The 56,291-nt window shown below is 71.1% G+C and carries 55 protein-coding genes and 1 tRNA gene (2 of these 56 cut by a window edge); 36 read left to right on the top strand and 20 right to left on the bottom strand.

Annotated features, from left to right (window positions below):
• Positions 1-250, bottom strand: the 5' portion of a protein-coding gene (locus tag VIS07_15645) for a SurA N-terminal domain-containing protein (protein ID HEY8516942.1). Its footprint begins 1,676 nt before the window's first position; only the first 250 of its 1,926 coding nucleotides appear in the window; the start codon lies at positions 248-250; its stop codon lies off the left edge, out of view.
• A gap of 217 nt (positions 251-467) precedes the next feature.
• Between VIS07_15645 and VIS07_15640 the strand changes: the two genes are divergently transcribed.
• The 7 genes from VIS07_15640 (at position 468) to VIS07_15610 (ending at position 7,455) form a co-directional block, all read left to right on the top strand.
• Positions 468-1,502: a rod shape-determining protein gene (locus VIS07_15640; protein ID HEY8516941.1), complete on the top strand. Its 1,035-nt coding sequence runs from the start codon at positions 468-470 to the stop codon at positions 1,500-1,502.
• A 93-nt stretch (positions 1,503-1,595) separates the two neighbouring features.
• The gene (gene mreC, locus VIS07_15635; GenBank protein HEY8516940.1) at positions 1,596-2,474 is read left to right on the top strand and encodes a rod shape-determining protein MreC; all 879 of its coding nucleotides are present in this window, start codon (positions 1,596-1,598) and stop codon (positions 2,472-2,474) included.
• 9 nt (positions 2,475-2,483) lie between these two features.
• Positions 2,484-2,990, top strand: coding sequence for a rod shape-determining protein MreD (gene mreD, locus VIS07_15630; protein HEY8516939.1), 507 nt, complete (start codon positions 2,484-2,486; stop codon positions 2,988-2,990).
• Positions 2,977-4,842, top strand: coding sequence for a penicillin-binding protein 2 (gene mrdA, locus VIS07_15625; protein HEY8516938.1), 1,866 nt, complete (start codon positions 2,977-2,979; stop codon positions 4,840-4,842). Before mreD ends, mrdA begins: the two co-directional genes overlap by 14 nt.
• Positions 4,839-5,975: a rod shape-determining protein RodA gene (gene rodA / locus VIS07_15620; protein ID HEY8516937.1), complete on the top strand. Its 1,137-nt coding sequence runs from the start codon at positions 4,839-4,841 to the stop codon at positions 5,973-5,975. Before mrdA ends, rodA begins: the two co-directional genes overlap by 4 nt.
• 12 nt (positions 5,976-5,987) lie before the next feature.
• Positions 5,988-6,455 carry a DUF4956 domain-containing protein gene (locus VIS07_15615; GenBank protein ID HEY8516936.1) on the top strand — a complete coding sequence of 156 codons (468 nt, stop codon included), beginning with the start codon at positions 5,988-5,990 and terminating at the stop codon, positions 6,453-6,455.
• Between the two features lie 7 nt (positions 6,456-6,462).
• Positions 6,463-7,455, top strand: a complete 993-nt coding sequence (locus VIS07_15610) for a phospholipase D-like domain-containing protein (GenBank protein HEY8516935.1) — start codon at positions 6,463-6,465, stop codon at positions 7,453-7,455.
• A 139-nt stretch (positions 7,456-7,594) separates the two neighbouring features.
• On the opposite strand, the gene trxA is transcribed toward VIS07_15610, so the two are convergent.
• The 3 genes from trxA to VIS07_15595 form a co-directional block, all read right to left on the bottom strand.
• On the bottom strand, positions 7,595-7,921 hold the full coding sequence (gene trxA / locus VIS07_15605) for a thioredoxin (GenBank protein HEY8516934.1): 327 nt from the start codon (positions 7,919-7,921) through the stop codon (positions 7,595-7,597).
• A 125-nt stretch (positions 7,922-8,046) separates the two neighbouring features.
• Positions 8,047-8,454, bottom strand: a complete 408-nt coding sequence (locus tag VIS07_15600; protein HEY8516933.1) for a DUF6285 domain-containing protein — start codon at positions 8,452-8,454, stop codon at positions 8,047-8,049.
• Entirely contained in the window at positions 8,454-9,476 is a 1,023-nt protein-coding gene (locus VIS07_15595) for a phosphotransferase family protein (protein HEY8516932.1), read from the bottom strand. Before VIS07_15595 ends, VIS07_15600 begins: the two co-directional genes overlap by 1 nt.
• A gap of 101 nt (positions 9,477-9,577) precedes the next feature.
• Here VIS07_15595 and VIS07_15590 point away from each other — a divergent pair, with 101 nt between their 5' ends.
• Both VIS07_15590 and VIS07_15585 read left to right on the top strand, forming a co-directional pair.
• Positions 9,578-10,372, top strand: coding sequence for a thymidylate synthase (locus tag VIS07_15590; protein HEY8516931.1), 795 nt, complete (start codon positions 9,578-9,580; stop codon positions 10,370-10,372).
• On the top strand, positions 10,369-10,872 hold the full coding sequence (locus tag VIS07_15585; protein HEY8516930.1) for a dihydrofolate reductase: 504 nt from the start codon (positions 10,369-10,371) through the stop codon (positions 10,870-10,872). The genes VIS07_15590 and VIS07_15585 overlap by 4 nt, the downstream gene beginning before the upstream one ends.
• Here the strand turns inward: VIS07_15585 and VIS07_15580 are convergent.
• Entirely contained in the window at positions 10,838-13,168 is a 2,331-nt protein-coding gene (locus tag VIS07_15580) for an FUSC family protein (protein HEY8516929.1), read from the bottom strand. The two genes, VIS07_15585 and VIS07_15580, sit on opposite strands and share 35 nt — an antisense overlap.
• A gap of 97 nt (positions 13,169-13,265) precedes the next feature.
• Here VIS07_15580 and dacB point away from each other — a divergent pair, with 97 nt between their 5' ends.
• Genes dacB through VIS07_15560 form a run of 4 tightly spaced genes read left to right on the top strand, consistent with a single transcriptional unit; the run spans position 13,266 to position 18,571 of the window.
• On the top strand, positions 13,266-14,810 hold the full coding sequence (dacB, locus tag VIS07_15575; GenBank protein ID HEY8516928.1) for a D-alanyl-D-alanine carboxypeptidase/D-alanyl-D-alanine-endopeptidase: 1,545 nt from the start codon (positions 13,266-13,268) through the stop codon (positions 14,808-14,810).
• A 54-nt stretch (positions 14,811-14,864) separates the two neighbouring features.
• On the top strand, positions 14,865-15,491 hold the full coding sequence (locus VIS07_15570) for a DUF47 family protein (protein HEY8516927.1): 627 nt from the start codon (positions 14,865-14,867) through the stop codon (positions 15,489-15,491).
• 51 nt (positions 15,492-15,542) lie between these two features.
• The gene (locus VIS07_15565; GenBank protein HEY8516926.1) at positions 15,543-16,532 is read left to right on the top strand and encodes an inorganic phosphate transporter; all 990 of its coding nucleotides are present in this window, start codon (positions 15,543-15,545) and stop codon (positions 16,530-16,532) included.
• Positions 16,533-16,543: 11 nt separating this feature from the next.
• Positions 16,544-18,571, top strand: a complete 2,028-nt coding sequence (locus tag VIS07_15560) for a glycoside hydrolase family 3 C-terminal domain-containing protein (GenBank protein HEY8516925.1) — start codon at positions 16,544-16,546, stop codon at positions 18,569-18,571.
• 48 nt (positions 18,572-18,619) lie between these two features.
• On the opposite strand, the gene VIS07_15555 is transcribed toward VIS07_15560, so the two are convergent.
• On the bottom strand, positions 18,620-19,234 hold the full coding sequence (locus VIS07_15555) for a glutathione S-transferase family protein (protein ID HEY8516924.1): 615 nt from the start codon (positions 19,232-19,234) through the stop codon (positions 18,620-18,622).
• A 34-nt stretch (positions 19,235-19,268) separates the two neighbouring features.
• Positions 19,269-20,675 carry a PQQ-binding-like beta-propeller repeat protein gene (locus VIS07_15550; protein HEY8516923.1) on the bottom strand — a complete coding sequence of 469 codons (1,407 nt, stop codon included), beginning with the start codon at positions 20,673-20,675 and terminating at the stop codon, positions 19,269-19,271.
• A 201-nt stretch (positions 20,676-20,876) separates the two neighbouring features.
• Between VIS07_15550 and VIS07_15545 the strand changes: the two genes are divergently transcribed.
• On the top strand, positions 20,877-21,581 hold the full coding sequence (locus VIS07_15545; protein HEY8516922.1) for a DUF4410 domain-containing protein: 705 nt from the start codon (positions 20,877-20,879) through the stop codon (positions 21,579-21,581).
• Between the two features lie 36 nt (positions 21,582-21,617).
• Here VIS07_15545 and VIS07_15540 read toward each other — a convergent pair whose 3' ends face one another.
• Positions 21,618-21,959: a phage holin family protein gene (locus VIS07_15540; GenBank protein HEY8516921.1), complete on the bottom strand. Its 342-nt coding sequence runs from the start codon at positions 21,957-21,959 to the stop codon at positions 21,618-21,620.
• Between the two features lie 522 nt (positions 21,960-22,481).
• Here VIS07_15540 and VIS07_15535 point away from each other — a divergent pair.
• Positions 22,482-22,564 (top strand) — tRNA-Leu (locus VIS07_15535).
• 572 nt (positions 22,565-23,136) lie between these two features.
• Entirely contained in the window at positions 23,137-24,954 is a 1,818-nt protein-coding gene (locus VIS07_15530) for an amidohydrolase (protein ID HEY8516920.1), read from the top strand.
• A gap of 80 nt (positions 24,955-25,034) precedes the next feature.
• On the opposite strand, the gene VIS07_15525 is transcribed toward VIS07_15530, so the two are convergent.
• A complete protein-coding gene (locus tag VIS07_15525; protein HEY8516919.1) occupies positions 25,035-26,789 on the bottom strand; it encodes a hypothetical protein in 1,755 nt (584 codons plus the stop codon).
• On the opposite strand from VIS07_15525, the gene VIS07_15520 reads away from it, so the two are divergent.
• The 4 genes from VIS07_15520 to VIS07_15505 are packed head-to-tail and all read left to right on the top strand — an operon-like array spanning position 26,773 to position 32,158.
• Complete coding sequence (locus VIS07_15520) at positions 26,773-27,774, top strand: hypothetical protein (GenBank protein HEY8516918.1); 1,002 nt, start codon at positions 26,773-26,775, stop codon at positions 27,772-27,774. The two genes, VIS07_15525 and VIS07_15520, sit on opposite strands and share 17 nt — an antisense overlap.
• A 3-nt stretch (positions 27,775-27,777) precedes the next feature.
• Positions 27,778-28,452 (top strand): hypothetical protein, encoded by a 675-nt coding sequence (locus VIS07_15515; GenBank protein HEY8516917.1) that lies wholly within the window; start codon positions 27,778-27,780, stop codon positions 28,450-28,452.
• A gap of 27 nt (positions 28,453-28,479) precedes the next feature.
• Positions 28,480-30,870, top strand: a complete 2,391-nt coding sequence (locus VIS07_15510) for a penicillin acylase family protein (protein ID HEY8516916.1) — start codon at positions 28,480-28,482, stop codon at positions 30,868-30,870.
• Between the two features lie 58 nt (positions 30,871-30,928).
• On the top strand, positions 30,929-32,158 hold the full coding sequence (locus VIS07_15505; protein ID HEY8516915.1) for a pectin acetylesterase-family hydrolase: 1,230 nt from the start codon (positions 30,929-30,931) through the stop codon (positions 32,156-32,158).
• A gap of 114 nt (positions 32,159-32,272) precedes the next feature.
• Here the strand turns inward: VIS07_15505 and VIS07_15500 are convergent, their stop codons facing one another.
• The gene (locus VIS07_15500) at positions 32,273-32,830 is read right to left on the bottom strand and encodes a hypothetical protein (protein ID HEY8516914.1); all 558 of its coding nucleotides are present in this window, start codon (positions 32,828-32,830) and stop codon (positions 32,273-32,275) included.
• Positions 32,827-33,486 (bottom strand): recombination-associated protein RdgC, encoded by a 660-nt coding sequence (gene rdgC, locus VIS07_15495; protein ID HEY8516913.1) that lies wholly within the window; start codon positions 33,484-33,486, stop codon positions 32,827-32,829. Before rdgC ends, VIS07_15500 begins: the two co-directional genes overlap by 4 nt.
• A gap of 199 nt (positions 33,487-33,685) precedes the next feature.
• On the opposite strand from rdgC, the gene VIS07_15490 reads away from it, so the two are divergent.
• Complete coding sequence (locus tag VIS07_15490; protein ID HEY8516912.1) at positions 33,686-34,480, top strand: DNA-3-methyladenine glycosylase 2 family protein; 795 nt, start codon at positions 33,686-33,688, stop codon at positions 34,478-34,480.
• Here VIS07_15490 and VIS07_15485 read toward each other — a convergent pair.
• The 3 genes from VIS07_15485 to VIS07_15475 form a co-directional block, all read right to left on the bottom strand.
• Entirely contained in the window at positions 34,460-35,920 is a 1,461-nt protein-coding gene (locus tag VIS07_15485; protein HEY8516911.1) for a hypothetical protein, read from the bottom strand. The two genes, VIS07_15490 and VIS07_15485, sit on opposite strands and share 21 nt — an antisense overlap.
• 126 nt (positions 35,921-36,046) lie before the next feature.
• Positions 36,047-36,400 carry a response regulator gene (locus tag VIS07_15480; GenBank protein ID HEY8516910.1) on the bottom strand — a complete coding sequence of 118 codons (354 nt, stop codon included), beginning with the start codon at positions 36,398-36,400 and terminating at the stop codon, positions 36,047-36,049.
• A 127-nt stretch (positions 36,401-36,527) separates the two neighbouring features.
• A complete protein-coding gene (locus VIS07_15475) occupies positions 36,528-37,586 on the bottom strand; it encodes an ROK family protein (protein HEY8516909.1) in 1,059 nt (352 codons plus the stop codon).
• A gap of 431 nt (positions 37,587-38,017) precedes the next feature.
• Between VIS07_15475 and VIS07_15470 the strand changes: the two genes are divergently transcribed.
• The 4 genes from VIS07_15470 to VIS07_15455 all read left to right on the top strand — a co-directional run bounded on the left by VIS07_15470 (position 38,018) and on the right by VIS07_15455 (position 41,651).
• Positions 38,018-38,224 carry an AbrB/MazE/SpoVT family DNA-binding domain-containing protein gene (locus VIS07_15470; protein ID HEY8516908.1) on the top strand — a complete coding sequence of 69 codons (207 nt, stop codon included), beginning with the start codon at positions 38,018-38,020 and terminating at the stop codon, positions 38,222-38,224.
• A gap of 76 nt (positions 38,225-38,300) precedes the next feature.
• Positions 38,301-39,572 carry an aromatic ring-hydroxylating dioxygenase subunit alpha gene (locus VIS07_15465; GenBank protein HEY8516907.1) on the top strand — a complete coding sequence of 424 codons (1,272 nt, stop codon included), beginning with the start codon at positions 38,301-38,303 and terminating at the stop codon, positions 39,570-39,572.
• Positions 39,569-39,937, top strand: coding sequence for a Rieske 2Fe-2S domain-containing protein (locus VIS07_15460; GenBank protein HEY8516906.1), 369 nt, complete (start codon positions 39,569-39,571; stop codon positions 39,935-39,937). The genes VIS07_15465 and VIS07_15460 overlap by 4 nt, the downstream gene beginning before the upstream one ends.
• Positions 39,938-40,022: 85 nt before the next feature.
• Positions 40,023-41,651 carry a PAS domain-containing protein gene (locus VIS07_15455; protein HEY8516905.1) on the top strand — a complete coding sequence of 543 codons (1,629 nt, stop codon included), beginning with the start codon at positions 40,023-40,025 and terminating at the stop codon, positions 41,649-41,651.
• A 64-nt stretch (positions 41,652-41,715) separates the two neighbouring features.
• Here VIS07_15455 and VIS07_15450 read toward each other — a convergent pair whose 3' ends face one another.
• The 3 genes from VIS07_15450 to VIS07_15440 all read right to left on the bottom strand — a co-directional run bounded on the left by VIS07_15450 (position 41,716) and on the right by VIS07_15440 (position 44,321).
• Positions 41,716-42,279, bottom strand: coding sequence for a DUF6789 family protein (locus VIS07_15450; protein HEY8516904.1), 564 nt, complete (start codon positions 42,277-42,279; stop codon positions 41,716-41,718).
• The gene (locus VIS07_15445; protein HEY8516903.1) at positions 42,279-43,862 is read right to left on the bottom strand and encodes an ATP-binding protein; all 1,584 of its coding nucleotides are present in this window, start codon (positions 43,860-43,862) and stop codon (positions 42,279-42,281) included. The genes VIS07_15450 and VIS07_15445 overlap by 1 nt, the downstream gene beginning before the upstream one ends.
• A 201-nt stretch (positions 43,863-44,063) precedes the next feature.
• A complete protein-coding gene (locus VIS07_15440; GenBank protein HEY8516902.1) occupies positions 44,064-44,321 on the bottom strand; it encodes a hypothetical protein in 258 nt (85 codons plus the stop codon).
• A gap of 233 nt (positions 44,322-44,554) precedes the next feature.
• Here VIS07_15440 and VIS07_15435 point away from each other — a divergent pair, with 233 nt between their 5' ends.
• From VIS07_15435 to VIS07_15425, 3 genes are all read left to right on the top strand, one after another.
• Positions 44,555-45,313: a class I SAM-dependent methyltransferase gene (locus VIS07_15435; protein ID HEY8516901.1), complete on the top strand. Its 759-nt coding sequence runs from the start codon at positions 44,555-44,557 to the stop codon at positions 45,311-45,313.
• A gap of 105 nt (positions 45,314-45,418) precedes the next feature.
• The gene (locus VIS07_15430; protein HEY8516900.1) at positions 45,419-46,273 is read left to right on the top strand and encodes a helix-turn-helix transcriptional regulator; all 855 of its coding nucleotides are present in this window, start codon (positions 45,419-45,421) and stop codon (positions 46,271-46,273) included.
• A gap of 91 nt (positions 46,274-46,364) precedes the next feature.
• Positions 46,365-46,805 (top strand): VOC family protein, encoded by a 441-nt coding sequence (locus tag VIS07_15425; GenBank protein ID HEY8516899.1) that lies wholly within the window; start codon positions 46,365-46,367, stop codon positions 46,803-46,805.
• Between the two features lie 49 nt (positions 46,806-46,854).
• Here the strand turns inward: VIS07_15425 and VIS07_15420 are convergent, their stop codons facing one another.
• The 3 genes from VIS07_15420 to VIS07_15410 are packed head-to-tail and all read right to left on the bottom strand — an operon-like array spanning position 46,855 to position 48,199.
• On the bottom strand, positions 46,855-47,148 hold the full coding sequence (locus VIS07_15420) for a hypothetical protein (GenBank protein ID HEY8516898.1): 294 nt from the start codon (positions 47,146-47,148) through the stop codon (positions 46,855-46,857).
• Between the two features lie 6 nt (positions 47,149-47,154).
• The gene (gene lpxA, locus VIS07_15415) at positions 47,155-48,000 is read right to left on the bottom strand and encodes an acyl-ACP--UDP-N-acetylglucosamine O-acyltransferase (GenBank protein ID HEY8516897.1); all 846 of its coding nucleotides are present in this window, start codon (positions 47,998-48,000) and stop codon (positions 47,155-47,157) included.
• Positions 47,984-48,199 (bottom strand): DNA gyrase inhibitor YacG, encoded by a 216-nt coding sequence (locus VIS07_15410; GenBank protein ID HEY8516896.1) that lies wholly within the window; start codon positions 48,197-48,199, stop codon positions 47,984-47,986. The genes lpxA and VIS07_15410 overlap by 17 nt, the downstream gene beginning before the upstream one ends.
• A gap of 134 nt (positions 48,200-48,333) precedes the next feature.
• Between VIS07_15410 and VIS07_15405 the strand changes: the two genes are divergently transcribed.
• The 8 genes from VIS07_15405 to metG all read left to right on the top strand — a co-directional run.
• Complete coding sequence (locus tag VIS07_15405) at positions 48,334-49,233, top strand: uroporphyrinogen-III synthase (GenBank protein ID HEY8516895.1); 900 nt, start codon at positions 48,334-48,336, stop codon at positions 49,231-49,233.
• A gap of 10 nt (positions 49,234-49,243) precedes the next feature.
• Positions 49,244-50,287, top strand: a complete 1,044-nt coding sequence (hemE, locus tag VIS07_15400) for a uroporphyrinogen decarboxylase (GenBank protein ID HEY8516894.1) — start codon at positions 49,244-49,246, stop codon at positions 50,285-50,287.
• A gap of 91 nt (positions 50,288-50,378) precedes the next feature.
• Complete coding sequence (gene hemH / locus VIS07_15395; protein ID HEY8516893.1) at positions 50,379-51,314, top strand: ferrochelatase; 936 nt, start codon at positions 50,379-50,381, stop codon at positions 51,312-51,314.
• Entirely contained in the window at positions 51,311-52,810 is a 1,500-nt protein-coding gene (gene hemG / locus VIS07_15390) for a protoporphyrinogen oxidase (GenBank protein HEY8516892.1), read from the top strand. The genes hemH and hemG overlap by 4 nt, the downstream gene beginning before the upstream one ends.
• Positions 52,811-52,826: 16 nt before the next feature.
• A complete protein-coding gene (gene tmk, locus VIS07_15385) occupies positions 52,827-53,453 on the top strand; it encodes a dTMP kinase (GenBank protein ID HEY8516891.1) in 627 nt (208 codons plus the stop codon).
• Positions 53,450-54,448 (top strand): DNA polymerase III subunit delta', encoded by a 999-nt coding sequence (holB, locus tag VIS07_15380; GenBank protein ID HEY8516890.1) that lies wholly within the window; start codon positions 53,450-53,452, stop codon positions 54,446-54,448. The genes tmk and holB overlap by 4 nt, the downstream gene beginning before the upstream one ends.
• 22 nt (positions 54,449-54,470) lie before the next feature.
• The gene (ricT, locus tag VIS07_15375; protein HEY8516889.1) at positions 54,471-55,340 is read left to right on the top strand and encodes a regulatory iron-sulfur-containing complex subunit RicT; all 870 of its coding nucleotides are present in this window, start codon (positions 54,471-54,473) and stop codon (positions 55,338-55,340) included.
• Positions 55,341-55,360: 20 nt separating this feature from the next.
• Positions 55,361-56,291 carry the 5' portion of a methionine--tRNA ligase gene (gene metG, locus VIS07_15370; GenBank protein HEY8516888.1) on the top strand. Its footprint extends 662 nt past the window's final position, so only the first 931 of its 1,593 coding nucleotides appear in the window; its start codon is at positions 55,361-55,363; its stop codon lies beyond the right edge, outside the window.

Raw genomic sequence — 56,291 nt, 5'->3', positions numbered from 1 at the left:
TGAGCGCCTTGCGGACCTCCGGGGTGAAGTTGCCCTTGTAAGCCTCGCGGTAGGCCTCGGCCATGCTGCGCTCGGCGCGCGCGATCTCGATCTGCGAGATCGGCTTGCCGTCGACGATCGCGACCGTCGTCAGCGGGTTGCCGCCGCTCACCACCGCCTCGACACCCCACAGCACGAACACCAGGATGATGATGCCGAGGACGACCTTGACGAACTTCGACTGCGCGTGGCGCCGGACGAAATGCAGCATCCCGCGACGATAGCGGTGGCGCCCGCCGGAAGGCAACGCGGGAACGGATGTCGCGCGCCGTTCGCGAGGCGGCGACGGCGACAAGCAAACGTCAAATTGGGCGCGAAACCGCGCCCGGACCGTTGCCGCCCGATAGGGCATCTGGTACTGACGGGTCGCTTTGCTGATGCTCCGCGAGAGGGGCGGTCATCAGAAGCGGGGGGGTGTCGGCAACACCATGATTTTCGATTCGCTGCTGGGGTGGTTCTCGAACGATCTTGCGATTGACCTCGGCACCGCCAACACCCTCATCTACCTGAAGGGCGAAGGGATCGTCTGCAACGAGCCCTCGGTCGTGGCGATGCAGAAGGAGAGTCGCAACGGCCGCCGGGTGCTCGCCGTCGGCGCCGAGGCGAAGCGCATGCTGGGGCGCACGCCCGGCAACATCATCGCCATCCGGCCTCTGAAGGACGGCGTCATCGCCGACTTCGAGATCACCGAGGCGATGCTTCGCTACTTCATCCAGAAGATCCACGGCCGGAAGTCGCTGTTCCGCCCGCGCATCATCATCTGCGTGCCGTTCGGCTGCACCGAGGTGGAGAAGCGGGCGGTGCGCGAGTCGGCCGAGTCGGCGGGTGCGCGCGAGGTCTACCTGGTCGAGGAGCCGATGGCGGCCGCGATCGGCGCCGGTCTGCCGATCACCGAGCCGACCGGCAACATGATCGTCGACATCGGCGGCGGCACCACCGAGGTCGCCGTGATCTCGCTCTCGGGCGTCGTCTTCTCGAAGTCGGTCCGCGTCGGCGGCGACAAGATGGACGAGGCGATCATCCAGTACATCAAGCGGAAGTACAATCTGCTGGTGGGTGAGCGCACCGCGGAGCTGATCAAGATCACGATCGGCTCGGCGTACCCGTCGAGCGAGATCCAGACCATGGAGATCAAGGGCCGCGACCTGGTCGCCGGCGTGCCGAAGACGGTCGAGATCTCCGACGAGGAGATCCGCGACTCCCTGCTCGAGCCGATCAACCAGATCGTCGAGGCGGTGCGCATCGGCCTCGAGCGCTGCCCGCCCGAGCTCGCCTCGGACATCGTCGACAAGGGGATCGTGCTGGCAGGCGGCGGCGCGCTGCTGCGCAACCTCGACGTCCTGCTGCGCGAGGAGACCGGGCTGCCGATCATGCTCGCCGACGATCCGCTCACCGCGGTGGTGATGGGCGCGGGCAAGGTCCTCGACGAGCTGAGCCTGCTCAAGGATGTCACCATCCAGTAGGCACGCGGCCGAACTCACCGGCGAAACCGCCCACACGGACGAGAGCGCAGGTCTCCGGAGCACGACGCGCGTGACGAGCGACGGCGACGCGGCATGCTGACGCTGCTGCGCCGCTACTCCGTCCTGTTCAGCACCGGCACCCTGCTCGCCCTCTCGCTCGCCCTGCTGGTGACCAACACCCGGGGGAAGCGCCGCATCGACCCGCTCGGCGTCGTCTTCCTCGAGGTGATCACGCCGATCAGCACGCTGATGAGCACGGTGTCGAGCACCATGGGGCGGACCTGGCGCGCGTACGTCGACCTGGTCGGGGTGCGCCAGGAGCGCGACTGGCTGCGGCAGCGGGTGCGCGAGCTCGAGGCGCAGGCGCAGCGCGTGACCGCGATCGAGAGCCAGAACGCGCGCCTGCAGGCGCTGCTCGATCTGCGCGAGGGGCTGCCCGGACAGTCGGTCGCGGCGCGCCTCACCGGCGTCGACGCGAGCGGGCTCTTCCGCACGGCGACCATCAACAAGGGCGAGAACGACGGCGTCACGAAGGGGATGGCGGTGATCGCGCCGATGGGCGTGGTCGGGCGCGTGGTGTCGACCAGCCCGAACGCCGCCCGCGTGCTGCTGCTCGAGGATCCATCGAGCGGTGTCGATGCTCTCGTGCAGAGGAGCCGCGCGCGCGGCATCGTCGAGGGCAGCCTGAACGGCGGATGTCAGCTCAAGTACGTGAAGCACCGCGAGGACGTGCGGGTCGGCGACCTGGTCACGACCTCGGGGCTCGACGGCATCTTCCCCAAGGGGATCCCGGTGGGGACGATCGTGCGCCTCGCGCGCGAGGAAGGGGGGTTGTTCCAGACCGCGGAGATCGCGCCGGCGGTGGACTTCAACAAGCTCGAGGAGGTGCTGGTGGTGGAGGCGCCGGAGAACGAGGTGCCACCCGAAGCCTCGCGAGCGGACTCGTCGGGCAACGGACGACACGGCGGTTGACGCTGCGCGATGCGGCCGCTGTTGATCTTCGCCGTGGCCGGCGTGCTGGCCGTGGTGGTGCAGACCACCCTCGTGCAGCGCCTCGGCTTTCTCCCGGCGGCGCCGGACCTGATCGTGGTCCTCGTCGTCTACCTCGGGCTGCACTACCACTCGCCGGGCGGCGCGGTCGGCGCGTTCCTGCTGGGCTACCTGCTCGACACCTTCTCCGGCGCGGTGCCCGGACTCTACTGCCTCACCATGACCCTCGTATTCGGGGTGGTATACCTCGTCTCGAAGCGGCTATGGATGGAGAACCCCATGTCGAACATCGCCGCCGTGGCGCTCGGCTCGGCGGTGAAGATCGTCACGGTGGTGCTCTACTTCGCCGTCGCGTCGGCGCGGACGGTGAGCTGGGGGGTTGTGCTGCGGACGCTCGGCATCGAGGCGTTGCTCGCGCTGGTCTTCGCACCGGCGGTGTTTTCTGCGCTCGACAGCTACGTGCCACGTCCCGTGAGGTCGTCGCATGCCGCTGAATAGCCGCGAAGCGCCGAACGAGATGCGCCGCCGCCTGCTCTTCTCGGGGCTGGGCGTGGTCGGTCTGTTCAGCGCGCTCGGGCTGCGGCTCTACAAGCTGCAGATCGGCGAGGGCGAGATGTGGCGCTCGCTCTCCGAAAACAACCGCATCCGCCTGCAGCGCATCGCGGCGACGCGCGGTCTGATCTACGACCGCAACGGCGAGCCGCTGGTCGACAACCGGCCGTCGTTCGACGTCGTCGTCGTCCCCGAGGACACGCCGAACCTCGCCGAGACCATCCAGCGCGTCGCCGAGTTCCTGAAGGCCGACGGCATCAACGTCAAGGCGCTGATCCAGGCGGCGCGCGCGCGTCCGCCCTACGAGGGTCTGATCATCAAGCGCGACGTCGACTGGGAGCACGTCGTCATGCTCGAGACGCACCAGCTCGAGCTCCCCGGCGTGAGCCTCGACGTCGGCCCGCTGCGCACCTACCCGTACGGCTCCGTCGCCTCGCACCTGCTCGGCTACGTCGGCGAGGTCTCGGCGGACGAGCTCGGCAAGTACCCGGGCTACCGGATGGGCGACCTGATCGGGAAGTTCGGCGCCGAGAAGTCCTGGGAGAGCCGGCTGCGCGGCATCCCGGGCGGCCAGCAGATCGAGGTCGACGCGCTCGGACGCAAGCTGCGTGTGCTGTCCCGCGTCCCGCAGACGCAGGGCAACAACATGATCTTGACGATCGACCGCCGGCTTCAGGCGTTCACCGAGCAGCTGATGGAGCCGCACGACGGCGCGGTGGTCGTGCTGCGTCCCGACAGCGGCGAGATCCTGGCGCTGGTGAGCAAGCCGTCGTTCGACCCGAACGTGTTCGCGCGCGGCATCAAGCGCGAGGAGTGGCGCGAGCTGTCGAACAACAAGACGCGTCCGCTCAACAACCGCGCGATCCAGGGCCAGTACCCGCCGGGTTCGACGTTCAAGATCGTCACCGCCGCGGCGGCGCTCGAGGAAGGCGCGGTGACGCCGTTCACGCGCATCTTCTGCGGCGGCGGCTACCACTTCGCGAACCGCACGTACCGCTGCTGGAAGAAGGGCGGGCACGGCTCGGTCGACCTGCACCGCGCGCTCGTCGAGTCCTGCGACGTCTACTTCTACCAGGTCGGGCAGCGGCTCGGCGTCGACACCATCGCCGAGTACGCGCACCGCTTCGGCCTCGGCATGACGACCGGCATCACGCTCGACCACGAGAAGCCTGGCCTGATCCCGACCTCCGAGTGGAAGAAGGCGCGCTTCGGCGAGCCCTGGTTCGCGGGCGAGACGCTGTCGGTCGCGATCGGCCAGGGCTACGTGCTCGCGACGCCGCTGCAGATGGCGAACGTGATCGCGACCGTCGCGAACGGCGGCACGCGCTACAAGCCGCACTTCGTCAAGCGCATCGAGAGCCCCGCGGGCGAGGTCGTCGAGACCATCGAGCCGGAGGTGCTCGGCACGACGAACCTGCGCAAGTCGACGCTGCTGCAGATCCGCGAGGCGCTGCGCGACGTGGTGAACGCGCGCAACGGCACCGGCAAGAAGGCGAAGCTCGACACCATCCAGGTCGGCGGCAAGACCGGCACCTCGCAGGTCTTCAAGATGGGCAAGCAGACCAAGACGCACCATCTCGCGAAGCACCTGCGCGACCACGCGTGGTTCGTCGCCTTCGCGCCGGTCGACGCGCCCGAGATCGCGATGGCCGTGCTGATCGAGCACGCGGGCGGCGGCGGCGGCGCGATGGCGGCGCCGATCGCGCACGACGTCGCGGACTTCTACTTCGCGCTCACCCGCGGTCGCTCCTACCAGCTCGCGAGCGCGACCGCGGACTCCGACGGAGGGCACGCATGAGGCTGATGGTCGATCGTCGGCTCATCTACCACTTCGACGTGGTGACGATGCTGCTGATGCTGACGATCATCGCCATCGGCACCGCGTCCGTGTACAGCGCGAGCTGGGATCCGCATTCCGCGCGCGCCAGCACCTTCGCCTGGCGTCAAGCAATGTGGGCGACGATCGGCACCTGCGCGACGATCGCGATGGTATGCTTCGACTACCGGAAGCTCGAGCGCTGGGCGTACGTCGCCTACGCCGGCGGGCTCGCGCTGCTGCTCGCCGTGCCGCTGTTCGGCACGGTGACCAACGGCTCGCGGCGCTGGATCGACCTCGGCGCGTTCTCGGTGCAGCCGTCGGAGATGATGAAGCTCGCGCTGATCATCGTCCTGGCGCGCTACTTCCACCGCAAGATGCGCCCCGAAGGTCTGCGTTTGCGCGACCTCGTCGTCCCGGTGCTGCTGTCGCTGCCGCCGGTGCTGCTGATCCTCGCGCAGCCCGACCTCGGGACGGCCGGCGTGTTCTGCTTCGTCATCGCGAGCATGGTCGTGCTCGCCGGTCCGAGCCCGCGCACCTGGGCGATCATCGGCGGGGCGGCGCTCGCCCTCGTTCCGGCGCTGCCCTACCTGATGTCGCATCTGAAGCCGTACCAGCTGAAGCGCATCCAGACGTTCCTCAACCCCGAGCTCGACCCGCTCGGCGCGGGCTACCACGTGATCCAGTCGAAGATCGCGATCGGCTCGGGCGGCTTCTCCGGCAAGGGCTTCCTGCACGGCACGCAGAACCAGCTCAAGTTCCTCCCCGAGCAGCACACGGACTTCATCTTCTCGGTGTTCTCCGAGGAGTGGGGCTTCGTCGGCGCGATCGGGCTGATCGCGCTCTACACGGCGCTCATGCTGCGCGGGCTCGTGGTGGTGAACCGCGCGAAGGAGCGCTTCGGCGCGCTGCTCGCCTTCGGCGTGCTGGCGAACATCTTCTGGCAGGCGGTGATCAACCTCGGCATGACCACCGGGCTGCTGCCCGTGGTCGGCATCACCCTGCCCTTCTTCAGCTACGGCGGCTCGTCGCTGATGACCTTGATGGCCGGCGTCGGGCTCGTGATCAACGTGAACATGCGCCGGTTCTCACCCGAGCGCATTCCCAACTTCTGATCCGGAGCGGACATGGAGAACCTTCTCGAGAGCCTCGCCCACGACGTTCACGTTGACCCCGAGAAGGTTCTGATCTCGATCGGCTTCGCCGCGCTCTGTGCCTACATCCTGGCGCTGCTCTACCGGATCACCTACCGCGGCAAGAAGCCGTACTCGCGGAACTTCGCGCTGTCGCTGGTCTTCATGGGCGTGCTGGTCGCGCTGGTGATCGCGCTGATCGGCGGCAGCATCGCGCGTGCGCTCGGCGTGTGGGGCGCGTTCTCGGTGATCCGCTACCGCCTGCGCGTCAACGACGCGGTCGATCTGTCGTACGTGCTGGCGGCGGTCGTGGTCGGGCTCGCGTGCGGTGTCGGCGAGGTCGTCGAGGCCGCGCTCGCGACGCTGTTCCTCATGGTGCTGATCCTGCTGTTCCACTTCTCGTCGATGGGTCTCGCGCGCGGCGGCGCCAAGGACGACGCCGCGGCGGCGGACGCCGACTGACGCACGCATGCGGCCCGCTGGCGACCTCGAGCTGATCGTCCAGCCGGACGACAGGGTCGAGCGCGTGCTCGAGCTCCTGCACGGCGTCCAGGACTCGCTCGAGATGAAGCAGTTCACGCTGCACGAGCACTCGGTGATCGACGCGATCATCCGCGCGCACCAGCGCGGCGTGCAGGTGCGCGTCATGCTGAACCCGCACCGCACGGGCGGCAGCCGGGTGAACGACGAGACCTACGAGAAGCTGCGCGAGCACGGCGTGCCGGTCGAGTGGACGAACCCGCAGTTCGTCATCACGCACGAGAAGTCGATGGTGCTCGACGGCCGCCGCGCGCTGATCGCGACCTTCAACCTGTCGAAGAAGTACTTCGGCCAGACGCGCGACTACGGCGTGCTGACCTCGAACCCCGTGCAGGTCGAGGAGATCCGCCGCTGCTTCGAGGCCGACTGGAAGCGCGCGCCGTTCCGTCCCGCGCCGAAGACGAACCTCGCCTGGAGCGCCGACAACTCACGCACGATGATGGCGGAGCTGATCGACTCCGCGCGCCACCGCCTCGACGTGCAGCATCCGAAGTTCGTCGACGCGACCATCCTCGACCGCGTCGCCGCCGCGCAGGACCGCGGCGTGCACGTGCGACTGCTCTCGGGCGGCAAGCACGGCATCAGCATGGCGGACGCGCCCGACACCTTCAGCGCGCTGCGCATCCTGCGCCGCGCCGGCGTCAAGGTGCACCGGCAGAAGCACCTCAAGCTGCACGCCAAGATCATCATCGCCGACGAGCGACGCGCGCTCGTCGGCTCGATGAACATCGACCGGCGCTCGTTCGATCAGCGCCGCGAGCTCGGCATCGTGCTCGAGGACCAGCGCCTCGTCGAGCGTCTGTCGCGCATCTTCGAGCACGACTGGCACAAGGCCGAGCCGTACTCGCCGCCGGATCCGCTCGATCTCGCGAGCCACGACCACGGCGAGCTGCCGGACGATCCCGACTTCGTGCACGAGTAGAGGTCGCGGCGCGCGCTGCTCGGGTAGAGCGCAGCGCGGCGCTGTGTGCGCGCCCTGCGGAAAGCACGCACGCCCGACGACCAGGAGCCGTCGGGCGTGCGAGAAGGCTCGATGCCGAGTTCCGGACCGAGCCGGGCGCTCAGGCGACGACGCTCTGCACCGCCTGCGCGAGCCGGCTCTTCGGCACCGCGCCAACGATCTGCTCGTGCACCTGCCCGCCCTTGAAGACGATCAGGTTGGGGATGCCGCGCACGCCGTAGCGGCTCGGCGTCGCCTGGTTGTCGTCGACGTTGATCTTCACGACCTTGAGCTTGCCGGCGTACTCGTTGGCCAGCTCCTCGACCACCGGCGCGATGGCGCGGCAGGGTCCGCACCACGGAGCCCAGAAGTCGACGAGCACCGGTGTGTCGGACTGCAACACCTCGGCTTCGAAGGTCGCGTCGCTGACTTCTCGTACGTTCGACATTTGGCGTTGCTCCTTGTCTCGAAACGGATGGGGAGGCTAGCAGGCAGCAAGGCCCATTCCAATTCGGCCCTCCCATTGTGACCCGAACCTGGCCCGGCGCGAAGCGCGCCCGTCTCTGCCGCAGCTCACCCGCGCCTCGCGTCGGCCTCGAGGTAGGCGCGGTTGGTGACCTCGAGCTTGTCGTGCACGACGGTGCGCAGGTGCGCGAGCAGAGCCGTGCGCTCGGGGCCGTCGGCGTCGTACGCCCCGGCGCGGATCTTCTCGCAGAGCGCCTCGTTGCGACGCCGCACGGCGGCGGCGAGCTCGTCGCGCCCGCGCGGCATGGGCTCCGCGCCGAGGAGACCGTCGAGCCCGCGCCACTCGCGCTCGGCGTGCGCCGTCTCGCTCGCGAGCTCGCGCCGCACGAGATCGACGGCGTTGGCCGCGACGCGCGCGAGGAACTGCAGCCGGCCCTCGGTCGCCGGAACGACCTCGTCGGCGAGGAAGCGTCGCACCGCGGAGAGCAGCTCGTCGATCGTCGGCCGGTCCTGCATCAGAAGGCCCTCCCCTCGATCAGGTTGAGGAGCTCCCACTCGGTCTCGGCGGTGCGCCGTCCGATGCTCGCGAGCTCGACGCTCGGCACGATGCCGTCGAGAAAGCCGCGCGCCTGGACCAGCGTGAAGACGCCCCAGCGCAGGTTGCCGTAGATCTCCCAGAAGCGCACCGCCTGCGGATCGACCGCGCGCCCGCTCGCCTTCGCGTACGCCTCGAAGAGCTGCTCGCGCGTGCCGATGCCGCCGAGCGGCAGGTGGTCGGCGCCGAAGCGCCACGAGCGCACGCACAGCCAGCCGAGGTCCTCGAGCGGGTCGCCGACGTGCGCGAGCTCCCAGTCGAGCACCGCGCGCAGCCCGTCCTCGCCGACCATCACGTTGCCGATGCGGAAGTCGCCGTGCACGAGGGTCACGTCGCCCGGCGGCGGCTGGTGCGTGCGCAGCCAGCGCAGCGCGATCTCGAACGCCGGGTGCGGCTCGACGGTGATCTGCCGGTAGAGCTGCTCGAGACGGTCGAGCTCGCTCGTCGCGACGGGCACGCCGGGCGCGGGACGGGGCAGGAACTCGAGCTGCCCCTCGCCGACCGGCACGCGGTGGATCGCGGCGAGCGCGCGCGCGAGCTGCTCCGGCAGCACCGCGCGCGCCCGAGCCCAGCGCTCGTCGCGCACCAGACGCCGGCCGATGGTCTCGCCCTGCAGACGCTCCATCACGTAGAACGAGCGTCCGCCGGCCTCGCCCGAAACGAGCGCGCGCGGCACCGGCGCGCCGGCCGCGTGCGTCGCCTGCAGCAAGCGCAGCTCGTCGTGCGCCGAGAAGGCGCGAAACCCGCTGCCCGGCCGGAACACGAGCACGACCAGCGGCAGGTGCTCGTCGGGCTGGCCCGCGCGCGAGAGCGTCGCGTCGACCGCCCAGGCCTCGCGTGCGGCACCACCTGTCATCGAGCGCATGCCGCTCAGCGAAACCTGCGCGCCCGTCTCGCGCTCGAGCAGCGGTGCCACCGCGGCGGTGATGTCGGCGGGATTCATCGGCGTTGCTCTACCGTCATCGCGCCGTCGCGTGCAAAGCCGCGACGCGTCCGAGGGGCGCCTATCGCGCCGCGCGTCTTTCTGGCGTAAAGCAGGCGCCGATGCGGCAGTACCTCGACTTGCTGAAGCGGATCCTCGAGAAGGGCGTCCCCAAGAGCGACCGGACGGGAACCGGCACGCTGAGCCTGTTCGGCGAGCAGCTCCGCTTCGAGCTCACCGACGGCTTCCCATGCTTGACGACCAAGCGTCTGCACTGGCCGTCGATCGTGCACGAGCTGCTGTGGTTCCTGCGCGGCGACACCAACATCGCCTACCTGCACGAGAACGGCGTCACGATCTGGGACGAGTGGGCCGACGCCGACGGCGAGCTCGGACCGATCTACGGCTACCAGTGGCGCAAGTGGCCGGCGCCCGACGGCCGCACGATCGACCAGATCGCGCAGCTCGTCGACGAGATCCGCCGCAACCCGGACTCGCGCCGGCTCGTGGTCAGCGCCTGGAACGTCGCCGACATCGAGCGCATGGCGCTGCCGCCGTGCCACTGCCTGTTCCAGTTCTACGTCGCGCGCGGGCGCCTCTCCTGCCACCTCTACCAGCGCAGCGCCGACGTCTTCCTCGGCGTGCCGTTCAACATCGCGTCCTACGCGCTGCTGACGCACATGCTCGCCACGCAGACCGGCCTCGACGTCGGCGAGCTCGTGATCAGCTTCGGCGACGTGCACCTGTACGTGAACCACCTGCCGCAGGCGCGTCTGCAGCTCGAGCGCACGCCGCGCTCGCTGCCGCGGCTGCGCATCGCGCCGCGCGCGACCTCGATCTTCGACTACCGCTACGAGGACTTCGCGCTCGAAGGCTACGATCCCCATCCCGGGATCAAGGCTCCGGTCGCGGTGTGATCGTCTCGCTCGTCGTCGCGGTCGCGGAGAACGGCGTGATCGGGCGCGACGGCGCCCTGCCCTGGCGGCTGCCGGCCGACCTGCGCCGCTTCCGCGAGCTCACGCTCGGCCACCACGTGATCATGGGGCGCAAGACGTACGAGTCGATCGGACGCGCGCTCGACGGACGCGTGAACGTCGTGCTGACGCGACAGACGGAGCTCGACGCGCCCGGCTGCCGCGTCGCGCGTGACCTCGACGAGGCGCTCGAGATCGCGCACGCGGCCGGCGAGAGCGAAGCCTTCGTCATCGGCGGCGCCGCGGTGTACGAAGCGGCGCTGCCGCGGGCGGCGCGCATCTACTTGACGCGGGTCGCAGCAAGGGTCGAGGGCGACACGTACTTCCCCGAGCTCGATCCCGGCGAGTGGCGCGAGACCGCGCGCGAGGAGCGCCCCGCCGACGAGCGCAATCCCTACGCGATGGCGTTCACGCGGCTCGAGCGGCGCGCGCCCGCCTCCTGACCTCCTCGATCCGCGGCGCGAGCTCGCGGTAGAGCTCGAGCTGGCTCGCGAGCACGGCGAGCGCGGCGCGACGATCGGCGTCGTCGCCGATCCGCTCCTCGTCCGCGGCAATCGCCTCCTCCGCCGCGCGCACCAGCTCCGCCATCGCGGGCGCAGGGCGCGGCGGACGTCCGCTCAGCTCGTCGGCCGCGGCCTCGAGGTTCGGCGCCACGGCGACCGCGAGCGCGTGGCTGCGGTCGCGCGACGGCAGGTCGACGCGCGACGGCACGGTGTTCAGCCGGTTGCGCACCAGCGCGAGGAGCACGAGAAACGCGCCCTGCACCGCCTGCAGCAGCGCGAGCAGGCGACGCTGCTCGTCGCGGTGCTCGGGCGTCGATGCCCCGGGCTCGAACTGCGCCTCGCCGTGCATGCGCAGCGTCGCGGCGAGGTCCTGCGAGATCTGCAAGCGAAAGCCGCGCGCGGGACGCACGACCCGCTCGCCGACGCCGCCCGACACGCCGACCTGCGAGAGCAGCGCCATGTGCCGCAGCGCCGACTCGAGGCTGTTCACCATGTCGCGCCCGGCGAGCACGGGCCAGAGCCAGTACGTCACGCCGGCCGTGACGAGGTTGCCGATCAGGATGCCGAGCACGCGGTCGCGCGGCCGCGTGAGGTCGACGCTCGGTCCCCAGGTGTCGAAGGTGCAGAGCGCGAACGCGAACGCGATCTGGATGCCGACGTACGAGATGCGCGCGCTCCCGGTCGCGACGTACGCCGCGATGCCGGTGCCGAGCGCGACCGCGATCAGGAACGGCGGCAGCGAGTCGAAGTTCGGCACCACGATCAGCAGCGTCGCGATGCCGAGCACGCCGCCGAGCAGCGCGCCGGAGAGCCGCAGGATCGCCTTCTGCACGGTCGCGCCGAAGCTCGACTGGGCGACGAACAGGCAGGTGACGATCGCCGTGAAGATGCCCGGCCACTGCAGCCCGACGACCAGCAGGTAGCAGATCATCGCCGCGATCGTGGCCTGGGCGGCAAAGCGCACGTCGCGCACGTTGGAGAACGTGCACGTGGGTCCGAAGAAGCGCGGCGGGCCGGCGTCGAGGACCGAGCCGAGCGCCTCGGGCGAGGCGGCGCCGTGCGGCGCGAGGAACGCCGTCGCCGGCCGCACGTGCTCGAGCGCGTCCTCGAGGTCGACGATCGGCGGCAGGAGCCAGGCGTCGCGCGGGTCCGCGCCGGCGAGCTTGCCCGCGGCGGGCGCGGCGACGTCTCTCGCAGCGGCGTCGATCTCCGCAGCGTCGTCCTTCGCAGCTCCGTCCGCGGCCGAGCCGTCGGGCGCGGCGAGCGAGCGGCGCTCGACCAGCGCGTCGCGCAGCTCGGCGACGCCGGCGCGCACGCGCTCGAGACGAGCTGCGAGCGCGTCGCCGATCGGGACGCCGCGACCCGTCGGGTCGCGCTGCTGCAGCAGCGTCTCGAGCGCGAGCGACGCCACCGCGATGCGATTCACCGTCTCGATCAGCACGAGCTGCTCCGTGTGACGGCGGCGCAGCGCGCGGTAGCGGCTCTCGGCGTTCGACAGCAGGTCGAGCTGACGCGCGAGGCCGTTGAACGCGCCGTCGCGCAGACGCTGCACGTCGTCGCCCGCAGACTCGAGCCGCTCGCCGGCGACGGTCCGTGCGAGCCGCGCCTCGACGGCGCCGAGGATGCCGGCGAGGTCCTCGAGCAGGAGGTCCTCCGGATCGTCCGGCCAGACCAGGAGCTGCGCCGCCGTCGCCACCACGACGGCGAACGAGACCGCACCGACGCGCCAGAGCCCGCTCGTCACCGACAGCGCCGGCTCGGCCGCATCGCTGGCGAGGAACATCACGACGGTGATCGCGCCGAGCTGCGCGACGTAGGGGTACGCGCTCGTCCGCGACAGGAACATCCCCGCGAAGATCCACGCCGCGATCAGCGGCACGAGGACCCACGGCTGCTGCGGAAAGGCGGCAAAGGTCGCGATGACGCCCGCCGCGCCGAGCACCGTCCCGAGGATGCGCAGGATCGCCTTGTCGATCGACGCGCCGACGTTCGGCTGGCTCACGACGAAGATCGAGATCACGAACCAGTGGCCGTAGGGGATGCGGAACGTCATCACGAGCAGCGCGGAGACGACGCAGGCGACGGTGATGCGGGCCGTCGCGCGCCAGCGCGCCGGCGACGGCGCAAGCTCGGTGCGCAGCAGCTCGGCGAGGCGGGTGAGCAGCGGCGGCCGCCGTTCGTCCGGCGAAGCGTCGCGGGTAGCGGCGCGCAGCGCGCCGGTCGTCGGAGCCGTCACGGAACCACCGTCCGGGAGGAAATCCCTTCGCGCGAGCGCGCCGTCAAGGGAGCGGCGCCCTCGTCGATGCACGCCACGCTTGGTAGAACCGGGCGCCGTGCGGGCCGCGCTGGGGATGGGGCTGCTCGCCGCGCTGCTCGTGGTCGGTGCGGCGAGGGTCGCGGCCGAGGTCGACGCCGATCGGCTCGCCGCGCGCTACGGCTTCGCGCCGCACCACCTCGGCTACGTGCTCTTCGACCCGACCGACGGTCGCGTGCTCGACGAGCACAACGCGGACGAGCCCTTCATCCCGGCGTCGACCACCAAGGTCGCGACCGCGCTCGCCGCGCTCGAGGTGCTCGGCGCGGACTTCCGATTCTCGACCACGCTGCTCGCGACCGGCTCCATCGAGGACGGCGTCCTCGAGGGCGATCTGTGGCTGCGCGGCGGCGGCGATCCGACGCTGACCAGCGACGACCTGCGCGATCTCGTCGGCGATCTGCGCGCGGCGGGCGTGCGGCGCGTCGCGGGATCGTTCTTCTACGACGAGTCGCTCTTCCCGCGCACCAACGAGATCGACGTGCTGCAGCCGGAGGCGTCGACCTACAACCCGGCCGTCGAAGCGCTGCCCGTCAATTACAATCGCTTGGTGCTGCGCTGGCGGCGCGATCCGCGCACGGGGCGGCTCGACGCGACCTTCCTCTCGCCGGCGGACGGCGGCGCGGTGCCGGTGCACGGCCTCTCGGCGGGGCTGCTCTCGGCCGACGTCGACCCGCGCATCGAGCTCGCGTTCGCGCCCGGCCCGAAGCCGCGCTGGCTGCTCTCGCCGCGGCTGCCGGCGAAGGGCTCGGTCGAGGTGCCGGTGAAGGCCGAGCCGGGCGGGCTCGCGGCGGAGATCTTCGCGACCCTCGCCAGGCGCGCCGGCGTCGAGCTGCCGCCACCGCAGCGTGGCACGGTGCCGTCGGGGGCGCGCGAGATCGCGCGCGTCGAGAGCGCGCCGCTCACGAGGGTGGTCGAGGGTCTGCTGCGCTTCAGCAACAACCTCACGGCGGAGCTCACCGGGCTCGCCACCTCGCGCCGCCTCACGGGCGAAGGTCTCTCGCTGCGCGCCTCGGCGGAGCGCGTCGCGCGCTGGTGGCAGGACCGCCTGCCGCAGACCTCGTTCGCCGGCTTCGTCGCGGCGAACCACTCCGGCCTGAGCTCGGTGACGCGCCACACGCCGCGCCAGCTCGCCGCGATCCTGCGCCACGGCTACACCAGGCACGCCGCGGCGCCGCGGCTGCCCGAGCTGCTCAAGGAGTACTCGCCGGGCGAGCTCGCCGCGGGCGGCAACGGCACGGCGCGGGTCGCGGAGCAAGCAGCCGTCACGCCGCGCGTGCGCGCCAAGACGGGGACGCTGCTCTACGCCGACGGCCTGGTCGGCTACCTCACCGACGCCCGTGGCCGCGAGCTCGGCTTCGTCATCCTGCTCACCGACGCCGCGGCGCGGGCGCGGCTCGACGCCGAGCGTGACGTCCGCGTGCGCACGTCGCCGCCCGAAGCGACGGACTGGACGTCGCGGGCGAAGGCGCTCGAGCGCGAGCTCGTCACCCGCTGGAGCTCCGGCGACCACCGGGGATCGCGCGGCCCCCACAACAAAAGCGACGGCTCGAGTCCACCTTGACCCTCGGGGCCTGAGCCACTAGTTCGCCGAGGGCCCGATCGAGAGGGGGAGTCCGTGTTCGAAAGACTGATGCCGAAGGAGATCGCCTTCTTCGACTACTTCGAGAAGATGGCGGCGAAGATCCTGGAAGGCTGCACGGCCCTCGTCGATCTCCTCGAGGACTGCACCAACGTCCCGGAGAAGGCCCGCCGCATCAAGGTGATCGAGCACGAGGCCGACCTGATCACCCACCAGTGCATCGAGAAGCTCCACACCACCTTCATCACCCCGTTCGACCGTGACTCGATCCACCGGCTGATCACCAAGATGGACGACATCCTCGACCTCGCCGAAGCGGTCTCCGACCGGCTCACCGTCTACGAGATGACCTCGCCGACCGAGGAGGCGAAGCAGCTCGCCCGCGTGCTCGTGTTCAGCGTCGAGGAGGTCGCCAAGGCGGTGACCGGGCTCAGCAACATGAAGAACGCGCAGGAGATCCTCGCCCGCTGCGTCGAGGTGAACCGGCTCGAGAACGAGGCCGACACGCTGCTGGGCGTCGCGGTCGGCAAGCTGTTCAAGACCGAGCGGGATCCGCTTCAGGTCATGAAGTGGAAGGAGCTCTACGAGGGCCTCGAGGAGGCGACGGACCGCTGCGAGGACGTCGCAAACCTGGTGGAAGGCATCGTGCTCGAGCACGCCTGACCGGAGGAGCTCCCCATCGATACCGCGCTGCTCGTCGCGGTCGCGATCATCGTGGTCGCGCTCGTCTTCGACTTCATCAATGGCTTCCACGACGCCGCGAACTCGATCGCGACCGTCGTGTCGACGCAGGTGCTCACCCCGCGCGTCGCCGTGCTGTGGGCGGCGTTCTTCAACTTCATCGCCGCGTTCGGCTTCGAGACGCACGTCGCGAAGACGATCGGCAAGGACGTGATCGACATCGCCGCGCTGTCGACAACCGCAGCGCTGAGCATCGTCACCGCGGGCCTGATCGGCGCGATCGTGTGGAACCTGATCACCTGGTACTTCGGCCTGCCGAGCTCGTCGTCGCACGCGCTGGTCGGCGGGCTGGTCGGCGCGGCGGTCGCCGAGGCGTCGAGCTTCGAGCTCGTGCACTGGCACGGCATCGAGGTGATCGCGATCTTCATCGTCGTCGCGCCGACGATGGGGCTGCTGCTCGGCGCGTCGCTGATGGTCGCGATCGCCTGGGTCTTCCGCCGTCAGCCGCCGCTGCGCATCGACCGCTGGTTCCGCATCGGACAGCTCTTCTCGGCGGGCTTCTACAGCCTCGGCCACGGGCTCAACGACGCGCAGAAGACGATGGGCGTCATCTTCATGGTGCTCGCCGCGACCAACTATCTCGACGCCGAGGCGGTGCGCGTCGGCCACGTGCCGTTCTGGGTGGTGCTGATCTGCCACGCCGCGATGGGTCTCGGCACCGCGATGGGCGGCTGGCGCATCGTCAAGACCATGGGCATGCGCATCACCAAGCTGAAGCCGGTCGGCGGCTTCGCCGCCGAGACCGCCGGCGGCCTCACGCTCGCGCTGAACTCCTGGATGGGCATCCCGGTGTCGACGACGCACGTCATCACCGGCGCGATCGCGGGCGTCGGCTTCACCCGCGGCACGCGCGCCGTCCGCTGGGGCATCGCCGGGACCATCGTGTGGGCCTGGGTGCTGACCATCCCGATGTCGGCTCTGGTCGCGGCGATCACGTGGTACGTGATCGGCATCTTCCTGTAGGGTCCAGCGCCATGAGCGATCGCCCCCAGGTGGAGAGCGGACCGTTCCGCGACCCCGCGCGCCCGGTCGAGGAGCGCGTCGAGGATCTGCTGCGCCGCATGACGCTCGAGGAGAAGATCGAGCAGATGAGCGGCCTGCAGATGGAGGCAATCGACGGCCTCTACCACACGCCGGCGAACGAGCGGCTCGGCATCCCGGGCTTCCGCATGGTCGACGGGCCGCGCGGCGTGCGCGCGGGCGAGACGACGGCGTTCCCCGTCGGCATGGCGCGCGGCGCGACCTTCGATCCGGACCTCGAGCGGCGCGTCGGCGAGGCGATCGGCGTCGAGACGCTGGCGCGCGGCGGCAACGTCATCCTGGCGCCGGTGGTCAACCTGCTGCGCCACCCGCGCTGGGGCCGCGCGCAGGAGACCTACGGCGAGGACACGCACCACGTCGGCGTCATGGGTGCCGCGTTCGTCGAGGGCGCGCAGCGCCACGTCGTCGCCAGCGTCAAGCACTACGCGGTCAACAGCATCGAGAACAACCGCTTCACGGTGAGCGCGAACCTCTCCGAGCGCACGCTGCGCGAGGTCTACCTGCCGCACTTCCACCGCGTCGTGCGCGCGGGCGTCGGCTCGATGATGGCCGCGTACAACCGCGTGAACGGCGTCTGGTGCGCCGAGCACGAGCTGCTGCTGCGCCGCATCCTGAAAGAGGAGTGGGGCTACGACGGCTTCGTCGAATCCGACTGGATCTTCGGCATGCACGACACCGTGGGGTCGGTGCGCGCCGGGCTCGACATCGAGATGCCGTGCGCCAAGGTGTACGGCGAGCGCCTGCGTCAGGCGGTCGAGTCGGGCGCGGTGAGCGAGGCGCTCATCGACGACGCCGTCCGCCGCATCCTGCGGATCATGTTCCGCTTCGACATCTACGACGGCCCGCTGCCGCTCGACCCGACGATCGTCGCCTGCGCCGAGCACACCGCGCTCGCGCGAGAGGTCGCGCGCAAGTCGATCGTGCTGCTGAAGAACGACGGCGCCCTGCTGCCGATCGACCGCACGCAGACGCGGCGCATCGCGCTCGTCGGTGCGCTCGCCGACGAGAAGAACCTCGGCGATCGCGGCAGCAGCTACGTCTCGCCGCCGTACGCCGTCACGCCGCGCGCGGCCTTCGAGGAGCGCGCGCACGGCTTCACGCTCGACGTCGTCGCGACCGACACGCCAACCGCAGAGGACCTCGCGCGCATCGCGCAGGCCGACGTCGCGATCGTCGTCGCGGGCCTGACCTACGAGGACGAGGGCGAGGGCCAGGTGGCGGCGGGCGACCGCACGCGGCTCGAGCTGTCGGACGAGCACGAGCGGCTGATCCTCGACGTCGCGCGCGCGAACCCGCGCACGGTCGTCGTGCTCGAGGGCGGCAGCGCGATCGTCGTCGAGCGCTGGATCGATCAGGTGCCGGCCGTGCTCATGGCCTGGTATCCCGGCATGGAGGGCGGGCACGCGATCGCCGAGGTCCTGCTCGGCGAGGTCGCGCCGTCGGGCCGTCTGCCGATCACCTTCCCGCGCTCGGAAGACCAGCTCCCGCCCTGGGCGAACGACCGCGACGAGGTCGAGTACGGCTTCCTGCACGGCTACCGGCTGCTCGACGCCGCGGGCGAGGAGCCGCGCTTCCCGTTCGGCTTCGGGCTCTCGTACACGACGTTCGCGTACCGCAGCTTGACGCTCGAGTCCGACGCGATTGCACCCGACGGCGTGCTGCGCGCGCACGTCGAGGTCGCGAACACGGGAGCGGTCGCGGCCGACGAGGTCGTGCAGCTCTACGTCGGCGCGCAGGGCTCGCGCGTCGAGCGCGCGCCGCGCGACCTGCGCGCGTTCGAGCGTGTGCACGTCGCGCCGGGCGAGACGGCGACGGTCGTGCTCGAGGTTCCCGCCGCGGAGCTCGCCTACTGGGACGAGGGCGCGGGCGCGTGGCGGATCGAGGACGTCGAGTACGTCGCGTGGGTCGGCGGGTCGTCACGCGACCTGCCGCTGCGGGCGAGCTTCCGGGTCAAGCACTGAACCGCGCGCGCGGGCGGCGCGAGCGCGCCGCCGCTTACGCGCGCGACGTCAGCCGGCCTGCGCGCTCGGCCGCGCCGCGACGCGCTCGAACCAGGCCTTCAGATTCACCAGCGACTCGTCGAACGGTTGCTTGACGGTGCGGCCGAAGTCGAGCGCGGAGAACAGGATGATGTCCGCGAGCGTGAAGCGCTCGCCGGCGAGCCAGCTCTTGCCGGCCAGCAGGCCGTCGAGCCAGGCGAGCCGCTGGCGGACGAGCGCCTTCAAGCCGTCTGCGGCCTCGGGCAGCACCGGCATGCGCGGCCGGAAGAGCTCGATGCCCTCCGACCAGCGGAACGCGTTGTAGAGGTGCTCGGTGATCAGCAGCTCGACGCGGCGCTGCCACATGCGGGTCTCGGCGCGCTCCTCGGGTGTCGTGCCGATGAGCGCCGGCAGGGGATGCAGCTCCTCGAGGTACTCGCAGATCGCGACCGTCTCGCCGATCACGCGGCCGTCGTCGAGCTCGAGCGCCGGGCTCTGCCCGGCGGGGTTCTTGTCGGTGTACGGCGGACGGCGGTTCTCGCCGCCCAGCAGGTCGAGCTCGACCTTCGGCAGCTCGATGCCCTTCTCGATCATGAACATCCGCACAGTGCGCGGATTGGGTCCGATCGAGGTGTAGAGCTTCATCGCACGTCCCTTCGGCAGTCGCCGAATCGCTCCGTCAGCAGTCGCCGAGCGCGTAGATCGTGCCGTCGACCTGACCGACGTACAAGCGCCCGGGCGCGAGGATCGGCGCGGTCTCGAACTTCTTCTTCGTCTGCTTGGTGAACAGCAGGTTGCCGTTCTTGTCGAACGCGTGCAGCGCCTTCTTCATCACCACGTAGACGTTGCCGTTCGCGTCGATCACCGGGGGCGTGTTGCGGGCGCGCCCGCGACCGAGCTGGGTGTAGTCCTTCTTCCACTTGAGCAGGCCGTTGAAGCCGATCGCGTAGAGCGACGTCTTCTGACCGCGCGACGCGAGGAAGAAGATCGTGCCGTTGGTCGTGTCGATCGCGGGCGGCGACTCGATGCGCTCCTTGAAGAGCGCGGCCGTGGGGAACAGCAGCTGCGTCGTCGGCGTACCCGGCAGCGACGGCGGCGGCGTCACGACGAAGAGTCCCTCGTCGAAGCCGATGTAGATCTTGCCCGTGGTCGGATGGACGACCGGGGTGTAGTTCGCGCCGCGTACGCCGTTGCGCTTGGCCTCGAGCTGCACCTCCCAGTTCTTCACGCCGGTCGCGGTCGAGAGGGACGCGACGAACGCGCCGCCGTGCGTGATGTAGACCTGCGAGCCGTCGGGGCTGAGCGCCGGCGACACGTTCTTGATGCCGCCGCCGAGCGGGTTGATGCACCACTTGATGCGCCGCTCGGTGCCCGGGCACATCGCCATGATGGTGCCGCCGCCGAGCGAGTCGGAGCCCATGTAGACGACGCCGTCGGGGCCGATCGACGGCGAGGTCGTGATGTCGCCGTCGGTGCAGACCTTCTGGCGCCACGCGACCGGCGCGATGCTGGCGTTGGTCGGCGGGATGTCGATCGCCCAGAGGTCGTTGTCGCGCGTGCCGACGTAGAGCATGCCGTCGTTGCCGACCGCCGGCGACGAGTAGTCGGGCAGCTTCCCTTGGTTGTCGGTCTGGCACCAGTAGACGTCGCCGTTCGCCGGGTTGAGGGCGCAGATCGGGTACTTCGCCGACGCGAAGAACAGCGTCCCGTCCTCGCCGATCGCCGGCGTGCTCAGGATCTTGCCCTTGATCTTGGTCGTCCAGATCTCGTTGCCGCAGGTCGGGCCGGCGAACGGGGCGTGTCCGGTGTGCTGCGGGTTCTGCTGGAAGAGCGGCCACGGGCTGTTCGCGGGGCCGGGATCGGCGAAGGGCAGACAGCTCCCGGTCGCCTCGAGGCAGACGTTTTTCTGCAGCGCGCTGCCGCAGCGGGTGTCGGCGTGCGCGTCCTGGGCGACGAGCGCCAGCGCGCTGACGAGCCCGAGCGCCAGCGCGAGACGCCGGCGCGGGGTGCCTTGCGGGCGACAGGAACGAACGAGCAACAGCAGCCGCGAGCCGGCCGCAGCCGGCAGGTACGCGTGATTGGGCATGATCGCGTGTCTCCGGTGAAGCGGGATGGAGGTCCGCTCGGAAGCCCACATGATGGCCGAGTGCTCGGCCGCGGGCAATGCGGAATTTCGCGGCGCCTGCGCCCCCCGATGCGCGCGAGCAGCGCATGCGCCTCGCCCGAGCGCCTGCGCGGTCGGCGTTCGTTTTCGGTCACGGCGGCGATCCGCTATGCCTGCCTACGAATGAAGAACGCGACCTTTTTTTGTCTTCTCGCCGCTGCCCTCGCCGGCTGCGCCGCGACCCGCGTCAGCAACCTCAGCGAAGCGCCGCCGCCGGCTTCGGGCGCGCGCCCGGTCGCGATCTACGTGTCGAGCTTCGAGGTCGACCCGAGCGCCATCAAGCAGAGCTCGGGCGTGCTCGGCGACCTGCAGCAGGAAGCCAACCAGCGTCCGCGGCCGCTCGCGAGCCTGCTCGGCCGCAGGCCGGTGCTCGGCGGCCCGCCGACCGAGGACGAGGCGATCGGCCTGCTCGCGCAGAGCATCACCGACGCCCTCAACGCGAAGCAGCTCGGCGTCCCCGCGATCCGTGTCCAGCCCGATCAGCCGACGCCGAGCAACGGCTGGATCGTCGGCGGGCGCATCGTCAACGTCGACCCGGGCAACGCCGCGCGCAGCGCGACGGTCGGCTTCGGGACCGGCGAGTCGCAGGTCGAGGTGCAGGTCGACGTCGTCGCGATGCGCGACGGCGCGCGCACGCAGCTCCTGAGCTTCTCCGACTCGGCGCAGAGCCGGAAGACGCCGGGCGGTCTGGTGATGATGAACCCCTACGCGATGGCGGCGAAGTTCGTCGTCTCGCGCAACGCGACCGAGCGCGAGATCCAGCAGCTCGGCGGCCAGATCGCGGACGAGATTGCCGCGTATCTGAACGGCGGCGCGTCGGCGTCGTAGGCCGTCGCGCGCGCGTCGGCAGAGCGGCGTCGGCCGTCAGTCGCCGAGCACGAGCGAGCGCCAGATCGCGTTCAGCACCGAGAGCACGATCGCGCCGAAGAACGCGGGCCAGAATCCCGTGACGTGAAAGCCGTCCAGCATCGCCGAGGCGAGCTGGATCATGAGCCCGTTGATCACCAGCAGGAACAACCCGAAGGTGAGGATCGTCAGCGGGAAGGTCAGGATCTTCAGCACCAGCCCGACGGTCGCGTTGACCAGACCGATCACCAGCGACGCGAGCAGCGCCGAGCCGAAGCTCCGCACGCTGAAGCCCGGCACGATGTGCGCGACGATCATCAGGCTGAGCGCGCTCAAGAACCACTGCAGGATCAGGTACATCGCCTCCCTCCCTCGTCGGACCGCCACCGCCTGGCGCGTCGGCGCGGTCACCATCGCCGCATCGGGGAGGTAGTTCAACTGCAGGCGCCGGTGGGTGATCGTCCGGCGTCCGGGCGTCGCTGGCGCGCGGCGCGCCGCTTCCGTCGCGTGCACGGGCCAGCGGGCGGAAAGCGGACGGCTTCGTGCGCGTGGCCTCGCGGCGTTGCCGGAGAGCGAGGCTTCGTCGGCTTGCAATCCGGTCACCCGTTGGCGCACAAGGTGGCGGAATCAGGCGCTCTTCGACGCGCGCACGCGGTCGCACCTCCGCCGCATGCCGGCCCGAGGATCGCCTCGTGTCGTGCATGGACGCACGAGCCGCCCGCTTCGCGGCCACCCCCGGGAGCGCGGCGGTCCCCCCGACGCGGCCGCGCCACGGAAGGCGCGGCCGCGCGAGCCTTCGGCGGCCGGTCGACGCAGCGCACGTCGTCCGCCGTGCAAGGCGAGCGGCCGTGCGGTAATCCCCGAGGGCTCGCTTCCTCCCGTGCCGGAGTGGCGGAATGGCAGACGCGCCGGACTCAAAATCCGGTTCGGGCAACCGAGTGCGGGTTCAAGTCCCGCCTCCGGCACCTCGACACTTTCCCGAGCGCGAAGCACGCCGCCGAGCGGCGTAGCCGCACGCGGCGAGCGTCGCGGGACGGCGAGCGCTCGACCCGAAAGAGCGTCGCGGACGAGCAGTCGATCGCAGAAGCGGAGCACCATCTCGCGATCGTCAAGCAATGATGCCGGACGCGAATGCCTCCATCGGCGCGACGCTCACGCGGTTGCTGCCGCGCACGCCTGACTCGCCGCGTCTCTAAAGCCCGCTCCGCCCACCGTCGAAACCCAGCACAGAGCACCGCGTTCACGCAGCGCGTTGCGTCCGTCGGCGCTCCCAGGTCGGCGACGCCGCGCGCGTCGCGCCCGCGGAGAACGCACGGGGCGCGCGCTCGTGCGCGCGAGCGGCGCGTCGAGATCGACGCGCCCGCAGTCTCGACAGGCTCTCGTCATGAACAAAGTTACTGCTCCGCTCGTCGTCGCCGCCGCGATCGGCGGTCTGCTCAGCCTCGGCTCGGCGCACGCCCGCGCCGACCGACCAACGCTCGACATCATCGACAGCAACGCGCGCACGACCTCCGCGCGCGCCAGCGAGAGCAACGCGATGTGCCTCACCTGCGACCTCGTCCACGCCCTCTCGACGTCCGCGAAAGCCCTGCTCGGCCCACGCGCCGCGTCCGCGGCGGACGCGCCTCCGACGCAGACGCCGGCAAGCACGCCGGCGCAAGCACAGCCGACCGCCAGCGGCGCAACCGCGAAGAGCGACGACACCTCTCCGGCTTCGGTCGTCTTCCGCGGCGGACGCGTCTACACCGTCGACCCGAAACGCCCGTGGGCCGAGGCGGTCGCCGTGCGCGACGGCGCAATCGTCGCCGTCGGCTCGAACGACGAGGTCGCAGAGCGGATCGGCCCCGACACCAAGGTCGTCGAGCTCGCGGGACGCATGCTGCTGCCGGGCTTCGTCGAGGGGCACATGCACCCGCTCGTGGGCGCGTTCTTCGCGGCCGGCGTCGACCTGCAGCTCGAGAACAAGGAGCAGGCGCTCGAGGCCGTCGCGCGCTACGCGCGCGAGAACCCCGACGGTCCGGTGCGCGGCTTCGGCTGGCGCGTCGACATGTTCCCGTCCGAAGGGCCGAACCGCGCCGACCTCGACCGCATCGTCCCCGACCGCCCGGTGCTACTTTTTTCGATCGACGCGCACAGCCTGTGGGTGAACAGCAAGGCGCTCGAGATGGCGGGCATCGATCGCAACACGCCCGATCCGGTGCCGGGCTTCAGCTACTACGTGCGCGACGAAGAGGGCGCGCTCGCGGGCTACGTGCTCGAGCTGCCGGCGCTGCTGCCGATCGTCAACGCGATCGTGCCGCTGACGCGCGAGACCGTCGACCCGCTGTTCGCCGCCTGGGCGGCGCGCGCCGCCGCGGCCGGGATCACCACGGTGTTCGACGCCGGCGCACCACCGCTCGGCGACGACCCCGAGGGGATGCTGCAGGTCTACACGGACTTCGCGCGCGAAGGACGCCTGCCGTTCCGCGTCGTCGCGAGCCATGCGCTGAAGGAGGCACCGGTGGACCACGCGGTGGCGCGCGTGAAAGAGCTCGACCGACGCTTCTCACACGGCGTCGTGCAGGCGCGCGTGCTCAAGATCATCGGCGACGGCACCGCCGAGGGCTACACCGCCTGGCTCATCGAGCCCTACGCCGACAAGCCCGACGACGTCGGCAAGTCGCCGTTCTCGGTCGAGGAGTGGAAGAAGGTCGTGCGCGAGGCGGACGCGGCCGGCATCGACCTGCACATCCACGCGATCGGCGAGCGCACGACGCGCGTCGCGCTCGACGCGATCGAGGAAGCGGTCCGCGTCAACCCACCGCGCGACCGTCGTCACACGCTGGCACACCTGGTGTACGTCGAGGACGAGGACATCCCGCGCTTCGGCAAGCTCGGCGTGATCGCGCAGTTCTCCGGCAACTGGTTCTCCGCCGACCCGGCGACGGTCGAGATCGCGCTCGAGCGCTACGGTCCCGAGCGCCAGAAGAAGACGTTCCGCGCCCGCTCGATCCTCGACACGGGCGGCGAGATCTCGTTCGGCACCGACTGGCCCGCGGCGGGCTACTTCTCGACCTTCAAGCCGCTCGACTCGCTGCAGGTCGCGGTGACGCGTCAGCTCGTCGGCAAGCCCGACGCGCCGGTGCTGCCGCCGCTCGACCAGAAGCTCGACCTCGCGCAAGCGATCCGCGCCAACACCCTGGGCGCGGCGCGCCAGCTACGCCTCGATCACCAGATCGGCTCGATCGAGGTCGGCAAGCGCGCCGACCTCGTCGTGCTCGAGCGCAACCTCTTCGAGCTCGACCCGCACGACCTCGCGAAGACGCGCGTCGACATGACGATGGTGGACGGACGCTTCACGCACGGCGCGCCGTAGCGTGCCACGCGGGGAGAAGCCCAGCCGCACGCTCGTCCACGGCGCGCCCGAAGTCGGCGACGCAACGCCGGAGCGCTCGCTCACGGCACGCCGCGACACAGCAGCACTCTCCCGCCGTTGCGCAGCACGCAGCCGTCGCGCGCCGGGGCGGGCGGGCTCGCGTCGAGCTGCAGCGCCTGGCACTCGTCCGGCTGCGGGTAGAGGTCGCGCTCGGGATCGCGCCCGACCGGCGTGACGCTCAGCGGCAGGCCCGTCGGCAGCGCGAGGTGCGCGCGACGCCCGCGCACCACGACGCGCGCGAGGTCGTTGCCGAGTGGCTTGACGTCGACCGTGAACGCGTCCTCGCGTGGATTCGGCGGTGAGCGAAAGCGCCACGACGCGCCGGGGCCGCTGCCACGCCGCCAGCCGCTACGCGTCGAGGGATCGTACGCGCCGGGCGCCGCGTCGACGTCGAGCACGACGTCGCCGCTCGCGTCGCGCACCACCAGGCGGAATCCATCGCGCTCCGGGTCGAGGAACGGCACGTAGTACGGGAAGCGTCCCGCGGCCGTGAACCGCCCGCCGCGCGTGCCGTTCGACGTCAAGCGCAGGGTCACGTCATTCAAGAACGGCCGGTCGAGCGGGCAGACGTCACAGGCGTCGCCGCGACGGTCGCGGTCGGTGTTGGTCTGCGCGGAATCCGGGGCGAACGGGCAGCCGTCGCAGGCGTCGCCGACGCCATCACCGTCGCTGTCGCGCTGTGCGACGTCGGGCGTCGCCGCGCAGACGTCGATCGAATCGCAGACGCCGTCGCCGTCCGCATCGGTCGCGTCGCCCGTGCACGTCGACGGCGCGCCGCGGCACAGGAAGCACGGCTCGATCGCGCACGCGGAATCGCAGCCGTCGCCCGCGACCACGTTGCCGTCGTCGCAGTCCTCGGTCGGCTCGACGACGCCGTTGCCGCAGGTGGCCGGCGCGTCGCCGAGCAGGCGCACGACGGCGGCTCGACGCCGCAGACCGTCGAACACCGAGCCCGCGACGAGGATCCCGCCGGCACGATCGAGCGCGAGCGCGGCGACGCGGGGGCGAAGCGGCGAGGCGCGGAATTCCCGGTCCGGGTACACCGGATCGGAGAGCGGCAACGCCGCGACGCCGCCGTCGCCGAAGCTCGCATCGAGCGTCCCACCCGCGGTGAAGCGCAGCACGCGCACGTCGCGCTGCGCGGCAGAGAGCGGTGCGACGTCCGCCAGGACGAGCAGCTTGCCGTCGGCCTGCAGGACTGCGTCGACGGGAATCGCGGCCTGTCGCACGACCCCTGCGTCGCCGTAGCTCGCGTCAAGCACACCGTTCGCGTCGCAGCGCGCGATCAGCAGCTCGCCGTCGTACTCGCCGACGGCGAGGAACGAATCGTCGCTCAGGACGAAGAGCTTCCGCCACACGCGCTCCGCGGCGGGTACTCCCGGCACCGCCTGCGCGACGCCGCTCACGCCGAACGACCAGTCGCGCGAGCCGTCGTCTTCGAGCCGCACCACGCCGACGCCGCCCGCGAGGATCCGACCGTCGCTCTGCAGCGCGACGGCGCGCAGCGCCTCGTTGCGGCGAAGCGAGCCCGTGCCGGCGAAGCTCGCATCGGGCGCGAGCGCGCCGTCGAGGCGTGCGATCCACTCCTCTGGGAGCGACGCCGAGCCGCCGGCCATCAGCAGCCGGCCGAGCGGGTCGGCGATCGCGGACGCGACGAAGGCATCGTGGCCGTAGTGACGCGTCACCCGGCCGCCGTACGCGACGCCGCCGTCGAGCGATCCGTCGGCGCGGTAGCGCGCCAGCACCAGACGGTTGTCGGTGCGCTCGCCGATCACGACGAACCGGCCGTCGGCAAGGCGGACCAGCGTCCGCGATGTCGGTCGTGTAGTAGCCCTCGATCAGGTCGTCGTGGGTCACGGTCGCGTCGACGAGCGGCGCCACACCGTTCTCGCCGAAGTCGGGATCCGGTGCGCCCGTCGCGGTGAACGCGACCGCACCCACGTCGCCGGTGCGCCGACCGTTGTACGCCTGCACCGCGAGCACGATGCGACCGTCGGGTCCGACGCTCACGGCGCGGGCGTCGTCGTGCGTCACGCCGACGGGGACGCGCACGATCCCGGACGCACCGAAGGACGGCAGCAGCGCGCCCGAGGCGTCGCGGGCGCCGATCGTGATCGTGCGCGCGTACGGATCGCTCGGCGCGACTTCCGGCAACGCGACCAAGAAGCCGTCGTCCGCCCCCGCGACGGCCGCCCACGCCGGCGTGAAGGGGCTCGGAGAGATCTCCACGCTCCCACCCTCGCCGAAGCTCGTCACACGCACGCCGCTCGGCTCGAAGAGCGTGGCCCGGTGTCCTCCGACGACCAGCAGACGCCCGTCCGTGCGCGCCCACGCACCGATCCCTGCGGCCTCGTCGACGAGCAGCGTGCCGCCGCTACCGAACGTCGCATCCGCCGCGCCCGTCGCGTCGAAGCGTCGCAAGGCGTTCGGCAGCCAGGAGGAGACGAGGCTCGCGCCCGCGGCCGACACCGAGAGCGTGCGCCCCTCGACCTCGAGCCAGCGCAGACCCGCGCTCGCGAAGCTCGGGTCGAGATCGCCGCTCGGGTCGAGACGAAGGAGCACGCTCTCGAAGCCGCCGTGGGTCGTGCGCGCGAGCAGCACCAGGCGATCGTCGCCGTCCGACGCGAGCCCGCGCAGCTCGAAGCCGCTCGGCAGATGCGTCCGGACGTCGACGTAGCCGTCGTCGCCGAAGCTCGGGTCGGGCGCGCCGGTTGGATCGAGCCGCAGCAGGAGCGTCCGCGGCCGGGGGTCGAAGCGTAGATCGTGCTCGACCACGGCGACCACGGCGCGTCCCCCGCTCTGCGCTGCGACGCCGATCGCGGACGCGAACTCCGCGAGGACGACCTCGCCATCGTCCCCGTAGCCCGCGTCACGAGTACCGTCGGGCAGCAGCCGGACGACCACCGCGGCGCTCTCGCCCTCGCCTTGCCACAGCTGGCCGGCGACGAGCAGCGCGCCGTCGGCGGCGCGCGCCATCGCGCGCGGCTGCGCCTCGCTCGCACCGCCGGTCGAGATGGTGGCGACGCCGTCCTCGCCGAAGGCGAGATCCAGGTCGCCCGGCGCGGCGTGCGCGGGACGTGCGGCAAAGAGGATGACCGCGGCGAGCGGGAGCAGCGCCGCAAGAGCGAGACTGGGCCTCGTCGTCACGTGATCGTCTCCTGGTCTTTGGAAGCCGGCCTCTCGGGTCGGGAAAGATCCAAGGAGCGGAGTCCGCCGAGGCTTCGTCGCTTCTGCTCGGCTTGCGAGCGCGAGCACCGTACGGGCGTGGTCGCGTCTCGGTCAAGACAGCATTTTTCGTCGCGGCAGAAGGAGCGCGGGCGTCCGCGGCGCGTGCCGCACGGCGCCGTATGCGTCGTCACCCGAGCCGTCGCAGCGCATGCCGCGACGCGGCAAACGCGCGCCGAATCGCGGTTGCCCCGGCGGCATCGAGCGGTGTAGCCACGACGGATCCAAGGAGGGTCCCTCGTGAAGCATCGTTCGATCGCTTTCGCCGTGAGCCTGCTGCTCGTCTGCGCGCTTCCCGCGGCCGCCGACGACATCGCTCGCTACATCCTGCCGCCGGGCAACTACGGCGGCCTGCCGACCAACGAGAACTCGCTCGACCAGCTGCCGCTGTACTCGGGCCTCACGCCGCTGCGCGACGACGTCACCTTCGCCGACATCGAGCGGCTCTTTCTTCCCGAGGACTTCCAGCCGATCGAGCCGACGCGCGAGGAGAACACCGGGCGTCCCGGGCTGCGGCTGATCTACGACGCGTACGGGATCCCGCACATCTACGGCGAGACCCGTGAGGATCTCGCCTTCGGTGCAGGCTGGACGACGGCGCGCGACCGCGGCCTGCTGATCCAGATCGGCCGTGGTCCGGCGCGCGTGGCGGTCGCCGACGTGCCGAACATCGACGCCTTCTCGCTCGTCACCAGCGCGCAGAGCTTCACGCCGAGCCCCGAAGCCGAGGCGCTGGTCAGCGCCCAGGCCGATCTGCTGGTCGAGCTCTACGGCGACGAGGGCCGTCAGATCCTCGCCGAGGCGCAGGCCTACGCGGACGGCGTCAACGCCTACTGGGCCGCGAACGGCATCCAGGAGCAGCCGGCGACCGTCAACGACGTCCTCGCGGTGACCGCCTTCATCGGCTCGATCTTCGGCTCGGGCGGCGGCGCCGAGGCGGCGAACGCGAACCTGCTCGCGAAGCTCCAGCAGAGCCTCGGCAAGGTGCGCGGTCGCGCCGCGTGGGAAGACGTCATGCTGTTCAACGACCCCGAGGCGCCGACCACGATCCGCCGCCGCTTCGAGTACCCCGTGCTCACCGGCGGTCCGGTGACCGGCTCCGTCGTGCTCGATCCCGACTCGATCGAGAGCGTCGATCCGCGTCAGTCCGGGGACGAGGCGGCGATGGCGCCCGCCCGGCTGCAGGCGTCGAACTTCCTCGTCACCGCGCCCTCACGCTCGGCGACCGGCAACTCGCTCGCCGCCATGGGGCCGCAGCTCGGCTACTACTATCCGGAGATCGTCCAGCAGATTCACCTCGAGGGCGCGGGCATCAAGGCGCAGGGCATCGCGGTGCCGGGGCTCGCGATGTACGTGCTGATCGGCCGCACCGAGAACTACGCGTGGAGCTTGACGTCGGCCGGGCACGACGTGCGCGACGTCTACGCAGAGGAGCTCTGCGAGCCAGACGGATCGCGGCCGACCCGCGAGTCGAAGCACTACCTCTTCCACGGGCAGTGCCGTCCGATGGAGACCTTCAACGCCGGCACGCTCGGCGACACGCCGCTCATCTACAACGTCACGGTGCACGGGCCGGTGTTCGCGACCGCGACCGTCGACGGGAAGCCGTACGCGCTGTCGCGTCGTCGCTCGACGTTCGGGCGTGACGCGCTGAACCTCGTCGCGCTCAAGCGCATGACCGAGGGTGTCGCGAAGACGCCGGCCCTGTTCTGGCACACCGCCAATCAGTTCGGCTTCACCTTCAACTGGGCGTACGTCTCGCGGCGCACGACGGCCTACTTCTCCTCCGGCCTGCTGCCGCGCCGTCCGCGCGGGCTCGACCGTCGTCTGCCGACGCTCGGCACCGGTCAGTACGAGTGGCAGGGCTTCCTGCCCGAGCGCGCCCATCCGCACGACGTCGGCGGCCCGGAGGGCTTGCTGCTCAACTGGAACAACCAGTCGGCGCCGGGCTTCATGCACGGCGACGACGAGCCGTACGGCTCCGTGCACCGCGTCGAGGTGTTCGACCAGTGGCCGCGCAAGCCGCTGCTCACCGACGTCGTCGGCATCATGAACCGCGCCGCGACCGAGGACATCCGCTCGCTGGTGTGGCCGGTCGTGAGCCGCGTGCTGAAGAAGGGACGCGCGCCGAGCGCGCGCGATCAGCAGGTGGTCGAGATCCTCGACGCCTGGGTCGCGGACGACGCGCCGCGCGTCGACGCCGACGGCGACGGGATGTACGACCACGCCGGTCCGGTGATCATGGACGCGGTGTGGCGGCCGATCGCCGAGGCGGTGATGCGGCCGGTGTTCGGCGACCTGCTCGGCGATCTGAACCGGCTGCGCAACCTGAACGGCCCGTCGGGATACTCCTACGTCGACAAGGACCTGCGGGCGCTGCTCGGCGAGCGCGTCAAGGGTCGCTTCAACCTTTCGTACTGCGGGAACGGCAGGCTGCCGAGGTGCGTCGACTCGCTGTGGCAGGCGCTGCACGAGACCGTGGAGGCGCTCGCCGAGGAGCACGGCGACGATCCGTCGCAGTGGCGCGGGCCGGCGTCGCAGACGGGCTTCGTGCCGGGGCTCATCCCCGACCGCTTCCCGACCACCAACCGGCCGACGTTCCAGCAGGTCATCGAGTTCGAGCGGCGGTGAGACGCCGCTCGTTTCACCGTCGCCCCTTCAGGAGGGAGAAAGAGCGATGCTCCATGCGTTGAGAAGAGAACGACGCGCGACCGGCACGATCACGGCGCTCCTCGCCGGCGCGCTGCTCGCGTTCGCCGGCTGCAGCGACAGCGACACCGCGAACCTGCCGCCGGACACCGAGTTCCGGATGATCTCGCCGGTCGGGCCGATCGAGTACGAGGGTCGGGAGCTGTTCCCGATGTGCATGGACGGCTCGCCGTACCACTTCTGGGCCAAGCGCGGCTCGGTGAACAAGCTGCTGGTCTACTACCAGGGCGGCGGCGCGTGCTGGAACCAGCTGACCTGCAGCCTCCCCGCGTGCGACACCAACGTCGACCCCAACGGCGGCGACAATCCCAATTTTCACGGGAGCGGCTTCGCCAACCTCAACGATCCGCGCAATCCGTTCCGCGACTGGCACATCCTCTACGTGCCGTACTGCTCGTGCGACATTCACTTCGGCGACGCGGCGCAGGACTACCCGCTGCACGTCGAGCACCGCGGCTACCACAACGCGCGCGTCGCGGAGAAGTACGCGCGCGAGAACTTCCCGAACCCCGAGGAGGTGTTCGTCACCGGCACGAGCGCGGGCGCGTACGGCGCGTTCTTCCAGGCGCCGCTGCTGCACCTCGCGTATCCGAACGCGCGCTTCTACGTGCTCGCCGACGCCGGCAACGGCGTCATCACGCAGGAGTTCCTCGACGAGTACTTCCCGAACTGGAACTTCATCGCGAACCTGCCGCCCGAGATCCCGCAGCTCCGCGAGGTGCTGGAGAACGACGAGGGCATGCCGGGCTACACCCGCGTCGTCGCGCACTACTTCCCGGAGAGCCGCTGGGCGCACTACACGACGGCCTTCGACGGCGGCTTCGGCGGCCAGACGGGCTTCTACAACATCATGCTCAACGGCAACGACCCGGTCGCGGCGCTGACGTGGTGGGAAGGGAGCTGCGCGTTCAACGAGCGGATGCGCGCGCAGGCGATCCAGCAGGCCAGCGAGAGCCCGAGCAACTACCGCTACTACATCGGCACCGGCAGCCGGCACGGGATGTGGGGCCTCGACAAGGTCTACGAGGACACGACCGGCGGCGTGCCGACGATCGTCGACTGGGTCAACGCCATGCTCGCGGGCAGCCCGGCGTGGACCAACGTCGAGTGCACGAACTGTGGCTTGACGCTGCCCGGCGATCCAAGGCCGGACCCGCTGCAGCCGCCGTTCGTGCAGGTCGGCGACGACGTCGTGATCGACTGCGACTGACCTCGCCCGACACGCCTCGCGCGTTCGCGCGGGCGGCCACGCGTCGCGCGTGCTCCGAGCGCCTTCGAGCGCCGCACGCGCGACGCGGCCGCGCGCGCGAGGCGAAGAGCTCCCCTACTCCGTCCGCGCGTCGAGCTCCGCGACCCAGCTCCGCAGCTGCGGCACGGTCTCGGACTCCCAGCGCGCCGACGCGCGCAGCTCGCAGAACTCCGCGAACAGCCCGTCGAGCAGACGCACGACGTGCTCGACGTCGGCGAGGCGCAGGAAGAGGTCGTTCTCGAACAGCGCGCGCGGATCGTCGGCGAGCGCGGCGTCGCGCGGGCCGAGCGGCGGGCAGCGCAGCGAATCGTAGGTCAGAAGCCCGCCGTCGAGCGTGAGCTGCCAGGTGCGGTCCTGCAGCGTCACCGAGAGGCGCGCGCGGTCGACGAGCTTGCCGCGCCGCAGACCCGCGCCGAGCTCGCTGCGCACGTCGCCCTCGTCGACCAGCGTCAGCTTGCCGTTGCGCTCGCCCTGCTCCTGCAGCACGAGCCGGTCGCCGAGCGCGATCTCGACCACGTCGCCGCCGATCGCGAAGCGTCCGCCCTCCTCCTCGAGCCGCCAGAGCAGCCAGGTGAGGAACTCGCGGCCGAGGAAGCGCTTCTTCTCGACGACGGCGAGAAAGTCCTCGCTCACGACGTCGCTCCTGCGACCGCGGCGATGCCGTCCTCGGCCCGAACGGCGACCAGCGAGCTGCGCTCGACCGCGCGCACCGCGTCGATCGTCGTCCCCGAGAGGCCGACGCGCTCGACCGCGAAGTACGGGATGAGCGGCACCGGCGCGACGCCCGTCGTGTCGCGGAACAGCGCCGTGAAGGCCTCACGCGGCGCGCGCGACTTGCCGGTGAAGAGCAGCGTCCCGGTCTCGAGGTTCCACGCGCACTCGAAGAGCTGCGGGCTCGGCAGCGCCTGCAGGAGCAGCCGCGCCTCGACCTCCTCCTTGATCTCCTTGCGCACCGCGCGGCCGAGGTGCTCGAGGTTCTGCTCGCGCTTGCGCGCCTCCTCGGCGCGTCGGCGCTCGAGACGCACGAGCTTCGCGGGCGCCTTGCGGCGATCGTAGCGGAAGCCGAGCACGACGTACTGCTGGAAGAAGACGTCGCTCGTCTCGAGCTCGACCACCAGCGGGTCGTGGATCGCGACCCAGCCGAACGCTTCCGTCTTCGGCAAGCCGTCCTCGTCGTGCTCGCGGAAGGCGCGCTGGTTGATCGCGCGGCAGAGCGCCTCGCGGTCGAGGTGCTTCGGCGCCGGCGCGGCGAAGCGCACGATCGACGAGCTCGCGGAGAGGAAACCCATGAGGGCGCGCGAGGTAGCATCCCCGTTTGCTCGCACGCAAGGCGAAGACGCCGCGATTCTCGCCGTGGTTCGCGATCGTCGTCGTTCGCGACGGACGCTCACGATGGACACTCGCGACGAAGCGCGCGCTCTGCGCATATCGTGAGCTGCGCGGATCGGCTACAGCGAGGCGACCAGCCCCGTGCAGCGAGGCGACGCCATGACGACGCAGCCCTTCACCCTACCCTTCGACCTCGACGAGGCGACGCACACGCTCGCCGCGCGCGATCCGAAGCTCGCCGAGCTCATCGCGACGGCGCCGCCGTTCGCGATCCAGGTCGACGAGCCGCGCTCGCCGTACGAAGCGCTGCTGCGCTCGATCACCTACCAGTCGATCTCCGGCAAGGCGGCGGCGACGATCTTTGAGCGCGTGCGGGCGCTGGGCGAGAACGGCAGCCTGCCGACGCCGGAGAAGATGCTCGCGCTGCGCGTGCCGACGCTGCGCAAGGCGGGCCTCTCGGAGGCGAAGGTCCTCGCGATGAAGGACCTCGCCCGCAAGACGCTCGACGGCGTGGTCCCGACGCTCGCGCAGGCGCGCCGCATGTCGGACGAGGAGCTCATCGAGCGCCTGGTCTCGGTGCGCGGCATCGGCGTGTGGTCGGTCGAGATGTTCCTCATCTTTCGGCTCGGTCGCCCGGACGTGCTGCCGGTGCACGACCTCGGCGTGCGCAAGGGCTGGTGCGTCACGTACGGCAAGACGCACATGCCGCGGCCGCAGGAGCTGCTCGAGTTCGGCGAGCGCTGGCGTCCGTACCGCACGGTCGCGAGCTGGTACATGTGGCGCGCGTTCGAGCGCGCGGGCTACGCGGTGACGAACAAGATCGGCGCCGCGAAGCCGCCCGCGCGGCGCACGCCGCGCACGACGCCCACGACACGTACGGAGCGCTCCGCGGTAGCGAGCGCGCGCACGCGCACCACCCGGCCCGCCGAACGCTCAACGCGTCGCGCGCGCTGACGCCGCGGCCGCCGGCGGCGGCGCGCTGCGAGGCTTCGCGGGAGCGGCCCGCGGCGCCGCCGCGGGCTTCTTCGGCGCTCGCGCGGCGGGCGGCTTCTTCCACGAGCGCGTGGTCGGAGGCTTCTTCCACGACCGCGCCGCGGGCGCATTCGTTCCCGATCTCTCCGCGGGTCGCTGCGTCCACGACCGCGGCAGGCCGATCCCGAAGGTGCTCACCACCCAGACGCCGTACGCGTTCGCAGCGATCGACAGCGCGACCAGCACGACCAGCGCGCGACGCCACCACACCGACGCGCGAGCGAACGCCGACAGCGCGAGCGGCACGAGGAACGGGAAGACGTCGCTCAGGTAGCGCGATCCGTACTGCACGTAGCCCTGGTACGAGTACAGCAGGTAGAAGAGCAGCATCGGCAGCGCGCCGGCGACGAGCCAGCGCGTCGCTCGCAGGCGCAGCCGCGGCAGCAGCAAGCCGAGGAAGAACGGGCTCAGGAGCCAGATCGCCTCGCCACCGCCGCTGAAGCGCACGTAGGGAAACCACGGCACGCGCACCGGGCGCGCCGTCAAGTAGAAAGCGACGTTCTGCGGCACGTTGCTCGGCCGGAACGAGCCGATCGCGAACACGGTCGCGCCGAGCGACTTGTCGGCGCGCACCCAGTGACCACTCTTCTGACGCCAGCTCGTGACGTAGGGGCTCTTCAGCGGGGCGTCGAAGAGCCACCAGTTGTAGAGCAGCGTGCCGGCGGCGAGGATCGCGGCGCCGAGCGCGAAGCGAAGGAGATCGCGCAGCGCCGCACCGCGCTGCTCGCGCGCGAGCCGGCCGTCGACCGCGAGCACCACGAACGCCGGCGCCGAGAACAGGATCGCGTAGCGCGTCAGGCTCGCGACCATGAACGCGCAGCCCGCCCAGAAGAAGCTCCGGCGTACGGCCGCGAGGTACAGCGCGAGCAGCAGGAAGAAGTTGCCCTCGCTGTGCATCAGCATCCAGACGGTGCCGAAGTGCGCCGAGTACAGAAGCGGCGTCCCGACCACCCAGACCAGAGCGCCCACCGCCGCGAGCCGCTCGAGGCCCGGCGTGTTGCGCATCAGCAGGTAGAGCAGGATCGCGGAGCCGAAGATCAGCAACGAGTTGGCGACCGTCTGTCCGAGCGCGGCGCCGCCGAGCGCCGCGTACGGCACGAGGATGAAGGTCACCATCGGCGGATACGCGAGGTAGGTCTTGCCGCGGTGGCGGAAGGTCTCCATCCAGCCGAATTCCGGCGGCAGATCGGACGCGCCGCGCAGCATGCGCTCGGCGACGATCATCGGGCCGTCGAACGGGTTGGTCGACGCGTCGGGCGCGATGGCGATCAGCGCCAGCCCGAGCGCAGCGAAGAGCAGCCAGGGGAACGGCGCCGCTTCCCTGGACGCCTCCTCGGACGCGACCTGTTCCGCGAGGCCCATACGGAGCGACCGACCTCGCGTCGGCCTATCCTTTGTGCTCGACGCTCGTCAAGACACGAGGACGAGAGCCGCCGCCGCGATCGCGGCACGCCGGCCGCCGGCGCGGGTCCGAACGAAAGCGCTCGCTCAGCCGACGCGCGCGTAGCGCTCGATCAGCGTCAAGATGCGGTCGAGATCGAACGGCTTCGCGAACCACGCCTCGATGCCGAGCTCGTGCGCCGCCTCCTTGACGTCGGCCGCACCCGAGTAGAGGACGACCGGCACCGACATGAGGTCCGGCTCGCGGAGCTGCCGCTCGCGGAAGCCGTACGCGTCGACGTGCGGCATGTTGAGGTCGAGCAGCACGACCGCGGGCGGCGACTCGCGCATCCGCTCCAGCGCCTGCTCGCCGTCGGCTGCGGTCTCGACCGTGAGCCCTTCGCTCTCGAGCATCATGCGCAGCGCATCGCGCACGTCCTCGTTGTCGTCGACGACGAGCACCGGGGTCCGGCTATTCGCTGCGCGCGCGTCGGTCATCGCGTTCGAGGAGCGGACAACGATACGGCCGCTGCCCGCGTGCGCCTCATGGATCCTTGGCGCGTCCCGCCTCGTGGATCAAGGCTCGCCGTCAGCGACCCGAACGATTGGTGAATCGGGCGTTGCCGAGACCGGTGCCGATGGTCAGCACGGCCCAGTGCTCGATGTCCTGCATCGACGGCACCTCGCTCAGGCCCTGCACCACGGCGTCGTTGTGCATGAGCACGACGGTGTCGTGCTCGCCGATCGACTCGATCGCCTCCGTCAAGCAACGCGGCAGGCTGAAGCGGCTGCTCTCCCAGTTGCCGGGCAGGTTCTGCGAGCCGCTCGCGATCGAGCCGTCCTCCTCGATCTTGCCCGGACAGCCGATGCCGATGAAGGGCGCGAGCGAGAGCCCCTCACGGTCCGCGCGACGGATCAAGCCGCGCAGCATGTCGACGAGCTTCTCGACGGCCTCGTCGCGCTTCACCTTCTCGTCGCCGTGACGCCAGAGCTCGGACTTCCACACCTCGGCCTTCGAGAGGTCGGACGCCTTCTTCAAGTTCAGCTGCACGACGCCGGCGCGGATGTTGGTGCCGCCGATGTCGACGCCGAGGATCGCGTCGTGGCCGGAGAAGATCCACGACGGCGCGAGGTGCGCGGCGCCGACGAGCCCGGCCTCGTCCGGATGGTGGCTGATCGAGACGACGTCGATCGGCAGGTCCTCGCTCTTCAGGATGACGCTCGCGCGTCCGATGGCGAGCTCGCCGATGCGGCCCGAGCTGAAGCCGCCGCCGACGACGATGCGCTCGGTGTCGCGCCAGTCCTTGATCTTCAGGAAGCGCCGGATGACGCCGGAGAGCTCCTGCGCGAAGTCCTCGATCGCGCCCTGCACGACGCCCGCGGCCTCGGGATCGCCCTTGGTGAGGATCGCCTCGAGCTCCTTCTTGCCGAGATCCGCGGTCTCGCGCTCGCCGAACGGATCGGCGCCGAGCTTGCGCAGCGGCTCGCGCCACTTCTCGAGGCTCTCGCCGAAGGCGCGGCGGTTCGCGCGGTCGCCAATGAAGCCCTCGTCGTCGCGGAGCTCCACGTTGTAGCTGTCGATGTCGACCGACGGCAGCCGCATGCTGCCGTGGCCGGCGACGGGATTCCTGCTGACGTCGCTCGACATCGCCGACCCTCCGCGGCCGAGCGCCCTCACGACAGCCTCGCCACGCGGATGGCGAAGCCTTGCTCGAGCTGCGCGTCGCGCGGCTCGAGCAGGTTCTCGACGTCGCGGTGCGATCGCCGCGTCGGCTCACTGGCGTTCATCATTCTCTCCAACCAAACGGGAAGCGGGACCATTCCCCCCTGCCCCGCGGAGAGCAAGCCCGCGGCCAAGCCCGCCGCGAGCAAACGTCGCAAGTTCGGCGACGACGGGCGTACGGTTTATGTAAGTACCGCCCTTGTAGCTCTGTAGATTTGGCCGCCGTCGTTCGCGTCGCGACGAATCGCGCACGCTCCGTCGTGCGCTCGCGCACGGCCCCGAGTTTGCGTGGGCGTCCTCTCCGTCGGCGTCGTGCGCACCCGCGCGCGCCGACGCGAACTTTCCCGAGACTTTCGATGGATCGTCGAAGACGAAGAGAGCGGATCGAGCGGCGGCCGCAGGCGGTGAAGCTCGGGGCGACGCACCAGGTCGTGATCCCGAAGCGCATCGTCGAGGAGCTCGACTTGACGCCCGGCGACTACCTCGAGGTCGAGCTGCAGAACGGCAAGGTCACCTTCACGCCGAAGGAGCTCGTCGACCGGCCGCGGCCGGCCGAGAAGTAGGCCGCCGCCAGCGCACATCCGGCGACCTTGACTCCCGCGCCGATCTCTCGGACGGTGCCGGCAGGAGTCCCCGCCGGTGAACCGCACGACCGTCACGGCAGCCGACCTCGGAACCGCCCCGATTCCGAAGGAGCGCTACACGAGCCGTGAGTTCGCAGAGCTCGAGTGGCAGCGCATGTGGACGCGCGTCTGGCTGCTCGCAGGCCGTGAATCCGACATCCCCGAGCCCGGCGACTACTTCACCTTCGAGATCGGCCCGGAGTCGATCCTGGTGATCCGCCTGCCCGACGGGCGGATCGCCGCGCGCCACAACGTCTGCATGCACCGGGGCAACCGGCTGCGCGAGCCGGGACGCGGGCACGCCGAGGAGTTCGCCTGCCTGTTCCACGGCTGGCGCTACGCGATCGACGGCACGCTGATCGCCGCGCTCGACCCGGAGTGCTTCCCGCAGGGCGTGCCCGTGGATCGCCTGAGCCTGCGTCCGGTGCGCTGCGAGACCTGGGCGGGGTTCGTCTTCGTCTGCCTCGATCCGAACGTCGAGCCGCTCGAGAGCTACCTCGGCGTCGTCGCGGAGCAGCTCGCGCCGTACGGCTTCGAGCGCTGGAAGATCGCCTTCGATTGCACGATCGAGATCGACTGCAACTGGAAGACCTCGGTCGACGCGTTCAACGAGGCCTACCACATCTCCGCGACGCACCCGTGGACGATCGCGTTCAGCGACGACACGCGAACGCGCTACGACTGCTTCGAGAAGCACTCGCGGATGATCTACCCGGAGCTGCAGGCGAGCCTGCGTCACCCGGGCGCCGGCACGGTGACGCCGGAGATCAAGGAGCTCTTCCTCGAACGGGTCGGCGTGCGCGACTTCGAGGGCAGCGAGGCAGACGCGCGCGCCGCGTTCGCGCAGGCGATCCGCGCCATGGCGCCAATGCTCGGCGCCGACGTCTCTCGCCTCAATGAGTCGCAGCTCTGCGACGACTGGCACTACACGATCTTCCCGAACGTCACCTTCAACACGCACTCGCTGTTCGTCTGGGTGTTCACGCACCGCCCGCACCCCGACGACCCGAACAAGATGTACTTCGACTTCCTGAACCTCGTGAACACGCCCGCACAGGACGTGCCGCGCCCGGAGAAGCTCCGCCTGCGCGCCGCCGACGGCGATCGCTTCGAGGGATTGATCGAGGGCGGCAACCTGCTCGACGAGGACCTCTACAACCTGCCGCGCATCCAGCAGGGCATGCGTTCGCTCGCCTTCCGCGAGCTGCACCTCGGCACGCAGGAGATCCGCATCCGCCACTTCCACGAAACGCTGATGCGCTACGTCGGCGAGGAGCCGCGGCGATGAGCGACGCTCTCGCCGACGAGCTCGCATGGATCGCAGTGCCGGTCGCGCTGCCCGAGCCCGGACGCACGCGCGGCTTCACGCTCGACGGCGAGGCGTTCGTGCTGTGCAACGCGCAGGGCACGCCCTTCGTGCTGCGCGACGAGTGCTCGCACGCGAAGACGCGGCTCTCCGGCGGACGGCTGTGCGGCTTCCTCCTCGAGTGCCCGCTGCACGGCGGCAAGATCGACGTCCGCGACGGCAGCCCCGCGGCCCCTCCGGTCCGCCGTCCGGTGCCGACGTTTCCCGTGCGTCGGAGCGACGGTCGCATCGAGGTCGGGCTCGCTCGCCCGGCCGCCGAGAAGGCGCACGGCGGATCCAGAATCTAGTTGACGATTGCATCAAAAAATTCGATTGAGACGGCTTCGGGTGGGCCGTCTCGTGATCCGGCAGCAAATTGCCGATGAGCGTGGCATGCGTCGCTCGGCCGTCGCGAACCGGGCATTCGCGGTGCTGTCCGCTTGCGCGGCCGCCGTACGGCGGCTGATCTCCGTGCGGACGCCGGCCAACGACGTGACCTATCGCGCGATGTTCGAGGAATCGGGCGTCGGCAACGCCCGCGTCGGCCTCGCGAACGACCGCACGCTGGCCGCCAACCCCGCGCTGTGTCGTCTGCTCGGCTACGAGCACGACGAGCTGCTCGAGCGGACGATCGTCGGCCTCGCCCACCCCGACGACCGCGCGGCGCTCGCGGCGCTCTTCCGCCAGCTCGCGAGCGGCAGCATCCCGCGCTTCGCGTGCGAGGGCCGCTTCACGCGCGGCGACGGCTCGACCGTCTGGGCATCGGTGCAGGCCGCGGCGCTGCACGACGAGCCCGGATTCGCCGTGGTCACGATGGAGGACGTCACCGAGCGACGGCGCGCAGAGACGGCGCTGCGTACGAGCGAGGAGCGCTACCGCCTGGTCTCGCGGGTGATCGCCGACGCGGTCTACGAGTGGAACCTCGACACCAACGCCGTGCAGTGGAGCGACGGCCTGCGCACGCTGTTCGACTACCACCAGGAGGACGTCGACGAGGACGCGAGCTGGTGGTCCGATCGCATTCACCCCGACGAGCGCACGCAGGTGCTCACGGACATTCACGCAGCGATCGACGGCGACGCGCCCGGCTGGGCCGCCGAGTACCGCTTCCGGCGTCGCGACGGCGGCTTCGCCAACGTCGTCGACCGTGCCTTCATCGAGCGCGACGCCACCGGCAAGGCTCGGCGCCTGATCGGCGCGATGCTCGACGTCACCGAGCAGCGCACGCTCGAGGCCGAGCGCGAGCTGCTGCTCGCCCGCGAGAAGGCGGCGCGCCAAGAGGCGGAAGCGGCGAACCGCGCCAAGGATCAGTTCCTCGCGATGCTCTCGCACGAGCTGCGCGCGCCGCTCTCACCGATCCTCGGCTGGTCGGGCATCCTCCTCGAGGACAAGCTCGACGAGCCGGAGCGTCGCGAGGCGCTCGAGGCGATCCACCGCAACGCGCAGCAGCAGCACCAGCTCGTCGGCGACCTGCTCGACGTGTCGAGCATCGTGTCCGGCAAGATCCGCCTGGACCCGGTGCCGACCGACCTGCGCACGGTCATCGAGCGCGCGCTCGACGCCGTCCGCTTCTCCGCGGACGCGAAGCAGGTCCAGCTCGAAAGCGTGCTCGAGCCGGACGTCGGATTGGTGGTCTGCGACGCCGACCGGATGCAGCAGGTCGTGTGGAACCTGCTCTCGAACGCCGTCAAGTTCACCCCGGCGGGCGGCGTGGTCGGCGTGCACCTGCGCGGCGTCGGCAACGACGCCGTGATCGAGGTCCGCGACGATGGGCGCGGCATCGACCCGGACATGCTGTCGCGCGTGTTCGAGCGCTTCTGGCAGGCCGAGTCGACGGCGGCGCGTCAGCAGGGCGGGCTCGGGCTCGGCCTCACGATCGTCCGCCACCTGGTCGAGCTGCACGGCGGCGACGTCGAGGTGCACAGCGAGGGTCGCGACCGCGGCACGGTGTTTCGCGTGCGGCTGCCGCGGCTCGCCGCGGAGGCGAGCGGTCCGCTCAAGCGCGCCGGGTCGTGCGGCTGAGCGCTGCCGCGCTCTGCGCACGGAGCCCGAACGCAGCGCAGCGACGCGAGAGGACCAGGCGCGCTCACGCCTCCGCGCGCCGCACCAGCGACAGCCAGCGCCGACCGTCCGCACGCTGCACCCTGCTCTTTGCCGGACGCGGTCGGATCGCCGAGCGCGACACCGGACGCACGCGATCGTCGTCGTGCAGGCGCGCGACGGTCGCGCCGAGCATCGCGCCCCACACGACGTGCGCGGCGATCATCAGGACGTTGCGCTCCGCGGGCTCGCGCAGCGCGTTGCGCTCGAGGCCGAGCGCGGGCAGCCCGAGCAGATAGCTCGCGGCCCAGACGCCGAGACCGAAGGCGACGCCCTTCGCGAGCGCCGGTCCCGGCAGACGATCCGCGACGGCGCCGTAGAGACCGCCCATCGCGCCGCCGTAGCCGAAGTGCAGGAGCATCGTCGTCGCGACGTCGCCGCCCTCGCCGAGCGCGGGAACGCCGCCGTCGGTGAGGCGCTCCGTGATGCGTCGCGGCGGCAACGGGTGCTGCTGCGGAAGCGGCAAGGCGCCGTGCATCATCTCCATCGCGGCGGTCATGGGAAGCGTCGCGGTGACGCCCCCGACGACACCTGCGAGCACGCCGTTCATCACGTCCTCCTTTCGCTGCGCACGGATCGCTCGAGGATCTCGCGCAGCCGATCGACGTCGACCGGCTTCGACAGGTGGTGATCGAAGCCCGCCTCGAGGGAGCGGCGCCGGTCGTCGCCGCTCGCGTAGCCGCTGAGCGCGATCAGCAGCGGACGCCGGCTGCCGTTCATCGCGCGCAGGCGTCGCGCGACCTCGTAGCCGTCGACGCGCGGCAGCCCGATATCGAGTAGAAATACCGTCGGCTCGCGGCTTCGCGCGACCGCGAGCGCTTCCTCGCCGTCGACGGCCTCGACCACGTCGTAGCCCCAGATCGACAGCACGTCGACCATGGAGGTGCGCGCGTCCTCGTTGTCCTCGACCACCGCGATGAGCGGCCGGCCGTGCGCGAAGTGCGCCTGCTGCGCCTGCTCGTCGGCGATCGGCAGCCGGACGACGAACGACGTTCCCCTGCCGACACCCTCGCTCTCGACGTGCAGCGTGCCGGCGTGGAGCTCGACGAGCGTCCGCGCGAGCCAGAGCCCGATGCCGAGCCCGCCCTCCTTGTGGCGCACCGACGACTCCGCCTGCGCGTAGAGCTCGAAGATCCGCGCCTGCATGTCGCGGTCGATGCCGGCGCCGTCGTCACGAACGCGCAGCACGGCGTGCTCGCCGTCTTGCGCGAGATCGACGAAGATCGCGCCGCCGTCCGGCGTGAACTTGCTCGCGTTGCCGACGAGGTTGGTCAGCACCTGCGTCATGCGTCCGACGTCGGCGAGGACGAGCACCGGCTCCGCCGGCAGCGTCATCTGCAGGCGCTGCGCCTTCGTCTCGATCGCCTGCAGGCAGGACTCGCTCGCGTGGCGCGCGGCCTCGCGCAGGTCGACCAGCGTGCGCTCGAGCTCGACCTTGCCGTGCGCGATGCGGTTCACGTCGAGCAGGTCGTCGATCAGCCGCTTCTGCTGCCGCATCTGACGCTCGATGATGCCGAGCGCGCGGTCGCGCCGGTCGGACGTCAAGTCGGGAACCCGCAGCAGGTTGACCGAGGTCGCGATCGGCGTGAGCTGGTTGCGCAGCTCGTGCGCGAGCACCGCGAAGAAGCGGTCCTTCTCGCGGTGGCCCGAGTGCAGCTCGTCGTTGGCCTCGGTGAGGCGCGCGTACGCGTCGTCGCGCTCGTCCTCCGCGTCGCGCGTGTATTGACGCACCGACGCTTGCACGCTGCGGTCGAGCAACTCGAAGAGCCTGCGGCGCGCGGCGACGAGGTCGTCGCCCGGGCTGCCGGCGATCAGATCGCGGCGTGCCTCCACGACGTCGAGCAGAACCGTGCGAAAGAGGTGCATCTCGCACAGGCACTCGTCGACCTCGTAGCCGAGCTCGCGACGCTGACGCCCGTGCTGCGCACCGTCGTGCTCGACCTGCGGCGTCGGCTCGCCGCGCATGGTGCGCGCGAGCTCGCGCAGCAGCTGGGGCAGATGGTCCTCGAGGTCGATGTCGGTCAGCGCCCGCTGCGCGGCGGGCGGCGCGTTGCGCGCCTCGTCGCGCCAGCGACGCAGGATGCTCTCGCGCTCGGCATCGATCACGTCGGCGATGCGCTCGGAGACGGTCATCGGAAACACCGTTGCGGTGCGAGCGGTGTGCGCTCGCCGAACCGCCTCGGGCACGCCATGCGCGCCCGAGGCGCGGAAGAGTCTTGGTTCAGATGACGCCCATCAGCATGAGGACGATCACCAGCCCGAGCGGTACGCCCAGCAGCCAGAGAATGATCGGCATGTGCCTTCCTCCTTTCCGAGTTCAGTCCGCGTGCGCGGTCAGTCCTCGTTGGTGACCTTCTCCTCGACCCGGCGCTCGACCTGACCGTCGTCCGCCTCGATCGATTCCTTGCGCTCGACGGAGCGCGTGTCGCCGTCCTTCTCACGCTCGATCTCGAGCGAGCGCTGCGCGCTGCGCTCATCGAAGCCGTCGCGCTCCTCGTAGGTCTCCTCGACGCGGGTCTCGCTGTCGGCGAACGCGGGAGCGGCGACGAGCAGCAGCGCGGCGGCGGCGACGGGCATTGCGAACTTCATCATGTGCGGATCCTCCTGCGCGCGTGTCGGCAGCAGGAACCGTACCGCGGCGCGAAATCGGCGGATTCGCGAGCTGCGTTCAGCGTGTGCGCGGCGCCGAGGCCGCGTTCGACGCGCGCGCCGCCGGGGACGGGCAATTCCTACAAGGACGCGTGCAACGTGCGCCTTCTCGACGCTGCACGCTCAGGCGAGCGTGGTGCTGCGCTTGCGGCCGTCGCGCTTGCTAAGAAGAGCGGATGAAACCGGACGAGCAGGGCTTCGAGAAGCTCTACGGCGAGCTCGCCTCGTGGTGGCCGCTGCTGTCGCCCCCCGAGCACTACGCGGAGGAAGCCGCGATCTACCGTGACCTGATGATCGCCGCCTGCGACGAGCCGCCGCGCTCGCTGCTCGAGCTCGGCAGCGGCGGCGGCAACAACGCGAGCCACCTGAAGGCGTGGTTCACGATGACGCTGGTCGAGCGCTCTCCCGGTATGCTTGACGTCAGCCAGGCGCTCAACCCGGAGTGCGAGCACGTGCTCGGCGACATGCGCGACGTGCGCCTCGGCCGCACGTTCGACGCCGTGTTCGTGCACGACGCGATCGCCTACATGACGACGCTCGCCGATCTCGAGCGCGCGATGCGCACCGCGTTCGTCCACTGCCGTCCGGGCGGCGCGGCGCTGTTCGCGCCCGACGCCGTCCGCGAGACGTTCCGGCCGACGACGCACGCGGGCGGCCACGACGGCGTGACGCGCAGCCTGCGCTACCTCGAGTGGATCTGGGACCCGGACCCCGAGGACTCGACCTACGTCGCGGACTTCGCCTACCTGCTGCGCGAGGCGTCCGGCACGCCGCGCGTCGTGCACGACCGGCACGTCGTCGGGCTGTTCGCGCGCGCCGACTGGATGCGACTCCTGCGCGAGGTCGGCTTCGAGCCGGAGTGCGTGCCGCTCGTGCACAGCGAGGTGCCCGAGGGACGGCACGAGATGTTCGTCGCCCGCCGGCCGCGCCGCTAGAGGACGTTCCGAGGCGGCGCCGACGGCGTCGCCTCGACGCGCGACGACGGGGGCTCTTTCCGGCCGCGCCGGTGTGGTAGGCGTGGCGGACGGAGGTCCCGCCGGTTGCCGCAGGAGCCGAGCGCGCGCATCGTCGTCGAGAAGATCGACTCGGAGTACGGCCGCTGGACGTACGCCGGCTGGCGTCCGCCGCACCTCGCCGGCTTCGTCGAGCGCTTCTGGTACAGCGCCGGGACGTCGGTCGCGCCGCGCGAGCGCATCTTGCCGAACGGCCTCGTCGAGCTCGCGGTCTGCCTCGGCGGACCGCACCGTCTGGTCGAGGGCAGCGGCCCGCCGCTGCTGCAGGTCTGCATCACCGGGCTCTTGACGCGCCCGATGATCATCGAGCACCCGACCTACCACCGCGTCCTCGGGCTGCGCTTCCATCCCGCGGGCGCGTACGCGGTGCTCGCGATGCCGATGCGCGAGGTGAGCGACCGCACCGTGGAGCTGCGCGACCTCCTCGGCAAGGCGGGCGACGAGCTCGCGGAGCGCTGCCACGACGCGCCGACGATCGAGCGCTGCTTCCAGATCGCGGCCGACTGGATCGTCGAGCGCATCCAGCGCTCGCGCGGCCTCGATCCCGCGGTCGCGTGCAGCGTCGGTCGCATCGAGCAGACCGGCGGTCGCGTGCCGATCGCCGAGCTTCGCGAGGCGACCGGGTACTCGAAGACGCGGCTCGCGAACGCGTTTCGCGAGCAGATCGGCGTCGCGCCGAAGGTCTATGCGCGCATCGTGCGCTATCGCCGCGCGCTCGCGCTGCTCGACGCCGGCGCGCGCTCGCTCGCCGACGTCGCGCTCGAGGCCGGCTACTACGACCAGTCGCACATGACGACGGAGTTCCGCGAGCTCGGCGGGCTCACGCCGCGCGACTTCCTCGCCGCGCACTACCCGGGCAGCACGACGGCGGTCGAGTTCTGACCGAGTACGGAGCCAGGTCCGCAGGGCGGACTTTTTTCCAAGACGCCTCGTCGCGTGCCCCGTAACGTCCGCGACGAAGGGAGGACCGACCATGGCCGTCAACTACGTGCCCGAGGGACACTCGACCGTGTCGCCGTACCTCGTCACGCGCCACGCCGCGAAGGTCATCGAGATGATGAAGAGCGCGCTCGGCGGCGAGGAGCTGATGCGCGCGACGCGGCCGAACGGCGAGATCCAGCACGCCGAGGTCAAGATCGGCGACTCGGTGGTGATGATCGGCGAGGCCAACGCCGACTTCCCGCCCATGCCGTGCATGGTGCACGTCTACGTCCCGGACTGCGACGCGGCGTACCGGCGCGCGCTCGCCGCGGGCGCGACGTCGCTGCGCGCGCCCGCGGACCAGTACTACGGCGACCGTAGCGCCGGCGTGGTCGACGTCGCGGGCAACCAGTGGTGGTTCGCGACGCACGTCGAGGATCTTTCGCTCGAGGAGATCGAGCGGCGCGGTCAGGCGCAGGCGAAGAGCGCATAGCGGCGCGCGGCGACGGCGTCCGTCACCGCGGCCCGCCCGACGCAGCGGATCAGCTCGCGCGCTCGGCGAGCCGCTCCGCGACCAGCCAGGTGTCCTCGAGCGCCTCGGTCGCGTGGCGGCGTCCGGGGTCAAGCACAAACGGAGCGCTCTGCGCGTCGAGCGTGACCTCCGCACCGTCACTGCGGACGACGAGCGTACCGCGCAGAACGCGCAGGCGCTGGCCGTGCGGGTGCGCGTGCTCCTCCTCGCGATGGCCGCGCGGCTTGAACACCAGGAGCAGATCGTCCGCGAGGCGATAGACCGTCCTGCGCTCGGGGCTCAGCGTCTCCCAGGCGTCCGCCACGGACGATCAGTCCTCGTCGTCCGCGGCTTCCCGACGCGGACCGGCGCAGACGCCGTGGCGCGCGCTCGCGATGAAGTCGAGCATCTCGCGCACCTCCGGCGCGAGACCGCCGCGCTCCTCCTCCTGCACGATCAGCCGCTCGCGCGCCAGCGACAGGTTCGGCCGACCGAGGAACAGCGTCCGGAACGCGCGCCGGATCGCCATGATCGCCTCGCGCGAGAACCCCGCGCGCCGCAGCCCGACGACGTTCACGCCAGCGACCGTGTTCTTGCCGATCCGCGTCGTGCAAAACGGCGGCACGTCCTTCGACACCGCGCAGCCGCCCTGCAGCATCGCGATCCGTCCGACGCGCGTGTGCTGGTGGACGAGGGCGTTGCCCGAGATGAACGCGCGCTCGCCGACGCTGGCGTGTCCGCCGAGCACGGCGCCGGTCGCCATGATGACGCCGTCCTCGAGGCGGCAGTTGTGCGCCACGTGGGCGTTGGTCATCAGGTAGCAGTCGTTGCCGATCACGGTCTCGCTGCCCGCCGCCGTGCCGCGGTGCACCTGCACGCCCTCGCGGAAGACGTTGCGGTCGCCGATCACGAGCCGCGTCGGGGCGCCGTCGTAGGCCTTGTCCTGCGGCTCGTGACCGAGCACGACCCCCATGTGGACGACGTTGTCGCGGCCGAGCGTCGTCCCCGAGCAGATGTAGGCGTGCGGCCAGATGCGCGTCCGCGCGCCGACCACGACGCCCGCCTCGATGATCGCGAACGGCCCCACGGTGACGCCGTCGCCGAGGACGGCGTCGGGGCTGACGACGGCGCGCGGGTCGACCTGCGGGGGACGTCGCGCGTCAGTCGTCGTCGTCATGCCCGTTCGCGCGCCCGGCGGGCTCCGCCTCTTCCTCGATGTCGACGCTCTCGTCCTCGAGGGGACCGGGGATGACGTACTTCTCGTCGAGCCACGCGCCGAGGTCGATCAGGCGGCAGCGCTCGGAGCAGAACGGGCGGTACGGCGCCGAGGCCCAGTCGACGTCGGTTCCGCACTGTGGGCACTTGACGACCCGCATCGAGCGAAGCTTAGCGTTTCGCGCCCTCGTCCTGAAGTCTCGCCGCCGCCTGGCGCCTGCGCGCGGCGACGCCGCCGGCGCCGAGACCTACGGCCGGACGTGCAGATGCCCGGCCGCGCGCTAGGAGCGAGGTCATGGACGAGACGGCGGGCGAGCGCGGGGCGCTCGAAGGCCTGCGCGTGGTCGCGTTCGAGAGCCGGCGTGCGGCGGAGATCGAGCGCCTGCTCACGCGCCACGGGGCCGACGTTCTGCTCGCGCCGGCGCTGCGCGAGGTGCCGCTCGAAGCGACCCCGGCGGCGCTCGAGCTGGTCGAGCGCCTCGAGCGCGGCGAGCTCGACGTCGTCGTCCTGACGACGGGCGTCGGCACCCGGGCGCTCGTCGAGGCGGTGCGCGAGCGCTGCGCGCCCGAGCGCCTCGCCGAGCTCCTGCGGAGGGTGCCGATCGTCGCGCGCGGTCCGAAGCCGGTCGCGGCGCTGCGCACGCTCGGCCTCGAGCCGACCGTGCGGGTGCCCGAGCCCAACACCTGGCGGGAGCTGCTCGAGACGGTCGACCGCGAGCTGCCGGTGCGCGGCCTGCGCGTCGCGGTCCAGGAGTACGGCCAGCCGAACCGCGCGCTGCTCGACGGCCTCGCCGCGCGCGGCGCCGATGTGCTGCGCGTCCCCGTCTACCGCTGGGTGCTGCCGGAGGACCTGGCTCCGCTGCGCACCGCCATCGCCCGCATCACGGCGCGCACGGTGGACGTCGCCGTCTTCACCACCGCGGTGCAGGTCGCGCACCTGCTCCGGGTCGCCGACGAGCAGCCCGGCGGCGCCGACGCGGTGCTGGCCGCGCTTCGCGAGGCGATCGTGGTCGCCGCGATCGGACCGACGACGGCCGAGGCGCTCACGGAGGCGGGCCTCGAGCCCGACGTCGTGCCCGAGCACCCGAAGCTCGGTCCGCTGGCCGTGGCGATCGCCGAGCAGGCGCCGCGGCTCGTGGCGCGCAAGCGCGGCGAGCGCGCGGAAGTCGCTTGTCCACCGCAGCCCAAACGCTAGGATCCGCGGGATGCCGTCGCTCGCACCCTTTCTCCTCGCCTGCCGCTGCGAGCCGACGCCGTACACCCCGGTCTGGCTGATGCGCCAGGCGGGGCGCTACCTCAGCGAGTACCGCGCGGTGCGCGAGCGCTTCTCGTTCCTCGAGCTCTGCAAGACGCCGTCCGCCGCCGCCGAGGTGACGCTGCAGCCGGTCGATATCCTCGGCGTCGACGCGGCGATCCTGTTCGCCGACATCCTGCTCGTCCTCGAGCCGCTCGGGCTCGGCCTGTCGTTCACCAAGGGCGACGGTCCGCACATCGCGCACCCCGTACGCACGGCGGAGCAGGCCGAGCGCCTGCCGCGGGTCGACGTCGAGGACGCGCTTTCGTTCGTCCTCGAGACGATTCGCCTCGTCAAGCCACAACTTCCGAAGCGGGTGCCGCTGATCGGCTTCGCCGGCGCTCCGTTCACGCTCGCGTCGTACGCGATCGAGGGCGGCGGCTCGCGCAACTACGTGCACACCAAGCGCCTGCTCTACGGCCACCCGCAGGCGTTCCACGCGCTGATGTCGCGCCTGGTCGAGGTCACGGCGGACTATCTGAATGCGCAGATCCGGGCCGGCGTCGACGCCGTGCAGGTGTTCGACAGCTGGGTCGGCAACCTGGCGCCGGACGACTACCGGGCGAGCGTGCTGCCGCACATGCGCGAGCTGTTCAACCGCCTCGACCCGAGCGTGCCGGCGATCCACTTCAGCACCGGGACGTCGGGCTTCATCGAGCTGATCGCGGCGGCGGGCGGCGACGTCGTCGGGCTCGACTGGCGCATCACGCTCGACGAAGGCTGGCAGCGCATCGGCCACCACCGCGCGGTGCAGGGCAACCTCGATCCCGGCGTTCTGCTCGGACCGCGTCAGGTCATTCGCGAGCGCGTGCGCGAGCTTCTCGAGCGCGCCGGCGGACGCCCCGGGCACGTCTTCAACCTGGGCCACGGCGTCCTGCCCGAGACGCCGCGCGACAACGTCCGCGCCCTGGTCGACGCCGTGCACGAGCTGAGCACGCGCGGCACCTCGGGATGAGCGACGCGCGCGGCGAGAAGCGGCCGGGCGGCGCTCCCGAGCACACGACGCGTCGCCGCAAGCGCCTGCGAAGCGCCCGGGGGGAGCGCCTGTGATTGACGCGGTCCTGCTGATCGCCTTCGGCGGCCCGACCAAGCCCGACGAGGTGCGGCCGTTCCTCGCCAACGTGACGCGCGGACGACGCATCCCGCCCGAGCGTCTCGAAGAGGTCGCGCATCACTACGACCTGCTCGGCGGGCGCTCGCCGTTCAACGAGCTGACCTTCCGTCAAGCAAATGCGCTGCGCCGCCGGCTCGCGGACGAGGGCCCCGACCTGCCCGTGCACGTCGGCATGCGCAACTGGCACCCCTTCCTCGCCGAAGCGCTGCGCGACATGGCGCGCGACGGCGTGCGGCGCGCGCTCGGCATCATCCTCTCGGCGCACGAGTCCGAGGCCGGCTGGCACCGCTACGTCGCCGACGTCGCCGCGGCGCGCGAGGAGCTGCTCACGGCCGGCGAGCGCTGCCCCGAGGTGACGTTCGCGCCGGGCTGGCACGATCGACCGGGTTACGTGCAGGCCGCGGCGGCGCGCGTGCGCGAGGTGCTCGAGCGCGTGCCGGAGGCGGAGCGCGCGACGATCCCGCTCGTCTTCACGGCGCACAGCATTCCGACGGCGATGGCCGAGAGGTCGCCGTACGTCGAGCAGTACACGAAGACTGCCCGGCTCGTTGCCGAGGCGTGCGGCTGCCGACGCTGGCAGATCGCCTACCAGAGCCGCAGCGGACGTCCCGAGGACCCGTGGCTCGAGCCCGACGTCAACGACGTCCTCGAGCGCCTCGCGGCGGACGGCGAGCGTCGTGTCGTCGTCGCGCCGATCGGCTTCGTTTGCGATCATGTCGAGGTGCTGTACGACCTCGACCACGAAGCTCGCGCGACCGCCGAGCGCCACGGCATCGAGCTGCTCCGCGCCGGAACGGTGGCGGACCATCCGGAGTTCATCGGGATGCTCGCGACCCTGGTGCGCGAGGCCGCCGCGCGGGACGCGTGAGCGCCGTGGGCGGCCCGTCGTCCGGACGGCGTCCGGCGCGCCTCGTCGTCGTCGGCGGCGGCATCACCGGGCTCGCCGCCGCGCACCGCGCCGTCGAGCGCACGCGACCGGGTGAGGTCGAGGTGATCCTGCTCGAGGCGCAGGACCGCCTCGGCGGCGTCATCACGACCCAGCGACGCGACGGCTTCCTGGTCGAGGGCGGACCGGACTCCTTCATCAGCGAGAAGCCCGCGGCGATCGAGCTCTGCAAGCGGCTCGGGCTCGGCGGCCGCCTGATCCCGACCAACGACCGCTTCCGGCGCACGCTGGTCGTGCGCGACGGACGCCTGATCCCGCTGCCGGACGGCTTCCAGCTCCTCGGACCGACGCGGTTCCTGCCGTTCCTGCTGTCGCCGGTGCTGTCGCGGCGCGGCAAGCTCGTCGCCGCGAAGGATCTGGTGCTGCCGCGCGGCGGTCCACCGCCGGGTGGCGACGAGAGCCTCGCGCACTTCGTGCGCCGCCGGCTCGGCAACGAGGTGCTCGAGCGTCTTGCGCAGCCGCTCGTCGGCGGCATCTACATCGCCGATCCGGAGACGCTGTCGCTCGCCTCGACCATGCCGCGCTTCCTCGAGCTCGAGCGCCGCTACCGCAGCGTGATCCTCGGCCTGCGCGCGCAGGCGAAGGCGGCTGGTGCGGCCAGCGGCACGAGCGGCGCGCGCTTCGGGCTCTTCGTCACGCTGGCCGACGGTCTGACCTCGATGGTCGAGGCGATCGTCGAGCGTCTGCCGCCGGGCGCCGTGCGCACGGGCATGGCGGTGCGCGCGCTCGAGCCCGCGTCGACGGACGTGACGGCGAGCGCCGAACGACCGGCGTGGCGCGTCGTGCCCGAGACGGGCGCCGCGATCGAAGCCGACGCGGTCGTCGTCGCCCTGCCCGCGCACGCCGCGGCGCGGCTCCTCGCGCCGCTCGACGCGCAGCTCGCCGACGCGCTCGGCGGGATCGCTTACGCGTCGAGCGCCGTGGTGTCGCTCGCGTACCGCCGCGATCAGGTGCCGCGCGTCCCGGACGCGTTCGGCTTCGTCGTGCCCGCGATCGAGGGGCGGCGGATCATCGCGGGCTCGTTCTCGAGCGTCAAGTATGCGGGCCGCGCACCCGAGGACTCGGTGCTGATGCGGCTCTTCGTCGGCGGCGCGCTGCAGCCCGAGCTCTTCCAGCTCGGCGACGACGAGATCATGCGCATCGTGCGCGAGGAGATCCGCGATCTCCTCGGGATCACGAGCGAGCCGTCGCTGACCTGGGTGCAGCGCTGGCCGCAGTCGATGCCGCAGTACGCGGTCGGGCACGCGCAGCGCGTGGCGACGATCGAGGCGCGCGCGGCGCAGCTGCGAGGACTTGCGCTCGCGGGCAACGCCTACCATGGTGTCGGCCTGGCCGATTGCGTCGCGAGCGGCGAGGCCGCCACGGACCGCCTGCTCGCGTCGCTCGCCGGCCGTGCCACGGCGGGCGCCGCGGCGTAAAGCACATCCCGAACGAATGTCGGTCCTCATCACGATCGATGGCGTCGAAGGCGCCGGCAAGAGCACCCAGGCCACGCGTCTGGCGGATGCGCTGCGCCGCGACGGGCACGAGGTCGTGGTGACGCGCGAGCCCGGCGGCACGGAGCTCGGACGCGCGCTGCGCCGCATGCTGCTCGAGGACGACTCGCCGGGACCGACGCCCGAGACCGAGCTCCTGCTCTACCTCGCCGACCGCGCCGAGCACGTCCGGCGGCTGATCCAGCCCGCGCTCGAGCGTGGCGCGCTGGTGATCGCCGACCGCTTCTCGGACTCGACCATCGCCTACCAGAGCTACGGTCGCGGCATCCCGCTCGAGACCGTGCGTCGGCTCGACGCGTTCGCGCGCGGCGGCGTGTCGCCGGCGCTCACCTTCTTCCTCGATCTGCCACCCGAAGAGGGGCTCGCGCGGGCACGATCGGTCGGACCCGCCGATCGCCTCGAGCGCGAGACGCTCGAGTTCCACCGCCGCGTCCGCGAGGGCTTCCTCGCCATCGCCGCCGCCGAGCCCGAGCGCGTCGTGCTGCTCGACGCGCGTCTCGACATCGCAGAGCTCGCGCAGCGGATGGCCGAGCTGGCGCGAGCGCGGCTCGCGGCTGCGGCGTGACGCTCGACGAGATCCAGGGCCAGGAGCGCGCGATCGGCCTCCTGCGCCGGGCGCTCGCGGCGAACCGCCTCGCGCACGCGTTCGTGTTCGCGGGACCGGCGGGGGTCGGGAAGCGCGCGACCGCGTTCGCGCTCGCGCAGGCCGTGCTGTGCAGCGAGGCGCCCGGCGAGGGCTGCGGGAAGTGCGTCGAGTGCCACCTGGTCGCGGCCGGCACCCATCCCGACGTGGTGCTCGAGGACCTCGCGTCCGCGCAGGCCGAGCGCGCGAGCGCGAGCTTCGTGTCGATCGAGCAGGTGCGACGCGTCAGCGCCGCGCTCGGGCTCCGTCCGGTGCGGGGCACGCGCAAGCTCGGCATCATCGACCAGGCCGAGCGTCTCACGCAGGACGCGCAGAACGCGCTGCTCAAGACGCTCGAGGAGCCGCGCGGCCAGGCGACGCTGATCCTGATCTCGACCAACCTCGACGCGCTGCTGCCGACCATCCGCTCGCGCTGCCAGAGGCTACTGTTCGCGCCGCTCGCGGACGAGCTCGTGGCGACGCTGCTCGAGCGCTCGGGGATCGAGCCCGCCGTCGCGGGCCGCGCCGCCGCGCTCGCCGGCGGCAGCCTCGACCGCGCACGCGAGCTCGCGAGCAGCGAAGGCTGGGCGCGCGCCGAGGAGCTGCGGGCGCGGCTCGAGCGGGCGAGCCGCCTGTCGATCCCCGACCGCCTCGACCTCGCCGCCGAGCTGTCGCCGCGCGGCGAGCGCAACCGCGCGCTGCAGGGGCTCACGACGGCAACGCTGCTCGAGCTCTTCCGCGCGCGCATGGTGGCGGCGGCCTCGGAGGCGTCGACCAAGGGCGGCGAAGACGCTTTCGAGCGCCTCGCACCCGTGCGACGCGCGCGGGAGCAGCTCGCCCTGGCCTATGCTACCGTCCGCGACCTGGAGCGGAACGCCAACGCCCATCTCGCCTGGGACAAGCTGCTGCTCCAGCTCGGCGAGCGCGGCCGAGCCTGAAGGCGCGACGAAGGCGCAATCGATGAGCACCGAGATCCCGCACGAGCCCGAAGCAGCGGCCGCCGCGGCGCCCGCTCCGGCGGTCGTCGACGTCCGCTTCCGGGTCGCGGGGCGCGCGCGCGCCTTCGACGCCGGCACGCTGCCGCTCCAGCGCCACGACCTGGTGATCGTGCAGACCGAGCGCGGCCCCGAGCTCGGCGAGGTGATCGCCGGCCCGCGCCCGCGCTGGGAGTCCGAGGAGGGGGTGACGCTGCCGCGCGTGCTGCGTCGCGCCGACGCCCGCGATTTGAGCCGCGCCGAGCACAATCGTGCGCAGGAGCAGCGCGCGCGCAACGTCTTCGTGTCGCTCGCCGCGCGCCACAAGCTCGACGTCAAGCTGATCCGCGTCGACTACCGCTTCGACGGCGGCAAGGCGGTCTTCTACTTCATGTCCGAGACGCGCATCGACTTCCGCGGCCTGGTGCGCGACCTCGCGCAGGCGCTGCACACGCGCATCGAGATGCGCCAGATCGGCGCGCGCGACGAGACGCGGCTCGTCGGCGGCGTCGGACCGTGCGGGCGGGAGCTGTGCTGCGCGTCCTGGCTGCGCGAGTTCGCGGCGGTGTCCGTCAAGATGGCGAAGGAGCAGGACCTGTCGCTGAACCCGTCGAAGCTCGCCGGGATGTGCGGGCGGCTCAAGTGCTGCCTGCGCTACGAGTACGACACGTACCTCGCCTTGCGCCGCGAGCTTCCACGGGTCGGGAAACGCGTGCAGAGCGTCAAGGGCGACGGTGAGGTCATCAAGCACTTGACGCTCAAGCAGCGCGTGCTCGTGCGCCGCGACGAAGACGGGCTGGTCGTCGAGTGCTCCCTCGAGGACCTGGTCGAGCGGCGTCCGGACGCGACGTCCTGAGCCAGCGCCAGCGCGAGAACATGAGCGAGCGGATCTACATCACCACGCCTCTCTACTACGCCAACGCCGAGCCTCACCTCGGCTCGACGTACACGAACGTCGTCTGCGACGCGTTCGCGCGCTTCCACCGGCAGCGCGGCGTCGAGACCTTCCTGCTCACCGGCACGGATGAGCACGGCGAGAAGATCGCGCAGGCCGCGCAGGCCGTCGGGCGCACGCCGAAGGAGTTCGTCGACGACGTGAGCGCGAAGTTCCGCGCCGTCTGGGACTCGATCGGGATCCGCTACGACCACTTCATGCGGACGTCCGATCCGCACCACGTGCGCTTCGTGCAGGACGTGCTGGCGCGGATCTACGACGCGGGCGACATCTACTTCGGCTCGTACTCGGGTCTGTACTGCGTCGGCTGCGAGCGGCTGTACACCGAGAAGGAGCTCGTCGACGGGCTCTGTCCGCAGCACCTCACCAAGCCGGTCGAGATCGAGGAGCCGAACTACTTCTTCCGCATGGAGAAGTACCAGGACGCGGTGCGCCGCCACATCGAGCAGAACCCGGACTTCATCCGTCCCGAGGGCTATCGCTCGGAAGCGCTGGCGATGCTGCGCGAGCCGATCGGCGACCTCTGCATCTCGCGTCCGAAGGCGCGGCTCACGTGGGGCATCGAGATGCCCTTCGACTCGAACTACGTCACCTACGTTTGGTTCGACGCGCTGCTGAACTACGTGAGCGGCCTCGAAGCGCGCGGGCTGCGCGAGCGGCTCTGGCCGTACGCGAACCACTTCGTCGCCAAGGACATCCTGAAGCCGCACGCGATCTTCTGGCCGACGATGCTGCTCGCGGCGGGCTACCCGCTCTACCAGCACCTGAACGTGCACGGCTACTGGACGAGCGGCGGGCAGAAGATGTCGAAGTCGCTCGGCAACGTGATCGAGCCGCTCGTGCTGCGCGACA

This window comes from Candidatus Binatia bacterium, assembly GCA_036563615.1.
Taxonomy (GTDB): Bacteria; Desulfobacterota; Binatia; order UBA12015; family UBA12015; genus DATCMB01.
Note: the sequence above shows the minus strand (reverse complement) of the source record. Positions and strands in the feature narration are given on the sequence as shown.

Coding starts and splice junctions, on each gene's coding strand:
- VIS07_15640 (HEY8516941.1), top strand. CDS start 468: ATGATTTTCGATTCGCTGCTGGGGTGGTTCTCGAACGATCTTGCGATT.
- mreC (HEY8516940.1), top strand. CDS start 1,596: ATGCTGACGCTGCTGCGCCGCTACTCCGTCCTGTTCAGCACCGGCACC.
- mreD (HEY8516939.1), top strand. CDS start 2,484: ATGCGGCCGCTGTTGATCTTCGCCGTGGCCGGCGTGCTGGCCGTGGTG.
- mrdA (HEY8516938.1), top strand. CDS start 2,977: ATGCCGCTGAATAGCCGCGAAGCGCCGAACGAGATGCGCCGCCGCCTG.
- rodA (HEY8516937.1), top strand. CDS start 4,839: ATGAGGCTGATGGTCGATCGTCGGCTCATCTACCACTTCGACGTGGTG.
- VIS07_15615 (HEY8516936.1), top strand. CDS start 5,988: ATGGAGAACCTTCTCGAGAGCCTCGCCCACGACGTTCACGTTGACCCC.
- VIS07_15610 (HEY8516935.1), top strand. CDS start 6,463: ATGCGGCCCGCTGGCGACCTCGAGCTGATCGTCCAGCCGGACGACAGG.
- trxA (HEY8516934.1), bottom strand. CDS start 7,921: ATGTCGAACGTACGAGAAGTCAGCGACGCGACCTTCGAAGCCGAGGTG.
- VIS07_15600 (HEY8516933.1), bottom strand. CDS start 8,454: ATGCAGGACCGGCCGACGATCGACGAGCTGCTCTCCGCGGTGCGACGC.
- VIS07_15595 (HEY8516932.1), bottom strand. CDS start 9,476: ATGAATCCCGCCGACATCACCGCCGCGGTGGCACCGCTGCTCGAGCGC.
- VIS07_15590 (HEY8516931.1), top strand. CDS start 9,578: ATGCGGCAGTACCTCGACTTGCTGAAGCGGATCCTCGAGAAGGGCGTC.
- VIS07_15560 (HEY8516925.1), top strand. CDS start 16,544: ATGAGCGATCGCCCCCAGGTGGAGAGCGGACCGTTCCGCGACCCCGCG.
- VIS07_15555 (HEY8516924.1), bottom strand. CDS start 19,234: ATGAAGCTCTACACCTCGATCGGACCCAATCCGCGCACTGTGCGGATG.
- VIS07_15550 (HEY8516923.1), bottom strand. CDS start 20,675: ATGCCCAATCACGCGTACCTGCCGGCTGCGGCCGGCTCGCGGCTGCTG.
- VIS07_15545 (HEY8516922.1), top strand. CDS start 20,877: ATGAAGAACGCGACCTTTTTTTGTCTTCTCGCCGCTGCCCTCGCCGGC.
- VIS07_15540 (HEY8516921.1), bottom strand. CDS start 21,959: ATGTACCTGATCCTGCAGTGGTTCTTGAGCGCGCTCAGCCTGATGATC.
- VIS07_15530 (HEY8516920.1), top strand. CDS start 23,137: ATGTGCCTCACCTGCGACCTCGTCCACGCCCTCTCGACGTCCGCGAAA.
- rdgC (HEY8516913.1), bottom strand. CDS start 33,486: ATGGGTTTCCTCTCCGCGAGCTCGTCGATCGTGCGCTTCGCCGCGCCG.
- VIS07_15490 (HEY8516912.1), top strand. CDS start 33,686: ATGACGACGCAGCCCTTCACCCTACCCTTCGACCTCGACGAGGCGACG.
- VIS07_15485 (HEY8516911.1), bottom strand. CDS start 35,920: ATGGGCCTCGCGGAACAGGTCGCGTCCGAGGAGGCGTCCAGGGAAGCG.
- VIS07_15475 (HEY8516909.1), bottom strand. CDS start 37,586: ATGTCGAGCGACGTCAGCAGGAATCCCGTCGCCGGCCACGGCAGCATG.
- VIS07_15470 (HEY8516908.1), top strand. CDS start 38,018: ATGGATCGTCGAAGACGAAGAGAGCGGATCGAGCGGCGGCCGCAGGCG.
- VIS07_15460 (HEY8516906.1), top strand. CDS start 39,569: ATGAGCGACGCTCTCGCCGACGAGCTCGCATGGATCGCAGTGCCGGTC.
- VIS07_15455 (HEY8516905.1), top strand. CDS start 40,023: ATGCGTCGCTCGGCCGTCGCGAACCGGGCATTCGCGGTGCTGTCCGCT.
- VIS07_15450 (HEY8516904.1), bottom strand. CDS start 42,279: ATGAACGGCGTGCTCGCAGGTGTCGTCGGGGGCGTCACCGCGACGCTT.
- VIS07_15445 (HEY8516903.1), bottom strand. CDS start 43,862: ATGACCGTCTCCGAGCGCATCGCCGACGTGATCGATGCCGAGCGCGAG.
- VIS07_15440 (HEY8516902.1), bottom strand. CDS start 44,321: ATGATGAAGTTCGCAATGCCCGTCGCCGCCGCCGCGCTGCTGCTCGTC.
- VIS07_15435 (HEY8516901.1), top strand. CDS start 44,555: ATGAAACCGGACGAGCAGGGCTTCGAGAAGCTCTACGGCGAGCTCGCC.
- VIS07_15425 (HEY8516899.1), top strand. CDS start 46,365: ATGGCCGTCAACTACGTGCCCGAGGGACACTCGACCGTGTCGCCGTAC.
- lpxA (HEY8516897.1), bottom strand. CDS start 48,000: ATGACGACGACGACTGACGCGCGACGTCCCCCGCAGGTCGACCCGCGC.
- VIS07_15410 (HEY8516896.1), bottom strand. CDS start 48,199: ATGCGGGTCGTCAAGTGCCCACAGTGCGGAACCGACGTCGACTGGGCC.
- VIS07_15405 (HEY8516895.1), top strand. CDS start 48,334: ATGGACGAGACGGCGGGCGAGCGCGGGGCGCTCGAAGGCCTGCGCGTG.
- hemE (HEY8516894.1), top strand. CDS start 49,244: ATGCCGTCGCTCGCACCCTTTCTCCTCGCCTGCCGCTGCGAGCCGACG.
- tmk (HEY8516891.1), top strand. CDS start 52,827: ATGTCGGTCCTCATCACGATCGATGGCGTCGAAGGCGCCGGCAAGAGC.
- ricT (HEY8516889.1), top strand. CDS start 54,471: ATGAGCACCGAGATCCCGCACGAGCCCGAAGCAGCGGCCGCCGCGGCG.